At 75.6% G+C, this 43,814-nt stretch carries 44 protein-coding genes and 2 pseudogenes (1 of these 46 running past the window's edge); 28 read left to right on the forward strand and 18 right to left on the reverse strand.

Annotated elements, in window-relative coordinates:
• On the reverse strand, positions 1-140 hold the 5' portion of the coding sequence (locus ACFY3U_RS18730) for a winged helix-turn-helix domain-containing protein (protein ID WP_387202879.1). The gene continues 100 nt to the left of window position 1, outside the view; 140 of the gene's 240 nt are visible here — the first part of the coding sequence; its start codon is at positions 138-140; its stop codon lies off the left edge, out of view.
• A 296-nt stretch (positions 141-436) separates the two neighbouring features.
• Here ACFY3U_RS18730 and ACFY3U_RS18735 point away from each other — a divergent pair, with 296 nt between their 5' ends.
• Positions 437-715 (forward strand): DivIVA domain-containing protein, encoded by a 279-nt coding sequence (locus ACFY3U_RS18735; protein ID WP_387202882.1) that lies wholly within the window; start codon positions 437-439, stop codon positions 713-715.
• Positions 712-972 (forward strand): hypothetical protein, encoded by a 261-nt coding sequence (locus ACFY3U_RS18740; protein ID WP_387202884.1) that lies wholly within the window; start codon positions 712-714, stop codon positions 970-972. Before ACFY3U_RS18735 ends, ACFY3U_RS18740 begins: the two co-directional genes overlap by 4 nt.
• Positions 973-1,015: 43 nt before the next feature.
• Here the strand turns inward: ACFY3U_RS18740 and ACFY3U_RS18745 are convergent, their stop codons facing one another.
• The gene (locus ACFY3U_RS18745) at positions 1,016-1,711 is read right to left on the reverse strand and encodes a hypothetical protein (RefSeq protein ID WP_387202887.1); all 696 of its coding nucleotides are present in this window, start codon (positions 1,709-1,711) and stop codon (positions 1,016-1,018) included.
• Positions 1,712-1,867: 156 nt separating this feature from the next.
• Positions 1,868-2,554 carry a VOC family protein gene (locus tag ACFY3U_RS18750; RefSeq protein ID WP_387202890.1) on the reverse strand — a complete coding sequence of 229 codons (687 nt, stop codon included), beginning with the start codon at positions 2,552-2,554 and terminating at the stop codon, positions 1,868-1,870.
• 124 nt (positions 2,555-2,678) lie between these two features.
• On the opposite strand from ACFY3U_RS18750, the gene ACFY3U_RS18755 reads away from it, so the two are divergent.
• Positions 2,679-3,185 (forward strand): VOC family protein, encoded by a 507-nt coding sequence (locus ACFY3U_RS18755; RefSeq protein ID WP_387202893.1) that lies wholly within the window; start codon positions 2,679-2,681, stop codon positions 3,183-3,185.
• 64 nt (positions 3,186-3,249) lie between these two features.
• Here the strand turns inward: ACFY3U_RS18755 and ACFY3U_RS18760 are convergent, their stop codons facing one another.
• Entirely contained in the window at positions 3,250-5,052 is a 1,803-nt protein-coding gene (locus tag ACFY3U_RS18760) for an ABC transporter ATP-binding protein (RefSeq protein ID WP_387202896.1), read from the reverse strand.
• A 188-nt stretch (positions 5,053-5,240) separates the two neighbouring features.
• Between ACFY3U_RS18760 and ACFY3U_RS18765 the strand changes: the two genes are divergently transcribed.
• Positions 5,241-5,633 carry a MarR family winged helix-turn-helix transcriptional regulator gene (locus ACFY3U_RS18765; protein ID WP_387203035.1) on the forward strand — a complete coding sequence of 131 codons (393 nt, stop codon included), beginning with the start codon at positions 5,241-5,243 and terminating at the stop codon, positions 5,631-5,633.
• A 212-nt stretch (positions 5,634-5,845) separates the two neighbouring features.
• On the opposite strand, the pseudogene ACFY3U_RS18770 reads toward ACFY3U_RS18765, so the two are convergent.
• Together ACFY3U_RS18770 and ACFY3U_RS18775 are read right to left on the reverse strand one after the other, a co-directional pair.
• Positions 5,846-6,682: pseudogene (locus ACFY3U_RS18770) on the reverse strand (hypothetical protein); the annotation flags it as partial.
• Between the two features lie 217 nt (positions 6,683-6,899).
• The gene (locus ACFY3U_RS18775) at positions 6,900-7,580 is read right to left on the reverse strand and encodes a type II CAAX prenyl endopeptidase Rce1 family protein (RefSeq protein ID WP_387202899.1); all 681 of its coding nucleotides are present in this window, start codon (positions 7,578-7,580) and stop codon (positions 6,900-6,902) included.
• Positions 7,581-7,725: 145 nt separating this feature from the next.
• On the opposite strand from ACFY3U_RS18775, the gene ACFY3U_RS18780 reads away from it, so the two are divergent.
• On the forward strand, positions 7,726-8,598 hold the full coding sequence (locus tag ACFY3U_RS18780; RefSeq protein WP_387202902.1) for an SGNH/GDSL hydrolase family protein: 873 nt from the start codon (positions 7,726-7,728) through the stop codon (positions 8,596-8,598).
• Here ACFY3U_RS18780 and ACFY3U_RS18785 read toward each other — a convergent pair.
• A complete protein-coding gene (locus ACFY3U_RS18785) occupies positions 8,588-9,799 on the reverse strand; it encodes an RNA polymerase sigma factor (protein WP_387202905.1) in 1,212 nt (403 codons plus the stop codon). The two genes, ACFY3U_RS18780 and ACFY3U_RS18785, sit on opposite strands and share 11 nt — an antisense overlap.
• Positions 9,796-10,143, reverse strand: a complete 348-nt coding sequence (locus ACFY3U_RS18790) for a YciI family protein (protein ID WP_387202908.1) — start codon at positions 10,141-10,143, stop codon at positions 9,796-9,798. The genes ACFY3U_RS18785 and ACFY3U_RS18790 overlap by 4 nt, the downstream gene beginning before the upstream one ends.
• A 182-nt stretch (positions 10,144-10,325) precedes the next feature.
• Between ACFY3U_RS18790 and ACFY3U_RS18795 the strand changes: the two genes are divergently transcribed.
• The 5 genes from ACFY3U_RS18795 (at position 10,326) to ACFY3U_RS18815 (ending at position 14,210) form a co-directional block, all read left to right on the forward strand.
• Positions 10,326-11,636, forward strand: coding sequence for a flavin monoamine oxidase family protein (locus ACFY3U_RS18795; RefSeq protein ID WP_387202911.1), 1,311 nt, complete (start codon positions 10,326-10,328; stop codon positions 11,634-11,636).
• A gap of 110 nt (positions 11,637-11,746) precedes the next feature.
• Positions 11,747-12,478, forward strand: a complete 732-nt coding sequence (locus ACFY3U_RS18800; RefSeq protein ID WP_387202913.1) for a lysozyme — start codon at positions 11,747-11,749, stop codon at positions 12,476-12,478.
• 80 nt (positions 12,479-12,558) lie between these two features.
• Positions 12,559-12,921 carry an ArsR/SmtB family transcription factor gene (locus ACFY3U_RS18805; protein WP_387202916.1) on the forward strand — a complete coding sequence of 121 codons (363 nt, stop codon included), beginning with the start codon at positions 12,559-12,561 and terminating at the stop codon, positions 12,919-12,921.
• Positions 12,918-13,559 carry an SRPBCC family protein gene (locus ACFY3U_RS18810; protein ID WP_387202919.1) on the forward strand — a complete coding sequence of 214 codons (642 nt, stop codon included), beginning with the start codon at positions 12,918-12,920 and terminating at the stop codon, positions 13,557-13,559. Before ACFY3U_RS18805 ends, ACFY3U_RS18810 begins: the two co-directional genes overlap by 4 nt.
• 135 nt (positions 13,560-13,694) lie before the next feature.
• The gene (locus ACFY3U_RS18815; RefSeq protein WP_387202922.1) at positions 13,695-14,210 is read left to right on the forward strand and encodes an NUDIX domain-containing protein; all 516 of its coding nucleotides are present in this window, start codon (positions 13,695-13,697) and stop codon (positions 14,208-14,210) included.
• Between the two features lie 13 nt (positions 14,211-14,223).
• Here ACFY3U_RS18815 and ACFY3U_RS18820 read toward each other — a convergent pair whose 3' ends face one another.
• Complete coding sequence (locus tag ACFY3U_RS18820) at positions 14,224-15,315, reverse strand: hypothetical protein (protein WP_387202925.1); 1,092 nt, start codon at positions 15,313-15,315, stop codon at positions 14,224-14,226.
• A gap of 50 nt (positions 15,316-15,365) precedes the next feature.
• Positions 15,366-17,324 carry an ABC transporter ATP-binding protein gene (locus ACFY3U_RS18825; RefSeq protein ID WP_387202928.1) on the reverse strand — a complete coding sequence of 653 codons (1,959 nt, stop codon included), beginning with the start codon at positions 17,322-17,324 and terminating at the stop codon, positions 15,366-15,368.
• Positions 17,325-17,559: 235 nt separating this feature from the next.
• On the opposite strand from ACFY3U_RS18825, the gene pgi reads away from it, so the two are divergent.
• The 4 genes from pgi to ACFY3U_RS18845 all read left to right on the forward strand — a co-directional run bounded on the left by pgi (position 17,560) and on the right by ACFY3U_RS18845 (position 21,660).
• Positions 17,560-19,197: a glucose-6-phosphate isomerase gene (gene pgi / locus ACFY3U_RS18830; protein ID WP_387202932.1), complete on the forward strand. Its 1,638-nt coding sequence runs from the start codon at positions 17,560-17,562 to the stop codon at positions 19,195-19,197.
• Between the two features lie 107 nt (positions 19,198-19,304).
• On the forward strand, positions 19,305-20,030 hold the full coding sequence (locus ACFY3U_RS18835) for a FadR/GntR family transcriptional regulator (protein ID WP_387202935.1): 726 nt from the start codon (positions 19,305-19,307) through the stop codon (positions 20,028-20,030).
• Complete coding sequence (locus ACFY3U_RS18840; RefSeq protein ID WP_387202938.1) at positions 20,027-20,878, forward strand: sterol desaturase family protein; 852 nt, start codon at positions 20,027-20,029, stop codon at positions 20,876-20,878. Before ACFY3U_RS18835 ends, ACFY3U_RS18840 begins: the two co-directional genes overlap by 4 nt.
• Entirely contained in the window at positions 20,875-21,660 is a 786-nt protein-coding gene (locus tag ACFY3U_RS18845; protein ID WP_387202941.1) for a lysoplasmalogenase, read from the forward strand. The genes ACFY3U_RS18840 and ACFY3U_RS18845 overlap by 4 nt, the downstream gene beginning before the upstream one ends.
• A 163-nt stretch (positions 21,661-21,823) precedes the next feature.
• Here ACFY3U_RS18845 and ACFY3U_RS18850 read toward each other — a convergent pair whose 3' ends face one another.
• Both ACFY3U_RS18850 and ACFY3U_RS18855 read right to left on the reverse strand, forming a co-directional pair.
• Positions 21,824-23,545, reverse strand: a complete 1,722-nt coding sequence (locus ACFY3U_RS18850; protein ID WP_387202944.1) for an acyl-CoA dehydrogenase — start codon at positions 23,543-23,545, stop codon at positions 21,824-21,826.
• A gap of 21 nt (positions 23,546-23,566) precedes the next feature.
• Positions 23,567-24,118 carry a PadR family transcriptional regulator gene (locus tag ACFY3U_RS18855; RefSeq protein WP_387202947.1) on the reverse strand — a complete coding sequence of 184 codons (552 nt, stop codon included), beginning with the start codon at positions 24,116-24,118 and terminating at the stop codon, positions 23,567-23,569.
• A 169-nt stretch (positions 24,119-24,287) separates the two neighbouring features.
• Between ACFY3U_RS18855 and ACFY3U_RS18860 the strand changes: the two genes are divergently transcribed.
• Positions 24,288-24,605, forward strand: coding sequence for a hypothetical protein (locus ACFY3U_RS18860; protein WP_387202950.1), 318 nt, complete (start codon positions 24,288-24,290; stop codon positions 24,603-24,605).
• Positions 24,606-24,773: 168 nt separating this feature from the next.
• Positions 24,774-25,895, forward strand: a complete 1,122-nt coding sequence (locus ACFY3U_RS18865; protein WP_387202953.1) for an aromatic acid exporter family protein — start codon at positions 24,774-24,776, stop codon at positions 25,893-25,895.
• A gap of 30 nt (positions 25,896-25,925) precedes the next feature.
• On the opposite strand, the gene ACFY3U_RS18870 is transcribed toward ACFY3U_RS18865, so the two are convergent.
• Positions 25,926-26,378 (reverse strand): SRPBCC family protein, encoded by a 453-nt coding sequence (locus ACFY3U_RS18870; protein ID WP_387202956.1) that lies wholly within the window; start codon positions 26,376-26,378, stop codon positions 25,926-25,928.
• Positions 26,375-27,433, reverse strand: coding sequence for a saccharopine dehydrogenase family protein (locus tag ACFY3U_RS18875; RefSeq protein WP_387202959.1), 1,059 nt, complete (start codon positions 27,431-27,433; stop codon positions 26,375-26,377). Before ACFY3U_RS18875 ends, ACFY3U_RS18870 begins: the two co-directional genes overlap by 4 nt.
• Positions 27,434-27,568: 135 nt before the next feature.
• Here ACFY3U_RS18875 and ACFY3U_RS18880 point away from each other — a divergent pair, with 135 nt between their 5' ends.
• The gene (locus ACFY3U_RS18880; RefSeq protein ID WP_387202962.1) at positions 27,569-28,453 is read left to right on the forward strand and encodes a LysR family transcriptional regulator; all 885 of its coding nucleotides are present in this window, start codon (positions 27,569-27,571) and stop codon (positions 28,451-28,453) included.
• A gap of 87 nt (positions 28,454-28,540) precedes the next feature.
• On the opposite strand, the pseudogene ACFY3U_RS18885 reads toward ACFY3U_RS18880, so the two are convergent.
• Positions 28,541-31,330 (reverse strand): annotated as a pseudogene (locus tag ACFY3U_RS18885) (CDP-alcohol phosphatidyltransferase family protein).
• Positions 31,331-31,422: 92 nt separating this feature from the next.
• Between ACFY3U_RS18885 and ACFY3U_RS18890 the strand changes: the two are divergent.
• From ACFY3U_RS18890 to ACFY3U_RS18935, 10 genes are all read left to right on the forward strand, one after another.
• Positions 31,423-32,403, forward strand: coding sequence for a dehydrogenase (locus tag ACFY3U_RS18890; protein ID WP_387202965.1), 981 nt, complete (start codon positions 31,423-31,425; stop codon positions 32,401-32,403).
• Positions 32,404-32,407: 4 nt separating this feature from the next.
• Entirely contained in the window at positions 32,408-32,806 is a 399-nt protein-coding gene (locus ACFY3U_RS18895) for a 6-pyruvoyl tetrahydropterin synthase family protein (RefSeq protein WP_387202968.1), read from the forward strand.
• A gap of 3 nt (positions 32,807-32,809) precedes the next feature.
• On the forward strand, positions 32,810-33,844 hold the full coding sequence (locus ACFY3U_RS18900; protein ID WP_387202971.1) for a glycosyltransferase family 4 protein: 1,035 nt from the start codon (positions 32,810-32,812) through the stop codon (positions 33,842-33,844).
• Positions 33,841-34,662, forward strand: a complete 822-nt coding sequence (locus ACFY3U_RS18905) for a class I SAM-dependent methyltransferase (protein ID WP_387202974.1) — start codon at positions 33,841-33,843, stop codon at positions 34,660-34,662. The genes ACFY3U_RS18900 and ACFY3U_RS18905 overlap by 4 nt, the downstream gene beginning before the upstream one ends.
• A 57-nt stretch (positions 34,663-34,719) precedes the next feature.
• Positions 34,720-35,733, forward strand: coding sequence for a lysylphosphatidylglycerol synthase domain-containing protein (locus ACFY3U_RS18910; protein WP_387202978.1), 1,014 nt, complete (start codon positions 34,720-34,722; stop codon positions 35,731-35,733).
• Positions 35,734-35,745: 12 nt separating this feature from the next.
• Positions 35,746-36,402 carry a GTP cyclohydrolase II gene (gene ribA, locus ACFY3U_RS18915; RefSeq protein ID WP_387202981.1) on the forward strand — a complete coding sequence of 219 codons (657 nt, stop codon included), beginning with the start codon at positions 35,746-35,748 and terminating at the stop codon, positions 36,400-36,402.
• Between the two features lies 1 nt (position 36,403).
• Positions 36,404-37,141 carry a RibD family protein gene (locus tag ACFY3U_RS18920; RefSeq protein ID WP_387202984.1) on the forward strand — a complete coding sequence of 246 codons (738 nt, stop codon included), beginning with the start codon at positions 36,404-36,406 and terminating at the stop codon, positions 37,139-37,141.
• 92 nt (positions 37,142-37,233) lie between these two features.
• Complete coding sequence (locus tag ACFY3U_RS18925; RefSeq protein ID WP_387202987.1) at positions 37,234-37,815, forward strand: sigma-70 family RNA polymerase sigma factor; 582 nt, start codon at positions 37,234-37,236, stop codon at positions 37,813-37,815.
• A 92-nt stretch (positions 37,816-37,907) separates the two neighbouring features.
• Positions 37,908-38,606, forward strand: a complete 699-nt coding sequence (locus tag ACFY3U_RS18930; RefSeq protein WP_387202989.1) for a response regulator transcription factor — start codon at positions 37,908-37,910, stop codon at positions 38,604-38,606.
• Positions 38,599-39,624, forward strand: a complete 1,026-nt coding sequence (locus ACFY3U_RS18935) for a sensor histidine kinase (RefSeq protein WP_387202992.1) — start codon at positions 38,599-38,601, stop codon at positions 39,622-39,624. The genes ACFY3U_RS18930 and ACFY3U_RS18935 overlap by 8 nt, the downstream gene beginning before the upstream one ends.
• Positions 39,625-39,694: 70 nt before the next feature.
• Here ACFY3U_RS18935 and ACFY3U_RS18940 read toward each other — a convergent pair whose 3' ends face one another.
• The 3 genes from ACFY3U_RS18940 to ACFY3U_RS18950 are packed head-to-tail and all read right to left on the reverse strand — an operon-like array spanning position 39,695 to position 41,750.
• Positions 39,695-40,396, reverse strand: coding sequence for a class I SAM-dependent methyltransferase (locus ACFY3U_RS18940; RefSeq protein WP_387202995.1), 702 nt, complete (start codon positions 40,394-40,396; stop codon positions 39,695-39,697).
• A complete protein-coding gene (locus ACFY3U_RS18945; RefSeq protein ID WP_387202998.1) occupies positions 40,393-41,079 on the reverse strand; it encodes a DUF2064 domain-containing protein in 687 nt (228 codons plus the stop codon). Before ACFY3U_RS18945 ends, ACFY3U_RS18940 begins: the two co-directional genes overlap by 4 nt.
• Positions 41,076-41,750, reverse strand: a complete 675-nt coding sequence (locus ACFY3U_RS18950) for a glycosyltransferase family 2 protein (RefSeq protein ID WP_387203001.1) — start codon at positions 41,748-41,750, stop codon at positions 41,076-41,078. The genes ACFY3U_RS18945 and ACFY3U_RS18950 overlap by 4 nt, the downstream gene beginning before the upstream one ends.
• 145 nt (positions 41,751-41,895) lie before the next feature.
• Here ACFY3U_RS18950 and ACFY3U_RS18955 point away from each other — a divergent pair, with 145 nt between their 5' ends.
• A complete protein-coding gene (locus ACFY3U_RS18955) occupies positions 41,896-43,320 on the forward strand; it encodes a hypothetical protein (RefSeq protein WP_387203004.1) in 1,425 nt (474 codons plus the stop codon).
• Positions 43,321-43,814: the final 494 nt, after the last annotated feature.

A 43,814-nucleotide genomic window follows, 5' to 3' on the forward strand; every position in this document is an offset into this window, starting at 1 on the left:
TGGATGGTCGACGAGCTGACGGCGAACCGGTCGGCCAGGTCGGCGATCGAGGGCAGCTTGTCCCCCGCGTGCACCTTCCCCTGGTGCACGTCATCGACGATCTCGTTCGAGATCCGGATGTAGTCCGGCGTCTGTGGCATGGCGCTCCTTGCGTGGCACGCCAATTTGATCACGACATGATCCCGACAGACAACTGAGCGTTGCCATCCACTGCTTAGGCATATATGTTTGATCGGAGCTGCTCCTCGCGTGGCAACGAGACCGGCTCATCCCCCAGGTCGGGGCGGGCGCGTGCCCGTCCCGACCCGACCCGACCCACCTGACTGCTCCGCCGCCGTACCGCCGATCCCAGGCTGCGGCGGCGGGGCGGGCGGGCCGTCCGCGGCCGGCGTGCGGACGGCCCGCCCTTCCAGACCCCTTGCGGAGAGGACATGCGGTGAGCGACGTGTATCGAGGTGGCCGGCTCTACGGCGTCGGAGGCGCGGCCCGCCTCACGCCGCACGAGGTGCGGAATCGGGCCTTCGACATCCGGCGCCGAGGCGCCGACCCCGATCAGGTACGCGGCTTCCAGGCCCAGGTCGCCGACGAGCTGAACGACCTCCACCAGCGGGTACGCCTGCTCGGCCAGGAGAACGACCGGATCAAGCGGGCCCTGCGCGACTGGCAGTCCAGACACGCCCGGGAGTGCCCGAGGCCGAACGCGGGACCGCGGTGAACGCTCGCCCCTCCCCGGGCGACCTGCTGGTCGTCGACGGCGCCGCCTCTGTGCAGTTCGCCGGCGACCGTGCTCTTCGCCTGAGCGTGGTGTCGGTCAGCCCCGACGAGCCGTACCCGGGTTGGCTCTGGATCACCGGCTACGTGCTCGACCGGCGCGACCGGGCGACCACCAAGCGGGAGGTGTACGTCCGACTCGCGGGCCTCCGGCCGGTGACCGCCGACCGACCGGCGACGCTCGTACGCAGCGGCAGGTGACGGTCGTCCCGCCTTGCCACCTGAGCGTCGTATTGCGAGCCGGTCAGCTCGCGGGCTCGTCCGCCACCGGCCGTCTGGCGTCCGCCCACCCGGCATCCACCTGCACGGCCATCCAGCGGAACTCGGCGTACCGGCCGTCCAGGTGGGCGTACTCCCGCCAGGCGGGCGGATGGCCGACCGTCGTTCCACGCCGCGCCGCCCAGGCGTACCGGTCTGGCTCCTGATGGACGGTGCCGGTCGACCGGCGACCCTCGTGGATGCGCGGACCGTTCGCCGCACCGGCGGAGCGACCGCTCGGGGTGCTCCAGTTCGCCGGGTCGTTGGTCAACATGAGGGCAAGCCCGGTCATCGGCCCGGGATCGCGGAGGCAGAGCCTCTCCAGCCGGGCGACGTTCGCGGCGAAGTCGCTCCGGGTCGGCTCGGCACCGGTGCCGGGCAGCCGGACCCGCTCCCCCGTGCCGGGATCGCGGCCCTCCCACCGAGCGGTGCAGTAGCTGAACTCGATCGCCGTGCGCCCCCGCGGCCCGGAGCAGAGCAGGTCGTACGGCTCGTCGTCGGCCTGCCGGGTCTCCAAGCGGACCTGCACCCCGGAGTCGAGACGTCGCACCGCCCAGGTGAAGGCGTGCATCAGGTCCGCCCGCGAGTGGAACACGGCGCGACTCATCCGCACCTCGACCATCACCGCGTCGAGGCGGACACTTCCGGCGATCTGGGTGAGACTGCCTGCACGACCCGGCACGGCTCCTCCGCTGGCGTCACGCTACGTATCGAGTCCGATGCTAGGCAGTACCAGCAGTCCCGTCAATGGGACTGTGGGTGTCGGCAATCCGGCCTTAGGGATCGAACGCACAGCGCCAGGCCGTGGTGGGCAGGAGCGATCCGGGTGTGCCGGGCGTCAGCCCTGGGCGGAAGGTGTCGGCTGTGCCTGGCGGGCGCGCAGGAACGGCCCCAACCCCTGCCCGTCCTCGGTGGCCAGGAACGCGCCGCGGGCGTTGAGCAGCGTCTCCTCGGCGTGCGCCACGCAGCTCCACACCGTGTCGCCCCACGAGTCGGCGAGCTTGACCTCTGCCGCCTCCGGGCAGGCCTCGCCGTCCGGGGCGCCGATCTGGCAGCGGGCGGGCGCCCCGCCGCGCCGGCTGACCGCCTCGGCGGCCTCGCGGATCAGCGAGAACCGCGCCTCGCCGCCGGGCCGTTCCACCCGGGCCTGCGCCGGTACGGCCCGACGCTGCCCGAACAGCACCGTGTTGCCGTCCGGGTCGGTGGTGCGGCACTCCCCGCCAGGCGCGTGCTCGGGATAGCCGGCGCGCTCGACGGGGTAACCGGCGACGGTCAGCCGCTCGACGGTCGGCTCCAGGTCCTCGACGTACAGGTAGATCAGCAGCGGCAGCTCGACGGTGACCAGGCGCGGGGTGACCTGGGCGAGCAGCAGGGTCAGCTCCCCGCACTGCAGGTACGACCAGCGGGAATCTCCGTCGCCGCCGGTGCGCGTCTCCGCGTACCCGAAGATCTCGTAGAACCGTCGGGCGGCGTCCGCGTCCGCGACGTACAGCACCGGCACCTGGGCCTGCACTCCACTCTGCACGGCGACACTCTACCCACACCGCACCTACGACTCGCGCATCGCCGATCCGGTTTCCGGCCTCCCGGTGGGCCCGCTGTCGCGAATCTTCAAGCCCGGCGGGCTCGGCGTTCCTACGCTCGCGGGCATGACTGAGACCAACCAGGCCGCCACCGGCGAGCACACCACCAACGGCACGCCGCACGGCGCCACCAGCCTGACCCCGTTCCTGGCCATCGCGGACGCCAAGGGGGCGATCGACTTCTACGCCAGGATCTTCGGCGCACGGGTGGTGGACGTGACCGAGATGGGCGGGGTGGTGGCGCACGCCGTCCTGGACTTCGGCAACGGGCTGCTGCAGCTCGGCGAGCCGATGCCGGACTACGGGCTGGTCGCCGCGCCCGAGGGCGAGCAGGACTGTTACTCGATGGGCCTCTACTGCCCGGACGTGGACGACGTGGTGGCCCGGGCCGAGGCGGCCGGGGCGACGATCCGCGAGAAGCCGGCCACGTTCGTCTCGGGCGACCGGTTCGCCAGCATCCGGGACCCGTTCGGGGTGCGCTGGTCGGTGCTGACCCGGGTCGAGGACCTGTCCGAGCAGGAGAGCGCCCGCCGGGTGGCCGAGTGGGCCGCCCAGCAGGCGCCGTCGGCCTGACCCGCGCCGCCGTCGGCCCGGCGCTGTCGCCGGCCGGCATCGCCGTCGGCCGGTGCCGCGCCGGTCACGCCGCGAGGGCGGCGTACCGGCCGGCCCGGTCGAGCAGGCTCTGGTGGGTGCCCGCCTCGACGACCCGGCCGTGGTCGAGGACCACGATCTGGTCGGCGTCGCGGACGGTGGAGAGCCGGTGCGCGATGGTGAACACCGTCCGGCCCTCGGCGAGCCGGTCGAAGGCCCGCTGCACGGCGCGCTCGGTCTCGGTGTCCAGCGCGCTGGTCGCCTCGTCCAGCACCAGGATCCGCGGGTCGCGCAGCAGCGTACGGGCGATCGCCAGGCGCTGCTTCTCGCCGCCGGAGAAGCGGTGGCCGCGGGAGCCGACCATGGTGTCGTACCCGTCGGGCAGGCCGGCGATGAGGTCGTGGATCTGCGCGGCGCGGGCCGCGTCCTCGATCTGCGCGTCGGTGGCGTCCGGTCGGGCGTACCGCAGGTTCTCCCGGACGGTGGTGTGCAGCAGGTAGGTCTCCTGGCTGACCACGCCCACCACGGCGGCCAGGTCGGTCAGGCGCAGGTCGCGCAGGTCGACGCCGTCGATGGTGATCCGCCCGGCGTCCGGGTCGTGCAGCCGGCTGACCAGCGCGGCCAAGGTGCTCTTGCCGGAGCCGGTCTCGCCGACCAGGGCGAGGCTGGTGCCGGCCGGCACGTCCAGGCTGACCCCGGCGAGGGCCGCGGTGTCGCTGCCCGGGTAGGCGAAGGTGACGTCCTCGACCCGCAGGTGGCCGCGGACCAGGGCAGGGTCGATGTCGACGGGCCGCGCGGGGTCGTCCACCTCGACGGGGAGGTCGAGGTACTCGAAGATCCGGGCGAACAGCGCCAGCGAGGCGGTCAGCGAGACGCCCACGTTCAGCAGCCCCATCAGCGGCCGGAACAGCCCGCCCTGCAGGGCGGTGAAGGCGACCAGGGTGCCGATGCTGAGCGTGCCGGCGGTGCCGGGCAGGCCGGCGCCGAGGTAGATCAGGGCCGGGATGGCGGCGAAGATGACGCTCATCGAGGCCATCCGCCACCGGCCGGCCAGCTCGGAGCGCAGCTCCAGGTCGACCAGCCGGGCCGAGGAGGCGTTGAACCGCTCGGTCAGCGCGGCGCCGGCGCCGAGGGTCTTGCTCAGCTGGACGCCGCTGATCGACAGCCCCTCCTCGATGGTGACGTTGAGGTCGGCCAGCTCACGCTGGCGCTGGGCGGTGATCTCCCGGCGCAGCGCGGCGACCCGGCGGGTCAGCCAGATCGCCGGCGGCAGCACCACCAGCGAGACCAGGGTGAGCCGCCAGGACAGCGCCACCATGGCGACCAGCGTGGCGACCACGGTGGTCAGATTCGACGCGATCGAGGTGGCGGTGGAGGTGACGACGGTCTGCATGCCGCCGATGTCGTTGGTGATCCGAGACTGCACCTCGCCGGTGCGGGTGCGGGTGAAGAACGCGATCGACTGCCGGTGCAGGTGGGCGAAGACGTCGGTGCGCAGCCCGTGCATCACCTGCTGGCCGATCCGGGTGGAGATCCAGGTCTGCACGACGCCGAGCACGGCGGTCACCGCGGCGACCGCGACCATGCCCGCGACCAGCCAGGCCAGCAGGGTGAGGTCGCGCCCGGGCAGGGCGCGGTCGATCACCGTACGCAGCAGGAACGGCGAGGCCATCGCGATGATCGAGGAGAGCACGATGATCGCGACCACGGTCGCCAACTGCCCGCGGTACGCGGTGAAGAGCCGGCCGATCCGGCGCAGCGAGACCTCGCGGGCCTGGGCCTTCTCGGCGGCGCTGACTTTCCGGGGGGCGCCGCCGCGGCCCTCCCGGTGGGTGGGGGTGGTTTCCAAGGGATGCCTCTTCTCGTCGGGGTCATGTTTTCGTCGGTGCCATTGCTGAGGTTACCTCATCATGAGGCAACAACAGGGAATCCTGCTACGGTATTCCGGTGACCGCCGACACGCCCCTCTCCCAGGAACCGGGCCCGGCCCGGGAACCCGGCCGGAGCCAGGAGTCCGACGCGGCCGCGGCGGCGAGCCTGCCCGAGCTGTTCTGGGCGGTGGCCCGACGGCTGCGCCACCAGTCGCGCGAGACGCTCGGCCCGTGGCAGGTGAACCCGGGGCAGGCCCGGGCGCTCGGCGTGCTCACCCGGCACGGGGCGATGCGGCTCAGCGCGCTCGCCGAGCACCTGCACATCGCGCCGCGCTCCGCCACCGAGGTGGTCGACGGCCTGGAGGAGCGCGGCCTCGTCGCCCGCCGCCCCGACCCGGCCGACCGGCGCGCGACCCTGGTCGAGCTGACCAAGGAGGGTACGCGGGTCGGCGCCGCCATCCGTGCCGCCCGCGACGCCGAGGCGGCCCGCCTCTTCGGCCACCTCTCCCCCACCGACCAGGACCACCTGGCCCGCATCCTCCGCACCCTCCGCGACTGACGCGGTCGTCCCGGCGGGGGCGCGCTCCTTGATCGTCTACGCGTGAGCGGCGGCATGGCGGCGTGTCGAGTCGGTGGTGTGTAGACGATCAAGGCACCAACGCGCGGCGGGCGGCGAGGATGGTGAGCGCCTCCTCGCGTACGGCGGCGGGCGTGGGTCAGGCGGCGGTGGCTGAAGCGGACCACCTGGATGCCGACGGTGGCGAGCAGCGCGTCACGCCGCAGGTCGACCTCGCGCTGGCGAGGGTCGCCGTGCGTGGTCGCGCCGTCCAGCTCGATGTCGACGCGTTCCCGCTCTGCGTACAGGTCGAGGTACATGACCCGGCGGCCCACGACCATGCGGGCCTGACGCTGGAACGGTGGCATCCCGGGGCCGACGAACACCTGGTCGTGACCCCAGATCTCCAGTGGACTACGGCAACCGGCGGCCAGCTTGCCCAGCAACGAGCGCAGCTGGGCGCGGTCGGGCAGCTGCGGGTTGGCCGCGAGCGTCGCCACCAGGCGACCCGGTGTGGTGAGCCGCTCGTTGACCGCTCGGATCACCGGCGCGGGGCGTTCGACCACCGGCAGGAGCGGCCAGGCGTCGACCAGCGCTCGGTCCAGCCGGACCACCGGTTGCCCAGCCCGGATGGCCACGTCGGGCGGGGCGAGGGACAGCCCACGTCGAGCGTGGACAAGAAGATGCGGTCGCGAGCGGAGGCCGGAACCGGCCGGTGCATCCAGGTGCGCCGGCTCACCCCAGACCTGTTCCCGCAGGCCCCAGGCGTCAAGCGCGCTCAGCCGGCTCAGCGCGCCCCGCCCGTCGGCGTGGGCGAGTGCCGCCCGCCGAGCCGTCGACGGATCAAGGCGGGCCAGCAGCGGCCACTCGCCCGAGGGCAGGTGGAGCCGGGCGGGCGGTGGCTCGCGGATGAGCCGAGCGTCCACGTAGACCCGGGGCAGCACCCGCACCAGCCGACCGGCACGGCAGGCCCGGCGCAGCGCCCATTCCGGCACCACCTCCCGCGAACGGCCCCAGGTCACCACGCCGCCCCCTCCGGCGACGAGGCTCATCAGCACGTCCTCCACGCCGCAGACCCTGCCCCGCCCGAACCACCCCTTCTACCCCGCCGCCAGCCGCCTGTGGACAGCACCCCACCCTGTGCACAACGCCCCACGGCGCCCCCGGATCTGCTAGGCGGCCTTGATCGTCTACGTGTGAGCGGCAGTTCGTCGGCGTGTCGAGTCGGTGGCGCGTAGACGATCATGGGGCCACAACGACCGGCAGAGGTCAGAGGGCGGCGTGGTAGAAGAGGTTGCCGAGGCCGACGGTGAAGGCGAGGACGCCGTACAGGGCGTGCTCGACCGAGGCGGTCAGCAGCGACCGAGTAGCCCGGTAGCGCCGGGCGAAGAGCCAGCCGCCGGCCACCGTGAGCAGCACCGAGGCGACGTTGCCGAAGATGACGTGCGCGAAGCCGAAGGCGGCGGCGCTGGCCGCCACCGCGCCGACTCCGGTGCCGAAGAGCGGGGCGTACCGGTGCATCAGGAACGCTCGGAAGATCAGCTCCTGCGGATAGACCGAGAAGAGCGGGTAGAAGACCATCACCGCTGTCCAGAGCAGCGGGCGCTCGCGGGGCAGGTCGAAGAGGCGCTCGGGGGTGAGCACGGCGACCGCGGCGACGGCCAGCACCAACGCGACCGCCCACAGCGCCAGGATGCGGGACAGGGCCGGGCGCAGCGCGGCGGGGCGCAGCAGGTCGGCGTGGTCGAAGTCGGGTCGGCGGCGCAGGTACCACCACGCCGCCAGACCCAGCACCACCAGCGGTGGGATCGGCCCGCCCGGGACGTCGGCCACCGTGTACGCGGTCACCAGGCCGAAGAAGAGCACCGCGTACTCAACGGCGAGTCGGGCCCGACGCGACCGTTCGCCGCCCGGCGGGGTCGGGGACGACGCGCGCACCGCCTCGGTCATGCCGCCACGTTACGACCCGCGCCGGCCCGGCCGCCCCGCCCGACGACGATCTTCGCCGGTCGTTCGTCCGTCGGTCAGTCCGGCGTGACCTGCCCGGCGCACGCGTCCCCGACCTTCTACTCGTGCGTACCCGCTGGCACCGGCCATGCTGACCCCGCACCACGCCCGTTTCGTGGCCCTGGGCGACTCGATCACCGTCGGGCTCGGCGACCCGATGCCGGACGGCCGCTGGCGCGGCTGGGCGGCGCTGCTCGCCGACGCGCTCGGCCCGCCCGACTCGGTGCGGTTCCACAACCTCGCGACCACCGGCGCGCTGACCGGCGACGTGGCCCGCGCCCAGCTGCCGGCGGCGTTGGCGCTGCGGCCGACCGTCGCCGCGGTGCTGGTCGGGGTCAACGACACGTTGCGGGCGACCTTCGACGTGGGGGCGATCAGCGCCGCGCTGATGGGCACGATCGGGGCGCTGCACGACAGCGGCGCGGTGGTGCTCACCGCCCGGCTGCCCGAGCCGGGGCGGATGTTCGGCCTGCCGCCCGGGCTGGCCCGGCCGCTGGCCCGTCGGATCGCGGCGGTCAACGCGGTCACCGACCACGCGGCCCGGCGGTACGGCACCGTCCACTTCGACGCGGCCAACCACCCGGACACGTACCGGCGCGGCATGTGGAGCGTGGACCGGCTGCACCCGAGCGAGCGCGGTCACCGGCTGCTGGCCACCTCGTACGCGGACCTGCTCGTCGCGCGCGGTCACCCGGTGCACCGGCGGCCGGACCCGGAGCCGGGCAACCCGCCGCCGAGCCGGCAGGCGCAGCTGGCCTGGCTCGCGGTGAAGGGCACCCGGTGGGTACGCGACCGGTGCACCGACCTGGTGCCGCAGCTGCTCTGGATGGCCACCGCCGAGTCCTGGTACGCGCTGCGCGGTCAGGCCCGGCACGTCGAGGAGCGGCTGGGTCAGGAGCTGACCCGGGCGCTCGCCCCGTTCGCCGAGTCAGAGCCGGCCGACCGGACGCTCACCGGCTGACCAGCTGCTCCCGGCGGCGGCGCAGGTACGCGCGTTCCGCCTCGTTGGGGGTGCGCTCGGCCGCCGTGTCGTACGCCCGGGCCGCCTCCGCCGCCCGGCCCAGCCGGCGCAGCAGGTCGGCGCGGACCGCGTGGAACACGTGGTAGCCGTCGAGGTTGAGGGCGTCCAGCACGGCGAGCGCCTCGGCCGGGCCGCGCACCTCGGCGAGCGCCACCGCCCGGTTGAGCGCCACCACCGGCCCCGGGTCGTACGCCCGGAGCTGGTCGTACAGCTGGAGGACCTGGCGCCAGTCGGTGCCGGCGGCGGTCGGGGCGGCGCTGTGCACGGCGTGGATCGCGGCCTGGACCTGGTACGGGCCGGGGCGGTCGCGGCGCAGGCAGCGGCGGACCAGCGCCTGCCCCTCGGTGACCAGCACCGGGTCCCAGCGGGTGCGATCCTGCTCGGCGAGCGGCACCAGGGTGCCGTCGGCGGCGACCCGGGCCGGCCGGCGCGCCTCGGTGAGCAGCATCAGGGCGAGCAGCCCGAGCGCCTCCGGCTCGTCGGGCATCAGCTCGACGAGCAGCCGGGCCAGCCGGACCGCCTCGACGCAGAGCTCCGCGCGGACCGGCCGCTCCCCCGCGCCGGCGGTGTGCCCGGCGGTGAAGATCAGGTAGAGCACGGCGAGGACGGCGCGCAGCCGGTCGGGCAGGTCGGCGTCGCGCGGCACCCGGTACGGGATGCCGGCGTCGCGGATCTTCGCCTTGGCCCGGACCAGGCGCTGCGCCATGGTCGGCTCCGGCACCAGGAACGCGCGGGCGATCTCCGCGGTGCCCAGCCCGCCGAGCAGGCGCAGGGTGAGCGCGACCCGGGCGGCCGGGGCGAGCGCCGGGTGGCAGCAGGTGAAGATCAGCCGGAGCCGGTCGTCGCGCACGGGTCCCTCCTCGGTCGGGGTGGTCGGCGCGTGCAGCAGCGCCGCCTGGGCGTGCCGGTCGGCCCGGGTCGCCTCCCGGCGCAGCCGGTCGATCGCCCGGTTGCGGGCGGTGGTGATGATCCAGCCGGCCGGGCTGGGCGGCAGGCCGGCCTCGGGCCAGCGCCGCACCGCCTCGGTGAACGCGTCCTGCACCGCCTCCTCGGCGAGGTCGATCTCGCCGAGGAGACGGGTCAGGACGGCTACCGCGCGGCCGTACTCGGCGCGGAAGACCGCGGCGACGTCGACCGTCACGCCTCGCCCTGGAAGGGGCGGACCTCGATCGGCAGGGTGGTGGCGACCGCGTACCGGCGGCCCCACTCCAGGGCGGCGTCGAGGTCGGCCGCCCGGATGATGGTGACGCCGCCGAGGTACTCCTTGCCCTCGACGTACGGGCCGTCGGTGACCAGCACCTCGTCGCCCTTGCCCCGCAGCACGGTGGCGGTCGACGGGTCGTGCAGGCCCTGCCCGAAGACCCACGAGTCGGTCGAGACCAGCTCGTCGCGGATCGCACCGAGCTCGCGCATCACCCCGGCCAGGAACTCCGGGTCGGGCCGGCCGCCCTCGGGCTGGTACATGCTGATCAGGTACTGCTTCATGGCGCTCCTCCTGTCGTCGGGGACCTTCCACCACCGAAACGATCGGCGGCGGCCCGGATCGACATCCGGCCGGCTCGGACCCGGTAGCCGGCGGCCAGGACCTCATTCTGGTCGGCGCTTCGACCCGCATCCATGCCCGGCCGGCCAGGCATGGGCCGCCAGGACGGGGGTATCCGCGCGGCGTGCGGGTGGTGGTGGTCGGCGCGGGCTTCTCCGGGCTGGCCACCGCGCTGGCGCTGGCCGAGGCCGGCTGCGCGGTGCGGGTGCTGGAGGCGCGGGACCGGGTCGGCGGTCGGGTGCTCACCCGGTGGCTGCCGGACGGCACCCAGCTCGACCTGGGCGCCCAGTGGATCGGCCCGACCCAGGACCGGATGGCCGCGCTGGTCGCCGCGTACGGGCTGGTCACCTTTCCGTCGGCGGCGATGGGCGCGCCGGTGGTGCGCTGGGACGGCCGGCTGCGCGAGGCCCCGCCGGAGTCGGCCGGCCGGCTGGTCGCCCGGCTCGACGGGTACGCCGACCAGGTGGACCCGGCGGCGCCGTGGCGCGCCGCGCGGGCCGCCGAGTGGGACCGGCTCACGCTGGGCGGTTGGCTGGCCGACGCCGCCGGCGACGAGGTGACCGGACGGTACGTGGGCCGGCTGCTCGCCGGTGGCCTGCTGGCCGCCGACCCGGATGAGATCTCCCTGCTGCAGCTGCTGTTCTACCTGCGCAGCGGCGGCGGGGCCGGGCTGCTGCTGGGGATGGCCGGCGGCGCCCAGCAGGACCGGATCGTGGGCGGCCCGGCCGCGCTGGCGCAGCGGATGGCCGCCGCGCTGGAACCGGGGACGGTGGTCTGCGACGCGCCGGTGCAGGCGATCCACACCGACGACGGCGGGGTGGTCGCGTACACCGATCGGGGTGTGCACCGGGCGGACGTGGCGGTGGTCGCGGTGGCGCCGGCGCTGGCCGGGCGGATCGCGTACCGGCCGGCGCTGCCGGCGTTGCGCGACGGGCTCACCCAGCGGATGCCGATGGGGTCGGCGCTGAAGGCGCACGCGGTCTATCCCGAGCCGTTCTGGCGCGCGGCGGGCCGCTCGGGGGTGGCCACCGCCGCGGACGGGCCGGTGACCGAGACGGTCGACAACAGCACCCCGGACTCGCCCCGCGGCGTGCTGACCGCGTTCGCGTACGGCCGGCAGGCCCGCGAGCTGCGCCGGCTGTCGCCGGACGCCCGCCGGGCGGCCTGGCGGGACGCGCTGGTCGCGCTGGTCGGGCCGGCCGCCGCCGCGCCCGACGACCTGATCGAGTACGACTGGTCGGCCGACGAGTGGACCCGAGGCTGCTTCTGCGGGGCGCTGACCCCGGGCTCCTGGGCCGACTACGGGCCGCAGCTGCGCCGCCCGGTGGGCCGGCTGCACTGGGCCGGCACCGAGACGGCGACCCGCTGGGCCGGCTACCTGGAGGGCGCGGTGCTGGCCGGCGAGCGGGCGGCGGCAGAGGTCCTCGCCGCATAGATGACCTTGATTGGAACTATTGAAAGTCATCTCCGTCTTGTGACCTAATACTGACAGTTCCCTTCACCGCTCCCGCCGCTACCCCCAGCGGCACCCCCGAGGGAGGAAAGATGAACCGTCTCCGCAGCGTCGCGGCCGGATTGTTGGCCACCGCGACCCTGGTCGCCGCGGCCACGCTGGGCGCCGGCCCGGCCGCCGCCGCCCCCGCCGGCACCCCCGGCATGGACGTCTCCGGCTACCAGGGCAACGTCAACTGGTCCGCCGCCTACGGCAACGGCGCCCGGTTCGCCTACGTCAAGGCCACCGAGGGCACCGGCTACACCAACCCGTACTTCGCCCAGCAGTACAACGGCTCGTTCAACGTCGGGATGATCCGCGGGGCGTACCACTTCGCCCTGCCGGACCGCTCCAGCGGCGCCACCCAGGCCAACTACTTCGTCGACCACGGCGGCGGCTGGTCGGCCGACGGCAAGACGCTGCCCGGCGCGCTGGACATCGAGTACAACCCGTACGGCTCGACCTGCTTCGGGCTGAGCCAGGCCTCGATGCGCAGCTGGATCGCGTCGTTCGTCAACCAGTACCAGGCGCGCACCGGCCGGTGGGCCACCATCTACACCACCACCGACTGGTGGTCCACCTGCACCGGCAACACCTCGCAGTTCGCGGCCAACAGCCCGCTGTGGATCGCCCGGTACTCCAGCAGCGTCGGCACCCTGCCGGCCGGCTGGGGGACGTACTCGTTCTGGCAGTACGCGGACGCGGGCACCTACCCCGGCGACCAGAACGTCTGGAACGGCACCCTGGACCGGCTGCGGGTGCTGGCCTGCAACGGCGCCTGCTGAGCCCTTCCCGGCGGCGGGCCACCCGGCCCGCCGCCGGTAGGCTGTTTGCTTATATAAGTCGCTCCTGATACAAAGGGGTTGTGCACGCCTTCGACGTCCTCGGTGATCCGGTGCGTCGGCGCATCCTGGAGCTGCTGGCCTCGGGCGAGCTGACCGCCGGCGACGTCACCGGGGTGATCCAGGAGGAGTTCGGCATCTCCCAGCCGGCCGTCTCCCAGCACCTGCGGGTGCTGCGCGAGAACGGCTTCGCCACCGTACGACCACAGGGCGCCCGGCGCCTCTACGCCGTCGACCCGCGCCCGCTGCGCGAGGTCGACGAGTGGCTGTCCGGGTTCCGGCGGTTCTGGGCGCCGGCCCTCGACGCGCTCGGCACCGAGCTGGCCCGGGGCCGACGCGAACGGCGGCTGCACACCGAGTCGACCGATGACAGGAGCCCACCATGATCGACACCAGCCACCAGATCAGCGCCGTCCGCCGTACGGTCGGCGGCCGCACCCTCGACGCCGGCGAGGCCCGGGTGCTCACCATCAGCCAGACGTACGACGCGCCGCTGGAGGACGTCTGGGACGCCTGCACCAGCGCCGAACGCATCCCCCGCTGGTTCCTGCCGATCTCCGGCGACCTGCGGCTGCACGGCCGCTACCAGTTCGAGGGCAACGCGGGCGGCGTCGTCGAGCGCTGCGACCCGCCGCACAGCTTCGCCGCCACCTGGGAGTTCGGCGGCGAGGTGAGCTGGATCGAGGTCCGGCTCACCCCCGACGGCGACGGCCGCACCCGGTTCACCCTGGAGCACGTCGCGCACGTCGATGACCAGCGGTGGGCCGAGTTCGGCCCGGGCGCGGTGGGCGTCGGCTGGGACTCCGGCCTGCTCGGCCTCGCCTCCCACCTGGCCGACGACGGCAGCGGCGTGACTCCGGAGACGGCCGCCGCCTGGATGGGGTCGGCGGACGGGCGCCGGTTCATGACCGCCAGCAGCGAGGCCTGGCGCGAGGCCAGCGTCGCCGCGGGCACCGACCCCGAGCAGGCCCGGGCCGCCGCCGACCGCACCACGGCCGCCTACACCGGCGCCCCGGCCGCCTGACGGCGACCCGGCGCGCCCGCCCACCCTGGCCCGGGCCGGATCCGGCGCAGACCTCGTCCTGCCCGGCCGCTTGAGGGCCCGGCCCGGGCCACCGTCGGCAGCGCCGGGCCGGCCGGGGCGGTAACGTGCGGCGACATGACCGGCTCCGCGTACTCGCACTGTTCCTTCTGCGGCGCCGCCTATCCGACGGACGCCGGCTGGCCGCGGGTCTGCGCCGCCTGCGGCGAGACGGTGTGGCGCAACCCGCTGCCGGTCGCGGTGGCGCTGTTGCCGGTGCGCACCGACGACGGGGTCGGCCTGGTCGTGGTGCGCCGGGACATCGAGCCGGCCCGCGGCCTGCTCGCGCTGCCCGGCGGCTTCATCGAGTACGGCGAGGAGTGGGCCGACGCGCTGGTCCGGGAGCTGCGGGAGGAGACCGGCCTGGTCGGGCGGGCCGAGCAGGCGCGGCTGTTCGCGGTGCACGGCGCGCCGGCCGGCGGCACCATCATGATCTTCGGTGAGCTGCCGGAGCAGTCGGCCGCCGACCTGCCGCCGTCGGCGCCGACCGAGGAGGCGACCGAGTGGCTGGTGCTCACCGAGCCGGTCGAGCTGGCCTTCTCCACCCACACCGAGGCGATGGCCGAGTTCTTCGCCCGCCGATCCACCGGCTGACCGGTCGCGCCGGTCAGCGGGTGGCGCCGGAGGCGCGGTCGACCATCAGGCCGGCGGCGTCGACCACCTCGAAGTCGCTGCCGCGCAGCCCGTCCAGCGCGTGCAGGGCGTCGTTGTTCCACCGGTCGTCCGGGGCGCCGGAGACGTACCAGGCCGAGCCGTGGTCGGCGACGATCAGGCCGTACCGCTGCATGGCCGTCGCGACAAGCCGGGCCTGCCGGGGCAGCCGAGAGACGTCCACGGTGCGCTTCAGCCGGAGCCGCTGGCCCAGCTGTGGCAGCGCCGGGTCGGTGGCGTCCGAGGCCGAGTGGCTCGCCGGCCAGGTCCAGCCGGTGCGGGTGCGCGGCACGGTCACCCGGATCGCGTGGTCGATCCGCCCGGCGGCCACCTCGTCGTAGCGGACCAGGCCGGCCAGGATGGACAGGCCCGCGGCGTCCGCGGAGGTCCAGCCCGCCCGGCGCAGCCGGTTGGCGCGCAGGTCGAACACCGCCCCCGAGCCGGCCCGCCAACCGGCGCCGGCCGGGTGCGCGTCGAACAGCTCGTAAGACCGGCAGGCGGCGCGATCCCAGACGATGACGTGCCGGTCGCCGTCGCCGCCCGGGCCGCCCTCGATCTTCGCGTCCGGCGGGATCGGGTACGGCCCCGGGTCGCTCTCCCCCGCATAGCCGAAGCTGACCGGGACCCGGCGCTGCCCGGCGCCCACGACGGTGACCGGGATGCCGATCGGCGCGCCCTCCCAGAGGCCGGCGCCGAAGTCGGCGTGCACGTTCGCGTCGGCGCCGATCGCCGCGACCATCGCTGCCGACCGCGGGTGCACCGGGAGCCGGGACACGTCGGCGTGCCAGACGTTGTCCGCCGGCAGCACGGTGCAGGGCTTCGCCGCCGGACGCGGCGCGGCGCCCAGACCGGCCCGGGCGGAGGGGGCGGGCGCCGGCGCGACGGGCGATCCGCTCGGCCGGACCGGCGGGCCGGAGCCGACGGACGCGGCCGGGGCGGCCGCGGCGGACGGGGCGGCGGCGGTCGACCGGTCGGTGCTGCCGCAGCCCGCGACCAGCAGCGCGGTGAGCGCGGCGGCGACGGCGCGGCGGTGGGTCGGCGGGAGCATCCCGGGCATCCTGCCGCAGCGACCCGCCCGCCGTCCACCACCCGCGCGGCTCAGCGGCCGGTGGTCGCGCCCGCGCCCGGTTCGGTGCCGGCGAGGTAGCCGCTGGCCTGCAGGTCGAACAGTTCCCGGTAGAGCCCGCGGGCGGCCATCAGCTCCTCGTGGCGGCCGTGCTCGACGAGCCGGCCGTGCGCGAGCACCAGGATCTGGTCGGCGTGCCGGACGTTGGCCAGCCGGTGGGTGATCAGCACGACCGCCCGGTCGGGGCGGCGCCCCAACTGCTGGAAGAGCGCGTGTTCGGCCCGGGCGTCCAGCGCCGCGGACGGCTCGTCGCAGATCAGCAGGCCGGCGTCGCGGTAGAGGCCGCGGGCGGCGACCAGCCGCTGCCACTGCCCGCCGGACAGGTCGTGGCCGTCCTTGAACTCGCGGTCGAGGAGCGTGTCGTACCCGTTCGGCAGGCCGGTGATCAGCTCGTGCGCGGCGGCGGCGCGGGCCGCGTCCTGCACGCTCGGCCCAGGCTGGCCGGGCCGACGGTCGTACCGGCCGATCCGGATGTTCTGCCGGGCGGTGAACGGGAACCGCCACCAGTCCTGGCTGAGCACGGCGACCTGCCCGGCGGTGTGCGCCGGGTCCAGCTCGGCGGCGTCCACGCCGTCCCACCGGATGGCGCCGCCGGTGGGGCGGTAGAGGCCGGCGATCAACTTGGCCAGGGTGGTCTTGCCGGAGCCGTTCTCGCCGACCAGCGCGACCACCTCGCCGCGGCGCACCACCAGGCTGACCCGGTCGACGGCCGGCGTGTCGGTGTCGGGGTAGCGCAGGCTGACCCCGTCGAGTTCGATCGCCTCGAAGCCCTCGACGGGCCGGCCCCGCCCGGCGGTGATCCGGCCCCGCGCCCGGTCGAGAAAGTCGCGGTAGTCCTGGTAGTAGAGGGCGTCCTCGTAGAGGTTGTTGGTGGCGAAGACGGCCACCCCGAGGCTGGTCCGGGCCGACTGGAGGGCCAGCAGGGCGGTCGCCGCGGCGGCCAGCGCCACCGCGCCGGCCAGCAGCAGGCCGCCGAGGACGGCGTACACCCCGAAGGCCGCGACGCCGCCGACGGACAGCCCGACGGCCCGGGTGGTGCTCTGCGCCCGGGCCAGCCGCAGCTCGGCCCGGGTCTCCACGGTCATCATCCGCTGGTACTCGCCGAGCAGGAAGTCGCGCATCTGGTACGCCCGCACCTCGGCCGCGGTGTGCCGGTTGGCCATCAGCTGGGCGAGCATCCACATCCGCCGCCGGCGGGTGATCCGGGCCAGCATGGCGAGGTACTGCCGGCGGGCCATCCGGACCGCGGTGACCGCCTCGGGCACCGCGGCGAGCAGCAGGCAGGGCAGCAGCAGCGGCTGGATCACGGTCACCGCGGCGGCGGTGGCCAGCACGCCGACCACCCCGGTGAGCAGGTTGACGGTGTGGTCGACGATGGACGCCGCCTCGGCCATGCCCCGGTCGCGTACCCGGTCCATCTCCTCGGCGAAGCCGGCGTCGTCGAAGGCGGCCAGCTCGACCTCGGTGGTGGCCTGGAACAGCCGCAGCTCCGCCGCGTAGTTGATCTGCGGGATCAGCCGGGCCTGGGCCCAGCCGGCGATGACCGTGAGGGTGCCCTTGGCGGCGACCGCGACCGCGGCCAGCGCCAGCGCGGGCAGCGCGGCGCGGACCCGGTCCGGCGTGGGGCCGCTGGCGAACAGTTGGCGCAGCACCCCGGTGGTGGCGAGCAGGCCGAGGGTGGTCATCACGCCGGCCGCCAGGTTGAGGCCCACCGCGGCGAGGGTGTCCCGCCGGTTGGTGGACCAGGCCAGCGCGACGGCCTCCCGGACGAGGTGCGGCAGCCGGCGGGCCACCGCGCGGAAGCTGGTGTGGGCGAACTCGGTGGCCCGGTGCATCCAGTGGCCGTCGGCCAGCTCGGGGAGGACCGGTTCGTCGTCGGGATCGCTCGGGTGCGGATCCGGACCGGGCCGGGGGCCGATCACCGTCGCCATGGGTCCTCCCGGGCCGGGGGGCGGGGGCAGCACCGAGCCTACTGTCCGCGACGGGCTGACGTCTCCTGGTGAGCGGCGTGTCGTACAGGTGTCGCAACGGCGTGTCGCCCGCCACCCGGCGGGGCCGGTCCGCCGCGTCGCGTCGCGCGGCCCGGCCGGGGGTGGCAGGCTGGAGACGAGCCGCCGCGGCCGGCGGCGGCCCGGCGACACCGTCGTGAAGGAGAAGATCGACCCGATGGCTGCCAGTGTGACCACCACCGAGGAATGGCAGGCGCTGCGCAAGCACGCCGAGACGATCCGCGGCACCCACCTGCGGGAGCTGTTCGCCGCCGACGCCGACCGGGGTGAGCGGCTCACCGGCGACGTCGCCGACCTGCACGTCGACTACAGCAAGCACCTGATCACCGACGAGACGCTGACGCTGCTCACCGCGCTCGCCGAGCGGGTGGGGCTGACCGACCGGATCGCCGCGATGTTCGCCGGGCGGCACATCAACTCCACCGAGGACCGCGCGGTGCTGCACACCGCGCTGCGGCTGCCGGCGGACGCCACGCTGACCGTGGACGGCCAGGAGGTGGTCGCCGACGTGCACCGGGTGCTGGACCGGATGGCCGCCTTCGCGCAGCGGGTCCGCTCCGGGCAGTGGCGCGGGCACACCGGCGAGCGGATCACCACCGTGGTCAACATCGGCATCGGCGGGTCCGACCTGGGGCCGGTGATGGCGTACGAGGCGCTGAAGGCGTACCGGGACGCGGGCATCACCTGCCGCTTCGTGTCGAACATCGACCCGACCGACATCCACGACAAGACCTCCGACCTGGACCCGGCGAGCACCCTGTTCGTGGTGGTGTCCAAGACCTTCTCCACCCAGGAGACGCTGGCCAACGCCAACCAGGCGAAGACCTGGCTGCTGTCCGGGCTGGACGCGGAGGACGACGCGGCGATCGCCAGGCACTTCGTCGCGGTGAGCACCAACGAGCAGCGGGTCCGCGACTTCGGCATCGACCCGGAGAACATGTTCGGCTTCTGGGACTGGGTGGGCGGTCGCTACTCGCTGCCGTCCGCGGTCGGCCTGTCGGTGATGCTGGCCATCGGGCCGGACCGGTTCCGGGAGCTGCTGGCCGGCTACCACGCGGTGGACGAGCACTTCCGGACCACCCCGGTGGAGCGCAACCTGCCGGCGCTGCTGGGCCTGCTGAACGTCTGGTACGTCGACTTCCTCGACGCGCAGACCCACGCGGTGCTGCCGTACTCGCAGTACCTGCACCGGTTCCCGGCCTACCTGCAGCAGTTGACCATGGAGAGCAACGGCAAGTCGGTGACCCTGGACGGCACCCCGGTGGACTACCCGACCGGCGAGATCTTCTGGGGTGAGCCGGGCACCAACGGGCAGCACGCCTTCTACCAGCTGATCCACCAGGGCACCGTGCTGATCCCGGCGGACTTCATCGCGTTCAGCCAGCCCAACCACGATCTCGGCGAGATGCACGACCTGTTCATGTCGAACTTCTTCGCGCAGACCGCCGCGCTGGCGTTCGGCCGGACGAAGGAGCAGGTGGAGGCCGAGGGCACCGCGGCGGACGTGGTGCCGCACCGGGTGATGCCGGGCAACCACCCGACCACCTCGATCATCGCGCCGAAGCTGACCCCGGCCACGCTGGGCCAGCTGATCGCCCTGTACGAGCACATCGTGTTCACCGCCGGCGCGATCTGGGACATCAACCCGTTCGACCAGTGGGGGGTGGAGCTGGGCAAGGTGATGGCCAACCAGCTCGCCCCGAAGCTGACCGGCGACGCACCGGACCTGTCCGACGTGGACTCGTCCACCGCGGCGCTGATCCGCCGCTACCGGGCGGAGCGCGGCCGGGCCTGACGTCCGTCGGTGAAAGGGGGTGGCCGGTTCCGGTCACCCCCTTCGTCGTACGGGAAAACTGGTCCAACCAGTTGACGGGTTGATGTGTCGCGGACCACACTGCTGCCGTGGCCTTCGTTCCCGCGCCCCGCAGCTCCGTCTCCGACCACGTCTTCGCCCAGCTCCGCGACGCGATCGTCAGCGGCCGCCACCGGCCGGGCGAGGCGCTGCCCGGCGAGCGGGAGCTGGCCGCCGAGTTCGCGGTCAACCGGCACGCCGTCCGCGAGGGGCTGCGCCGGCTGCAACAGCTCGGCCTGGTGCGGGTCAGCCAGGGCGGCGCCACCCGGGTGCTCGACTGGCGGGTGCACGCCGGCCTCGACCTGGCGCTGTCGCTGACCCAGTCCGGCGACGTGCTGCCGGTCGACCACCTGGTGCGGGACATGATGGAGATGCGGGCCTGCGTCGGCGTCGACGCGGCCCGGCTCTGCGCCGAGCGGGCCACCGCCGAGCTGCGGCGCACCGTCGTCCGGGCCGCGGCGGACTACGCCGCCCTCGCCCCGGACCTGCCCGCGATGGGCGCGGCGAACATCGCGTTCTGGCGGCACGTGGTGGACGGCTCCGGCAACACCGCCTACCTGCTGGCGTTCAACAGCCTGGTGGCCGGGGCGGTGGCGGTCGGCGACGTGCCCCCGCAGCGGCGCGCCACCGAGCTGCTGGACGTGGCCGGGCACCACCGACTGGCCGAGGTGATCGCCGACGGGCGCGGCGACGACGCGGCCGCCCAGGCGCACACGCTGCTCACCGCCGACCTGCCCTCCCCCACCACCACCCCCGGAAGGGAATGCCGAGCATGATCCCCGCCGTGCTCTACGCCGTACCGGCGTTCCTGCTGCTCATCGTCGTCGAGGCGCTGTCGTACCGGTTCGCGCCGGACGACGACGAACGCGGCTACGAGCTGCGCGACACCACCACCAGCCTGAGCATGGGCGCCGGCAGCCAGCTGATCGGTGTGCCGTGGAAGCTGCTCACCGTCGGGCTCTACGCAGCCGTGTGGACGGTGGCGCCGGTGCAGCTGTCCCCCACCAGCGTGTGGACCTGGGTGCTGCTGTTCTTCGCCGACGACCTGGCGTACTACTGGTTCCACCGGGCGCACCACGAGGTACGCCTGTTCTGGGCCGGGCACGTGGTGCACCACTCCAGCATGTTCTTCAACTTCTCCACCGCGCTGCGGCAGAGCTGGACGCCGATGAGCTCGCTGCCGTTCTGGCTGGGCCTGGCGCTGCTCGGCATCCCGCCCTGGATGATCTTCCTGCAGCAGTCGGTCAGCCTGCTCTACCAGTTCTTCCTGCACACCGAGCGGGTCGACCGGCTCCCCCGGCCGATCGAGTGGGTGTTCAACACCCCGTCGCACCACCGGGTGCACCACGGCGCCAATCAGGAGTACCTGGACCGCAACTACGGCGGCATCCTGATCGTCTGGGACCGGCTGTTCGGCAGCTTCGCGCCGGAGCGGGCCGCCGTCCGGTACGGCTTGACCAAGAACATCGCCACCTACAACCCGCTGCGGGTGGCCACCCACGAGTACGCCGCGATCTGGGCCGACGTGCGCCGGGCCACCTCCTGGCGACAGCGGCTCGGCTACCTGCTCGGCCGGCCCGGCTGGCAGCCACGGCAGCCGCTCGCCCCGGCGGTGGCCGGATGACCCCGGCCGGGCGGGCCGCCGCGACCACCCCGGCGCGGTCCGCCGCCGCGACGGATCGTGGCGGCCCGAAGGCGGCACCGGCGCCGACGAGCGGTCCGCCCGGTGCGGGCAGCGTGCCGCGGTTCTGGCCCTGGCTCTTCGCGCTGGTCGTCGCCGTCGAGCTGGTCGGCGTGGCGCTCGATCTCCCCGTTGTGCAGTGGGCGGCCAAGCCGCTGATCGCGCCGCTGCTGCTGGTGCGACTGCTGACCGTACGCCGGCGGTTCGACCCGGTGGCGGCGGGCCTGGTGTTCGCCACGGCCGGCGACGTGGCGCTGCTGCTGCCCGGCACGGCCGCGTTTCTGGTCGGGATGGGCTGCTTCCTCGGCACCCAGGTCTGCTTCCTCGCGGCGTTCCTGCGGCACCGGCGGGCGCCCGTGGCAGTGTTCGCCGGCTACCTGGCGCTCTGGGCCGGCGCGAACGCGCTGCTCTGGGGGCAGCTCGGTGACCTGCGGCTGCCGGTGCTCGGCTACAGCCTGGCGCTGAGCCTGATGGCCGCCGCCGCGGCCGGGGTGTCCCGGCGGGCGGCGGTCGGCGGCGCGCTCTTCCTGGTCTCCGACCTGCTGATCGGGGTGGGCGCGGCCCGGCTGGAGCTGCCCGGTCGCGGGCTGCTGGTGATGGCCACGTATGTGGCGGCGCTGGCCCTGCTCACCTCGGCCTGGAGTGCCACCCGTCACCGCCCGCCCGCTGCGCCTGCTCCGCCTGCTCCGCGCGCCCCGGCCGCCCTGCCCGGCAGGCGCGGTTGACGCGGGCGGCGCGATCGGCCCGGCCGGCGACCAAGATCGTGCTCAATCCATGAAGTAGTGGCCTCGGAATTTGAGCGAGGCCACTACTTCCACGATCGAGCACGATCTTGGAGCGGGGCACCGCGGACGCACGGCCCCAGCCGGGCGGGTGGTGGGTCGGGTGTCAGGGGTTCATCTCGTACGCGCCGGAGAGCGCCTCCACCTGGGACCAGACGCGCGCGGTGCGGGCCGGGTCGGCGACCGGGCGGCGGACCTGGGTGAGCGCCCAGGCGGCCTGCTCGTCGGTGGCGGTCGGCTTGCCGTGCAGCTCGGTGGCGTGGCCGGAGAAGTCGCGGACCAGGATGTCGAAGATCTCGTCCAGCAGGTCGGCGTCCACCCCGGTCAGGTCGGCCTGCTCCAGGATCAGCTGGCCGTAGACCACCAGCGCGAAGAGCTGGCCCAGGGCGAGCAGGAAGTCCAGGTCGCGCTGCTGCTCCTCGGTCGGGGCGTGCGCGGCGAGCAGCCCGACCAGCCCGTCGGCCTGCTCCCGGAACCGGGCCACGTTCGGCACGCCGGCGTGCGCGTCGTACGCGGCCCGCCAGTCGTGGAAGCGGATCGCGCCGAGGCCGCGGGCCGGGCCCTGCCGGAACAGGAACTCGTCGTCGGCCGCGTCGTGCCGGGTGGGCACCGGCGGGAACTCGGCCGGAGAGAACAGGTAGTTCGCCATGAACTTCAGGATCAGCGCCAGGTTGACGTGCACGGTGCCCTCGAGCTTCGGCAGGCCGCGGATGTCCCGGGCGGCCTTGTCGAAGTAGGTGTCCGCCTCGAAGCCCTTCGCGGCGATCACGTCCCAGAGCAGGTCGACGACCTTCTCGCCCTCGGTGGTCACCTTCATCTTGGTCATCGGGTTGAACAGCAGGTACCGGCGGTCGTCCGGGCCGGCCGAGCGGAAGTAGTCGACCGCCCGGTCGCTGAACAGCTTCATCGCCACCAGCCGGGCGTACGCGTCGGCCAGCTCCCGGCGGACGTGCGGGAAGTCGGTGACCCGGCGGCCGTAGAGCACCCGGTTGTGGGCGTGGGTGACCGCCTCGTACATGGCGTGCTCGCAGATGCCGATGCTGGCGGTGCAGAGGTTGAACTTGCCGACGTTGACGGTGTTCAGCGCGGCGTCGAAGGCGGCCCGCCCGGTGTGCAGCACGTCCTCGGCGCGCACCGGGTAGTCGTCGAGGTGGAACTCGCTGACGTACATCTGGGCGTTCACCACGTTGCGCACCAGCCGGTACGCGGGGTGCCGGCTGTCGGCGGCGAAGAACACGTACCCGTCGGGGCCTTCGACGTCGGCGCGCCGGCCGAAGACCGAGACCAGCCCGGCGACGTTGCCGTTGCCGATGTAGTACTTGCCGCCGGTGGCCCGGAAACCGCCGTCGCCGTCCGGGGTGAGCAGCAGGTCGGTGGAGTAGATGTCGGCGCCGTGGGCGCGCTCGGAGAGGCCGAACGCCATCACGTGGCCCTCGTCGAGCAGCGCGGCGGCGCGGGCCCGGGCGGCGGCGTTGTCGCTCTGCCAGACCGGGCCGAGGCCGAGCACGGTGACCTGCCAGGTGTACCAGTAGCCGAGGCCGTAGAAGCCGAGCACCTCGCTGAGCGCGGCGTTGCGGGCGGTGTCCCAGCGCTTGGCCGGGTCGCCGTCGGCGTCCGCGGCCGGGGTGAGGAAGGTGGCGAACAGCCCGCTGGACGCGGCGAAGTCGAGGAAGTCGGCGTACCAGGTGTGGTCGTTGTAGCTGGCCACCAGGGCCCGCTTGCCCCGGGTCTCGAACCAGTCGACGGTGGCGCGCAGCAGCCGGCGGGACTCGTCGTCCAGGTGGGTGGGGTCGTAGGTGTGCGGGTCGAGCAGCGGCGAGTCGGCCATCGGTTCCTCCTCAGGTGGTGGTCAGCGGTCCAGGTCACGCAGGGTGGTCAGCACGTCGTCGAGCCAGGCCAGCACCATCCGCTCGTACCCGATGCCACCGCGCAGCACGACGTGCTGCAGGGCCGCGCGGGCGTCCGGGGCGACGGGCCCGGGGAAGTCCCGGCGTTCGCCGGCGAGGTAGCCGGCGAGGACGGCCTCGTGGTCGGCGCGGTAGCGCTCGACCTCGGTGATCAGGGCGGCCCGCCCGGCCCGGTCGGTGAAGGCGGCGCCGCGGATCTTCACGGCCAGCTCGTGCCGGACCGCCTCCGGCTGGACCGGGGCGCGCAGCCAGTCGGCGAGCTCCGCCCGCCCGGCCGGGGCGGCCGACCAGCACCGCTTGTCGGGGCGACCGTCCTGGCCGACCTGCTCGGCGGTCACCCAGCCGTCCGCCTCCATCCGCTTGAGCACGCGGTAGATCTGCTGGTGGGTGGCCGTCCAGAAGCGACCGATGGAACGGTCGAAGCGGTGGGCCAACTCGTAGCCGGACGCCGGTCGCTCCAGCAGGGAGACCAGGATCGCGTGTTCGAGGGCCACGACCGGCATCCTGCTATGCAACTCGTTGCATAGGCAAGGCCGCTGCGGCGTCGGTCACACCGGCCCGGACCGGCGCGAACCCTCCCGGTGGCGGTGCCCACTGGATGCGGGAGGTTTAGCCCCGGCCGTCACCGGAGACGTTTCCCCGGAATCCACCAAGGGGGGAACCATGTCCGAGACCGACCGGCCACAGCTGCGAACAGCGCCCGCGGGGGTGACCGACACGGCCCTGTGGCGGCTCGCCACGGCGGTGGTCGAGGCCCACCAGCCGGACGAGACCGGGCAGCACTGCGACAACCTGTTCTGCCACCACCAGGAGTGGCCCTGCGCCCCCTACCGCAAGGCGCAGCGCGCGCTCGCCCTCTCCGGCGCCGAGCCCGAGCAGCCGGCCCAGCAGCCCGGCCGCACCGAGCAGCCCGGCCGCGACGACCGATGGCAGGAGCCGCAGCGCGCCGTGCCGAACCGCCGCTCCCGCACCGCCGCCTGAGCGCCCACCCGCCACCTGACCACCCCACCCGGCGGCCACGTCGACGGCCGCGGCCGGGATGCCGCGCCGCCGGGTTTACCAGGGCCTTCCCGCCGGGTACCGGCTCCGACCGGGCCGTGTTGATCACGACGCGGCCGGGACGGGCAGCGGACACGGGGGCGGTACGACGTGCGGGACAGGATCCGATCGGCCGGGGGCCGGCTGCGCCGGGGTGCGATCCCGGCGCTGGAGGCGGCGACCGCCGCGACCATCGCCTGGATCGTGGCCGCGCAACTCATCGGCCACCCCGACCCGTTCTTCGCGCCCAGCGCCGCGCTGATCGTGCTGGGCGAGGCGCGCGGCCAGCGGCTGCGGCAGACCGTGGAGATGGTGCTCGGCGTGGCCGCCGGCGTGCTCGCCGCCGAGGTGGCGCTGCACTCGCTGGAGCTGGGCACCGGCACCGTGTTCCTGGTGCTGCTGCTGACCATCGGCGTGATGCTGACCCTGGGGGCTAGCAGCACGCTCACCGTGCAGGCGGCGATCTCCGCGCTCTACCTGGTGGCGGTGGCCGCGCCGAAGGGCGCGCCGATGCAGTTCCGGTTCGTCGACGCGCTGATCGGCGGGGCGGTGGCGCTGGCCGCGAGCCAGCTGATGGTCGCCCGCGACCCGCTCGCCCCGCTGGTGGCGCAGGCCCGGCAGACGTACGCCGACCTGGCCGACCTGCTCGGCCGGATCGACGACGCGCTGGCCCGGTGCGACGAGCGGGAGATGCGCGACACCCTGGAACGGGCCCGCGAGCTTGACGACTGCGTGGAGCGGCTGCGCTGTGCCGTGGAGGCGTGCGGCGAGTCGCTGCGGCTGCGGATCCGGATGCGCCGGCACCTCGGCCAGATCGGCGAGGTGGAGGCCACCTGCCGGCAGCTGGACTACGCGGCCCGCAACATCCGGGTGCTGGCCCGCAACGGGGTGACGCTCACCCGGCTGCACACCGCGGCGCCGCCCGAGCTGAACGACGCGGTGCGGGCGCTGCGCAAGGCCGTCCGGGCCGCCGCCGACGCGCTCTCCACCGGCGTACGCGGGCGGGACGACGCGGCCGAGCACGCCGACCGGGCCGACGCCGCCGCCCTGGAGGCGGTCCGGATCGCCGCCGGGCTGCTGCGCACCGACCCGCCGCTGCCGGTGGTGATGATCGTCGGCCAGATCCGGGCCACCGCCATCGACCTGATGCGCGGGATCGGCACGGACGACGCCGCCGTGCTCGGCCGGGTCGACGAGGCGCTCGGCCTGCCGACCCCTGCCCCGGCGGGCTGAGGGCGCCCCGCGGCCCGGACGAGGCCCCGGTCAGCCTCCGATGCCCTCCAGCCACCGCTGGTGCCGGCTCAGCAGGGCCGCCCGCAGCCACCACCGGCCGGCGGACGGCAGCGGGCCGGCCTGCGTCTCCTCGGTCACCACCCGGGTGCCACCGGGCACCGGGCTCAACAGCCAACGGTGGTGGCCACGCCCACCGACGGCACGCCCGGTCCAGCCCAGCACCCGGTGCGGCTCCCAGCGGTCGACCACGCACGTCACCCGCACACCCAACGTGACCCAACGGAACCCGGTGCCGGGACCGAGCCGGTCGTCCCCGTCGGGCAGCGCCACCCGGCTCGCGGAGGCGTACCAGGTCGGCCAGTCGGCAGCCGCGACGAGGCGCGCCCAGACCCGCTCGGCGGGCAGCGGCACCACCAACTCGTTGCGCACGTACACCGGCGTGTCGACCGGATCGAGGCCCACCGGCCAGCGCGGCCCGGTCACCTGACGTCCCGCAGTCGCACATCCGGCCCGGTCAGCGCCACCTGCGGCCCGTGCACCTGGGCCGGGGTGCGGTAGCCCGGTTCGGTGACCCCCGCCGCGGTACGCGCCGACACCTCGGCCGCGGTCCGGGCGGTCCACAGGTACGGCTCCGGCCCCTCCAGCACCGCCTCGGCCCGGCGCCCCTGGTCGTCGGTCACCACCCCGTGGACGAGGCTGGCACCGTCGGCGAGTTGGGCGTCGGTCGGCCCGGCGGGGAGTCGCCGAAGCAGCGCGTCCCGAGCCCGCACCGACACGCCGCGGGTGAGCAGGCCGCGCAGCGGATATCCCAGGCGCAGCAGGGCGCGGACGGGCGGGGGCGCCGCGAAGAACGTGGCGATGTCCGGGATGCCGGTGGAGAGGCCCGCGGAGACGACGTCCGCCCGCCACGGGTTGGTGACCACCGTGCTGGTCGTGCCCTCGTGGGTGATCCGGCGGCGTTCGGCCCCGGCGCGGGTCGGGACCAGCCGGCCGTTCCGCCGCTGGACGCCCTCGGTCGGCAGTCCGGCCAGCAGGGTGCCGACCGTGCCCCGGGAGAGCCCGCCGCGGGTGACGAAGGAGAGTTCCAACCGCCGGGCACCGGGCAGCCGGCGGGCCAGGTGGACCGCCATCGCGTCGGTGGGCACCACTCCGAAACCGACTCCCGGCATGGCCATCACCCCTGCCGCCCGGCAGTCGGCGTCCCGCCCCCACGCGGTGAGGAACTCGGGCGCCTCACCCGACAGGTCCAGGTAGTGGGTGCCGGTACGCAGGCACGCGTCGAGCAGTGGCGGCTGCGTCGTCACGAACGGGCCGGCGGCGTTCAGCAGGACCGCCGCGCCGTCGAGCAGCCGGTCCAGGCCGGCCGGATCGTCGAGCTCCGCGACCCGTACCGGCAGGGAGAGAGCCTCGCCGACGGCGGCGAGCCGGGCCCGGTCCCGGCCGGCGAGCAGCGGGTGCAGCCCGCGCTCCACCGCCTCTCGGGCGCAGAGTCGGCCGATGTACCCGGTGGCGCCGTAGATGACAATGGTGGTGTCCACGAGGCCACCATGCGCCGCCCGCGCGGTCGGCGTCCAAGAGACAACTCCTCCCCCACCGATAGTGCGGGCCGATCGAGCCTGGCCACCAGCGTGGCCACCCCGTCGGCCCGTGCTCCGGGTCACTAGATTGGGCCGGTGGACCTCGACCGGGTGCGTGCCTTCGTCACCGCCGCCGACCTGATGAGCTTCACCCGCGCGGCCGAGGAGCTGGGGCTCGCCCAACCGTCGCTCTCCGCCCGGATCCGGGGGCTCGAGGACGAGATCGGCGTGGACCTGTTCGACCGGTCCCGGCGGCAGGTCCGGCTCACCGCGGCGGGACAGGTCTTCCTCGGTCACGCCCGCCGGCTGCTGGCCGCCGCCCAGGAGGCGGTCGCCGAGGCGCGGGCGGCCGCCGCCGGCCCGTCCCGCCGCCTGGCGATCACCACCCTGGCCGCCGCGGTGGAAGAGATGAAGGCCGGGGTGCTCGTCGCGCTGCGACACCGGGCGCCGGAGCTGACCGTCACGTTGACCGGGGTGCCGTTCGAGGCGCACGTGCGGATGGTGCGCGACGGCGAGGCCGACGCCGCCTACCTGTGGCCGCCGTACACCGCCACCACCCTGGCCGGCCTGCACGTCGAACCGTTGCGGGACTTCCCCCGGCTGCTCGCCGTGCCCGCCCGGCACCCGCTGGCCACCCGCGGCGCGTTACGGGTGGCCGACCTGACCGCTGCGCCCCAGGTACCGCTGCCGCCCGGCACCGACCCGCTGTTCGAGGCGAGCTGGCGGCTGGTGCCCACACCGCCGATCGCCGACGTACCGCCGGTGCGCGACGTCGCCGCCCTGCTCTCCGCGGTGGCTCACGGGGTGGGCTGCTGCCCGGTCCCGGAGCTGCTGGCCCGCACCGCCGGCACACCCGGGGTGGCGTTCGTGCCGCTCGCCGACGCCGGGCCGGCCACCCTGGCGCTGGCCTGGCGACGCGACGGGGCGGACGATCGACACGCGCTGTTGCGGACGGTCGCCCGCCGGTCGCTGCGGAGCTGAGCCGAGCGGGGCGGGCCGTGGCTCCGGCCACGACGGGCGACACGGTGACCGGCGCCCGGGCCGACGTTCAGCGGGCCCGGCGGGCGTTCAGCGGGGCCCGGGCGGCGCCGCCCGGGCGGGCGAGCGGGCGGGGCCGAACGCGGTGAGGAACCGGTCCCGGAACGTGTCCATCCGCCAGACCGGGGCGTCCGGCCCGGGGCGCAGGCCCGGCTGCCAGCCCCAACCGTCCACCCGGGCCAGCACCGCCGGGTCGCGGGCGACGATGGTGATCGGCACGTCCCGGCCGGCGTGCTCCCCGGTCACCACCGGGGCGGGCTGGTGATCGCCGAGGAAGACCAGCACCAGGTCGTCGTCGCCGTAGGTCTCCAAATAGGAGATCAGCGTGTTCAGCGAGTACTCGATCGACCGGCGGTAGCCCTCGCGTACCTGGGCGGTGTCGCGCCCGACCACGTCCTTCGGGTTCGCCGCCACCGAGGTCGGCCGGTGGTAGATCGCGCCGTCGCCGACCCGGTCCCAGTCGAGCAGTCGGGGGATCGCCGCCCAGGGCGAGTGGCTGGAGATCAGCGGGATCTCCGCCATCAGCGGGGCGTGGCCAGGCACCGCGCGCTCCCGGCGCTGGAAGGTGGCCAGGGTGTACTGGTCCGGCATCGGGGCGTAGCTGAACGCCGGCCCGCGATAGTCGAGCCCGGCCGCGTCGTGGTAGCGGTCGAAGCCGAAGAACGTCTTCTCCGGCCACGGCTGGGTCGCCGCGGGCATCACCCCGACGGTCTGCCAGCCGGCCCGCCGGAACGCCCCGTTCAGGGTGAGCCGGTCACCGGCCAGCAGGTCCGTGTGTCGCTGCTGGTTGTCGACCCAGACCCCGGACAGCAGGGTGTCGTGGGCCAGCCAGCTGCCGCCACCGGCGGTCGGCGAGGTGAGGAAGCCGCTGCGGGCGGCGAACCCGGCGGCGGCCAACCGGCGGGTCCCGCCGTCCAGCACCGCGTCGACCTGCGGCGCGAGCCCCGGGTCCTCGACCGCGGACCGGCCGTAGCTCTCCACGAACGCCAGCACCACGTCCTTGCCGCGCAGCCCGGTGAGCAGCTGGTCGCCCGGGGTGTCCCGGAAGGCGTCGGCGCCCACCTGGGCGGCGAAGGCGTCGGCGTCGCGCAGCCCGGCGCCGAGCGCGACGACGTGCTGCCGCACCAGCGCGGAGGTGGACGAGTCGGCGACCGGCACCCCGAACGCCGCGCCGACCACCCAGAGCGCGGTCAGGCCGGCCACCACCCGGACGGTCGCCCGGTCGTGCCGGGCCGCCACCCGGGTCAGTCGCAGCACCGAGCGGGTGGTCGCCGCGAGCAGCGCGACGACCAGGCCGACCAGCGCCACCGACGCGCCCACCGCGCCGGCCCGACCCACCGAGTCGCGGACGAAGCCGTACCCGTCGTCCAGCAGCACCCAGTCGATCACCAGGTCGAACGGCCGCGCCAGGCTGGCCGACATGCCCACGTCGAGCACCTTGACCACGGCCAGCGCGCCGAGCGTGACGCCGGCCAGCACCGCCACCACCCGCCGCGCCCGGCCGCGCAGGGCCAGCAGCGCCGCGGCCCCGACCAACCCCTCCACCGGTACGCGCAGGAAGGCGGCCGGGCGCAGCTGGTCGTACCGGTCGGGGGCGGTCAGCACGGCCAGCACGAGCAGCCCGGCCAGGGCCGTGGTCGCGGTGGCCACGCCGGCCCGCAGCCGGTCGCGCCCCAGCTGACGGGCGGCGGGTTCCGGCCCGGCGGGCGGGGTGGGGGCGACCGCCGGGCGGCGGCGCAGGTGCGACAGCAGCGACACTGCGAGGTCCCCTTCCTGGGGTGAACTGCGGCGGGCGGACGGTACCGCTCAGACCGGAACGGAGGCAGCCGGCACGCGCGACGCCGGCACGGGCGCGGTCGGCACCGACGGCGCCCGCCCGGGCGCCGTCGACGCGGCTCGGGCCGGCCGGCCCTCAGCGGCCGGCATCGCGGTGGCCACGGCACCGTCGGGCGCCGGCCGGGCCGCGGCGGCCGGGACCGCAGCGGCGGGCGGCAGGGCCCGGGCCGGGCGGTGCCACCAGAGCCAGCCCACGTCGTGGCCGAACGACTCCACCAGCAGCGCCAGCGCGACCGCCACCAGCACCGTGGCGGCGCCGGGCGGCAGCACGTCCGCGGCCGCGGTGAGCAGCAGCACGCCCTGCGCGGCGGCCACCACCTTGCGCCAGTACCGGGCCGGCAGGCCGCCGCGCAGCCACGGCAGCACCCGACCGGCCGCCACGTACCCGTACCGCATCGCCCCGATCGCCAGCACCCAGCCGCCGGTTGCCGGCGCCACCTGGACGCTGAGCACCAGGATCAGGAACGCGTCGACCTCCATGTCGAACCGCGCGCCGAGCGCGCTGGCCGTGCCGGTGCGCCGGGCCACCAGGCCGTCCACCGCGTCCAGCGCGAGCGCCACCGCGGCCAGCGGCACCAGCACCCGCAGCGGCGCCGGGCCGGCGACCGCGTCGACCACCAGCGCGGTCACCCCGCCGACCAGCACCGCCCGGGCCAGCGTCACCCGGTCGGCCGGCCCCAGCCCGCACGCGCGGGAGCGGCGGGCCGCGGCCGGCCGGTCGGCAGCCTCGGCCCACCCTGGACCCGACCGGTCCGCGCCGGGGGCGCGGGCCGACCGGTCCCCTTCGACCGGGTGCCCGGCCACCGTGGACCCGGCCCGGTCGCGTCGGCGCAGCCCGCGGGTGAGCGCCGCACAGAGCACCACGCCGTACCCGACGCCGGCCAGCCACCCGGCGGCGTCCAACCCGACCGTCGTGGCCAGGCCGGCCAGCAGCACGATCTGCGCGCCCAGCCCGATCACCGGACCCGTTCGAACCCTGGACACCGCGCCTCCGTGGTTATGATCGACGGCCTCGACAGGAAACACGGACCGGACGGCCGTTCGGTTCGGCTCCGCCGCGAGATGGAGGAGAAGCCGTGGTACGCGCCGCCCGCGCCTGCTGGCTCCGCTCCCCCGGGCAGGCCGAGCTGCGGCCGGTGACGCTGCCCGAGCCGGGCCCGGACGAGGTGCTGGTCCGGACACTGCACTCCGGGGTGAGCCGGGGCACCGAGACGCTGGTGTTCACCGGCGGCGTACCGCGCGACCAGTACGCGGCGATGCGCGCCCCGTTCCAGGAGGGCGACTTCCCCGCCCCGGTCAAGTACGGCTACCTCAACGTCGGGGTGGTCGAGGCGGGCCCGGCGGCGCTGCTCGGGCGTACGGTCTTCTGCCTGTACCCGCACCAGAGCGCGTACGTGGTGCCGGCCTCGGCGGTGACCCCGGTGCCCGAGGGCGTGCCGGCGCGGCGGGCGGTGCTGGCCGGCACGGTGGAGACCGCGGTCAACGCGCTGTGGGACGCCGCCCCGCTGGTCGGCGACCGGGTGAGCGTGGTCGGCGGTGGCATGGTCGGCTGCTGCGTCGCCGCCCTGCTGGCCCGCTTCCCCGGGGTACGCGTCGAGCTGGTGGACGCGGACCCGGCGAAGGCGCGGGTCGCCGCCGCGCTCGGGGTCGACTTCGCGGCGCCGGACGCGGCGACCGGCGGACGGGACCTGGTGGTGCACGCCAGCGCCACCGACGCCGGCCTGCAGCGCTCCCTGGAGCTGCTCGCGCCCGAGGGCACCGTGGTCGAGCTGAGCTGGTACGGCGACCGCGAGGTGCGGCTGGCGCTGGGCGGGTCGTTCCACTCCGGCCGGTTGACCATCCGGGCCAGCCAGGTCGGCACAGTCTCCCCCGCCCGGGCGTCCCGGCGCTCCTACGCCGACCGGCTGGCGCTGGCCCTGGAGCTGCTCGCCGACCCGGTGTTCGACGCGCTGCTGACCGGGGAGTCCCGCTTCGCCGAGCTGCCGGACGTGCTCGACCGGCTCGCCGCGGGCCGACTGCCCGCCCTCTGCCACCTGATCAGCTACGACGGGGAGTGACGCCGTGTTCAGCGTGACCGTACGGGACCACATCATGATCGCGCACAGCTTCCGGGGGGAGGTGTTCGGGCCGGCGCAGGCGCTGCACGGCGCGACGTTCGTGGTGGACGCGACGTTCCGCCGGGCCGACCTGGACGCCGATGGCATCGTGGTCGACATCGGCCGGGCCACCGAGGAGCTGCGGGCGGTGCTGGGCGGGCTGACCTACCGCAACCTCGACGAGGACCCGGCGTTCGCCGGGCAGAACACCACCACCGAGGTGCTCTGCCGGGCGATCGCCGACCGGCTGGCCGAGCGGGTGCACGCCGGTGGGCTGGGTGAGGGCGCCCGGGAGCTGGCCGGGATCACCGTGACGCTGCACGAGTCGCACATCGCCTGGGCCAGCTACGAACGGTCGCTGTAGCCCGTGCCGGCGGTGCACGTCGTCCTGCCCGGCGACATCGACGACCCGGCGACCCCGAGCGGCGGCAACAGCTACGACCGGCGGGTCTGCGCCGGCCTCGCCGCGACCGGCTGGACGGTGCGCGAGCACGGCGTACCCGGGGACTGGCCGCGGCCGGACGGCCCGGCGCGGGCGCGGCTGGCCGGGCTGCTCGCGGGGCTGCCGGACGGCGCGCCGGTGCTGCTAGACGGGCTGGTCGCCTCGACCGTGCCCGAGGTGCTGACGCCGGAGGCGGACCGGCTGCGGCTGGTCGTGCTGGTGCACATGGCGCTGGAGGACGCCGCCGAGGGCGCCGCGCTGGGTCGCGCCGCCGCGGTGGTCACCACCAGCGAGTGGACCCGGGACCGGCTGCTGGCCCGGTATCCGTTGCGCCCCGAACGGGTGCGCGCCGCGGCGCCGGGGGTCGACCCGGCGCCGCTCGCCGCGGGCACCGCCGGGGGCGGTCGGCTGCTCTGCGTCGCGGCGGTCGGCCCGCACAAGGGCCACGACGTGCTGGTGACCGCGCTGGCCGAGGTGGCCGACCGGGAGTGGACGCTGGACTGCGTGGGCGCGCTCACCCGCGATCCGGCCTTCGTCGCCACGCTGCGCCGCCGGATCGACACCGCCGGGCTGACCGACCGGATACGCCTTCCCGGCCCGCTGACCGGCCCGGCGCGGGACGCCGGGTACGCCGCCGCCGACCTGCTGGTGCTCGCCTCCCGGGGGGAGACGTACGGGATGGTGCTCACCGAGGCGCTGGCCCGGGGCGTACCGGTGCTGGCCAGCGCGGTGGGTGGAGTGCCGGAGGCGGTCGGCCGGGGCGCCGATGGCCGGCCGCCCGGCCTGCTGGTGCCGCCGGACGACCCGGGGGCGCTGGCCGGCGCGCTGCGCCGCTGGCTGGACGACGCCGGGCTGCGGGACCGGCTGCGCCAGGCGGCCCGGGAGCGCCGGGACACCCTGCCGGGCTGGCCGGCCACCACCGCGATCGTCGCCGACGTGCTGAACGGAGTGAGGACATGACCGACCACCCGACCGACCCGTTCGCCGCCTGGCTGCGGCTGCGCGAGCCCGCCGACGCCGACGCCCGCGCCGGTGACCTGGTCGACCGGCTCCGCGACCGGCTCGCCGCCGACCGCCCGCTGGTGGTGCACGACCTGGGCAGCGGCACCGGGTCGATGGCCCGCTGGCTGGCCCCCCGGCTGCCCGGCCCGCAGCGCTGGGTGCTCTACGACCGGGACCCGGGCCTGCTGGAGCGGTCGCGGGCCGAGCCGCCGCGGGACGCCGGCGGCGCGCCGGTGACCGTGGCGACCCGGACCGCCGACATCACCCGGCTGACCGCCGCCGACCTGGCCGGCGCCGACCTGGTCACCGCGTCCGCGCTGCTGGACATGCTGACCGCCGAGGAGATCGACCGGATCGTGGCGGCCTGCGCCGGGGCGGCCCGTCCGACGCTGTTCGCGCTCACCGTGACCGGCGGGGCGACCCTCGACCCGGCCGATCCGCTGGACGCCGAGGTGGCCGCCGGCTTCGACGACCACCAGCGGCGCAGCACCCGCGGCCGGACGCTGCTCGGGCCGGACGCCGCCGACCACGCGGTGGCCGCGTTCCGCCGGCACGGCGTCGAGGTGACCGTGCGGCCCAGCCCGTGGCGGCTCGGCCCGGAACGGTCCGCGCTGACCGCCGAGTGGTTCACCGGCTGGCTGGACGCCGCGGTGCAGCAGCGCCCGGAGCTGGCCGGGCCGGCCCGGGCGTACCGGGGGCGACGGCTGGCCGAGGCCGGGGCGGGCCGGCTGGGCGCCGTGGTTGGGCACGTCGACCTGCTCGCCGGGGCGGAGTGAACCGTTCCGCCGCCGGCTACGTGGTAACCGGGTGACGATCTTCCCAGGAGGCGCCCCGTGGCCGAGCCCGCCGCACCGACCCGCCCGAGCCGGGCCTGGCTGAGCAACCTGGCGGGCGTCGCGCTGGTGGCCGGGCTGCTGTACTGGCTCGGCGCCGGGCCGGCGCTGGCCGCGCTGCGCCGGATCGACGCGCCCGCCACGGCGACGGCGCTGGCCCTGGGCGCGCTGACCACGATCTGCTGCGCCTGGCGGTGGCGGCTGGTCGCCGAGGCGCTCGGGGTCCGGCTGCCGCTCGGCGCGGCGGTGGCGGACTGCTACCGCGCGGTCTTCCTCAACGCCACCCTGCCCGGCGGGGTGCTCGGCGACGTGCACCGGGCCGTCCGGCACGGGCGGGACGCCGGTGACCTGGGTCGGGGCGTCCGGGCGGTGCTCTGGGAACGCACCGCCGGGCAGCTGGTGCAGCTGGGGCTGGCGGTCGGGCTGCTGCTCGTCCTGCCGTCCCCGGTCCGGCCGTACCTGCCGGCGGTGACCCTGGCCGTCGCGGCCGGCGCCGCCGCGCTGGTGCTGGCGCTGCGTGCGCTACCGGCCGGCGGGCCGTTGCGCCGGGCACGGGCGCTGCGGGCGGCCGCCGCCGACCTGCGGGCCGCCCTGCTGGACGCCCGGACCGGGCCCCGGGTGGCGCTCGCCTCGGTGATGGTGGTCGGCTGCCACCTGGCCACCTTCCTGCTGGCCGCCCGGGTGGCGGGCGTCACCGCCCCGGTGGCGGTGCTGCTGCCGCTCACCCTGCTGGCGCTGCTGGCCATGGGGCTACCGGCCAACGTGGGCGGCTTCGGCCCGCGCGAGGGCGTCGCCGCGTGGGCGTTCGGCGCCGCCGGCCTGGGCGCCGCCCAGGGGGTGTCCACGGCGCTGGTGTACGGCGCGCTGGTACTGGTCGCCGCGCTGCCCGGGGCGGCCGTGCTGATCGTCCGACGGAACCGGTCGGGCCTGCGCCCACCGGCGGCGGCCCGTACGGTGGGGAAACAGGGTGGTTCCGCACCGGTCCCCGCCGCCGGGCTGGCCGGTAGCGCCTGACGGAGGAGACGCATGTACGAGGGATTGCCGGTCGCCACGGTCCGCACGCAGGTCACCGTCCCGCTCCGTTTTCCCGACGGGTACGCCACGTCGGCCCGGGTCTTCACCTTCGAGGGCCTGGTCGACGGGCGGGAGCACCTGGCCTTCGGGCTGGGCGAGTGGACGGCCGCGCTGGAGCGGCACGCGGCGGGTGGTGCGGCGCCGCTGGTGCGCCCGCACAGCGAGTGCCTGACCGGGGACGTCTTCGGCAGCCAGCGCTGCGACTGCGGGCCGCAACTGCGCGAGGCGGTCGAGCGGATCAGCGACGCCGGAGGGTTCCTGCTCTACCTGCGGCAGGAGGGGCGGGGCATCGGCCTCTACCCGAAGCTGGACGCGTACGCGCTGCAGGACGCCGGGCTGGACACCTACCAGGCGAACGTGGCGCTCGGGCACGGCGAGGACGAGCGCGACTACCGGGTCGCCGCGCAGATGCTGGCGGTGCTCGGCGTCGACGCGCTGCGGCTGCTGAGCAACAACCCGGAGAAGGCGGACCAGTTGGACGCGCTCGGGCTGACGGTCACCGAGGTGGTGCCGACCGGGGTGTACCTCTCCCCCGCCAACGCCGACTACCTGGCGGCCAAGGCCGGCCGGGCGGCCGCGCACTCCGTCGACCAGCCGTCGCTGAACTGAGATGGGCGTCGTACCGGCGGCCACCACGGCCCCGCGGGTGGCCACCGCGCCCGCCCGGCCGTACGTGCTGCTCAGCTGCGCCACCTCGATCGACGGGTACATCGACGACGCGACCGAGCAGCGGCTGCTGCTGTCCAACGCCGAGGACATGGAGCGGATCGACGAGGTCCGGGCGGCCTGCGACGCGATCCTGGTGGGCGCCGGCACGGTCCGCCGGGACGACCCGCGGCTGGTGATCCGCTCGGCGGCGCTGCGGGCGGCCCGGGAGGCGCGCGGGCTGCCGCCGTCGCCGGTGAAGGTCACCCTGACCGCCCGCGGCGAGCTGGACCGGGCCGCCCGGTTCTTCACCGTCGGCACCGCCGACCGGGTGGTCTACTGCCGCAGTGGAGCGGCCGGGCACACCGCCGAGCGGCTCGCCGGGCTGGCCACCGTGGTGGACGCCGGTGACCCGGTGGACCTGCCGGCGGTGCTGGCCGACCTGGCCGCCCGGGGCGTACGGCGGCTGATGGTGGAGGGCGGTGGCACGGTGCACGCCCAGTTCCTCACCGCCGGGCTCGCCGACGAGCTGCACCTGGTGGTCGCCCCGTTCTTCGTCGGCGACCCGCGGGCGCCGCGGTTCGTCGGGGCGGGCGCCTTCCCCTGGCACCCGGGCCGCCGCGCCCGGCTGGCCGAGGTGCGCCGGATCGGCGACGTGGTGCTGAGCCGGTACGCCCTCTCGGAGCGCTGCCCGGACGAGTGACGCCCGCCCCCGGCCGGTGAACCGCGCCGGCCCGTCGGCCGTACCACCTGCGGAGACGCGACGGGCATCTACTACGCTTCGTCGTACGTTTGGTGGACGGGCGCGCGACGGGAGGCCGGGACGTGGTGGACCAGGACGACGAGCAGGTCACGGCGTGGGCGCTCGCCGCCGGCACGGGCGATCCGCAGGCGCTGGCCGCGTTCGTCCGGGCCACCCAGCCGCAGTGCTGGCGGTTCCTGCGGCACCTGCTGGCCGACGCGGAGACCGACGACCTGGTGCAGGAGACCTACCTGCGGGCGATGCGCTCGCTACCCCGGTTCGCCGGCCGGTCCACCGCCCGCACCTGGCTTTTCGGCATCGCCCGCCGGGTGGCCGCCGACCACCTGCGCGCGGCGGGTCGCCGGCCGGCCACGGTCGCCCTGGACGCGTACGACCCGCCCGCGGCGGGCCGGTTCGAGGCCGGGGTGGCGCTGGACGCGCTGCTGCGGGAGCTGCCCGCCGAGCGCCGCGAGGCGTTCCTCGCCACCCAGGTGCTCGGCCTGTCGTACGCCGAGGCGGCCCGGGTGTGCGACTGCCCGGTGGGCACCATCCGGTCCCGGGTGGCGCGGGCCCGGGAGGACCTGGTCGCCGCCCTCGCGGAGCATCCCGGCCGGCCCGGCGTGCGGGCCGGCTGAGGTCGCCGGACGTAAGCGGATCGCAAGCTTTCGCCGCGCTGCGGCGGGGCCGCACGGGGCTACGCTGACCGGCACGACAGGGGGAGGCAGGCGTGGCCCAGCGGGTGCTGGTCGTCGACGACGACCGGACGGTCAGCGACGTGGTGTGCCGTTACCTGGAGCACGCCGGCTACCAGGTCGACCACGTCGGGGACGGCGCCGCCGCCCTGGCCGCGGTGGCCGCCGCGCCGCCGCAGCTGGTGGTGCTGGACGTGATGCTGCCGGTGCTGGACGGGCTGGAGGTGTGCCGGCGGCTGCGGGAGCGGCCGGACGGCGTACCCATCGTGATGCTGACCGCGCGCGGCGACGAGGCCGACCGGATCCTCGGCCTGCAACTGGGCGCGGACGACTACCTGAGCAAGCCGTTCTCGCCCCGGGAGCTGGTGCTGCGGGTGGGTTCGGTGCTGCGCCGGGCCGGCGGCGGCGAGCCGCCGGACGCCGCGGCGCAGGTGCTGACCGACGGCGGCCTCACCGTGCTGACCGGCCCCCGGGTGGCCCGGCTGGACGGCCGGGAGCTGGCCCTCACGCTGCGCGAGTTCGACCTGCTGGCCCACCTGATGCGGCACCCGGCCCGGGCGTTCCGCCGGGCGGAGCTGCTGGAACGGGTGTGGGGATGGCGGTTCGGCGACCAGTCGACGGTGACCGTGCACGTGCGCCGGTTGCGGGAGAAGATCGAGGTCGACCCGGCCGACCCGCGCCGGATCGTCACCGTCTGGGGCGTCGGCTACCGGTACGAGCCGTGCGATGCGTGACCTGGCGCTGATCTTCGGGGCCGCGCTCGGGGCGGCCTGCGGGGTGGGGCTGCTCGGCGCCGGCACGCTGCGGCTGTTCCGCGGCCGGTCGATCCTGGTGCACATCGTCGTGCTGCTGGCGATGACGGTCGGCGCGGTGGTGGCCGGCGTGGCGGTGATCGCCGAGGCGATGTTCCTCTCCCCGCACGACCTGGAGGTCGTGCTGATCACCGTCTCCGCCGCGGCGGCGGTGAGCCTGGCGGTCGGGTGGTTGTTCGGCCGGCGGCTGGCGGCCGCGGCGGTCTGGGCCGACCAGGCCCGGGAGCGGGAACGCACCATCGAGAAGGGCCGCCGGGACCTGGTCGCCTGGGTCTCGCACGACCTGCGTACGCCGCTGGCCGGGCTGCGGGCGATGGCCGAGGCGCTGGAGGACCGGGTGGTCGCCGACCGGGCCACGGTCGCCGAGTACCACCGGCGGATCCGGGTGGAGACCGACCGGATGACCCGGCTGGTGGACGACCTGTTCGAGCTGTCCCGGATCAACGCGGGGGCGCTGCGGCTGTCGCTGTCGGCCGTACCGCTGGGGGACGTGGTCTCCGACGCGCTGGCCGGCACCGCGCCGCTGGCCGCGGCCCGGCGGATCCGGCTGGAGGCGGCCGAGTCGGGCTGGCCGACGGTGACCGCGAGCGAGCCGGAGCTGGCCCGGGTGGTGGGGAACCTGCTGCTCAACGCGGTGCGCTACACCCCGGCGGACGGCACCGTCCGGGTGGCCGCCGGCCGGGACGGTGACGACGCCTGGCTGTCGGTCGCGGACACCTGCGGCGGCATCCCCGAGTCGGACCTGCCGCGGGTGTTCGACGTGGCGTTCCGGGGCGAGCCGGCCCGTACCCCCCGCGCGGGCGACGGCGGGGTGGCCGGCTCCGGCGGGCTCGGCCTGGCCATCGTGCGCGGCCTGGTCGAGGCGCACGGCGGCCGGGTCGAGGTGCGCAACGTCGCCGGTGGCTGCCGGTTCGTGGTACGCCTGCCGCTGGCGGCCTGACCCCGCGCCCGGCCCCGCTGCCCGGGCTGCGCCGGGCCGGACGGGCCGGCATCGGCGCGCCGGGCGGCGCTCAGGGTCGGGTCAGCTCGGCGAACCAGCGGCGGCCGGTGCGGAACAGCTCGCGGACGGCCAGGCCGGCCTCCGCAGCGGGCCCGACCACCGCCCGGGTGTCCAGCCGCGCCCAGTGGAAGCTCGGCCCCCGGTGCGCGCCGGAGACCACGTGCGCCTGGCCTCGCCAGGCGCCCGTCCCGGGCGGGTCCAGCTCGACCAGCAGGGTGCCGGCCGGGTGCAGCAGCGCCCGGCAGCGGCGCAGCAGCGCGGCCGGATCGCCGCCGATGCCGATGTTGCCGTCCAGCAGCACCAGGTGGGCCCACCGGCCCTCCGCCGGCAGCGGGTCGAACAAGTCGGCCTGCACGGCGGCCGCGCCCCGCGAGCGGGTCAACGCGACCGCGCGGGCGCAGATGTCCACGCCGAGCGCGCTGAGCCCGGCGCGGGCCAACGCGACCGTCAGCCGCCCCGGCCCGCAGCCCAGGTCGAGGGTCGGGCCGGCGCACCGGCGCACCACCGCGGCGGTGGCCGGCTCGGCCGACCCGTGCCAGCGGTCCACCGGCAGCCGGCTGCGCCCACCGTCGGCGCGCACCAGCCAGTGCGCGCCCGCGTCCCGCCCGCCCAGCACGGCGCCGAAGCCGTCCGCGCCGGCGGGGTCGGTCTCGCCGGCGCGTGGGCGGCCGGTGACGGTGCGGCCGGCGGCGAGGCCGGCGAGGTCGGTCACCGGAGCACCCCGGCGACCGGGCCGCGTCGCAGCGCGGCCACCTCGCGGGCGAACCGGCTCCTCGGGGCCGCGGCGGCCACCGCGAGGGCGTCCGCGAGGACGTCCACGTCCCGCAGCACCGGCAGCGGCCGGAGGCGCAGTCCGCGGTCGGCCAGCGCCGCCCAGGTCAGTCGCCCGGTGTCCGGGGTGGACATGGGCACCGTACGCAGCGCCTGTGCCTGCCGGGGGTCGCGCAGGCCGAGCGCCCACCAGCCGCCGTCGGCCGCGGGGCCGAGCACCGCGTCGACGTCCGGCGCGCCGAGCCGGCGGACGGCCGCGGCCAGCCGCCCGGCGGTCAGCTGCGGGGTGTCCATGCCGATCTGCAGCACCGGCCGGCCGGGGTACGCGGCCGCCACGTCGGCGTGCGCGTGCGCCAGTCGGGCGGCGAAGTCGACGCCGCGCTGCGGCAGGACCGGCCAGCCGGCGAGCGCGGCGGCCAGGTCCACCCCGTCCGACGCGTCGGCGAGGGCCCCGGCGAGGCAGAGCACCGGCAGCACCCCCGGGGTGGCGGTCACCGCGTCGAGGGTGTCGCGCAGCGCGGCGGCCGCGATCCGGGCCGCCTCGGCCGGGGTGGCGGGCGGGCAGAGCCGGGTCTTCACCAATCCGGGCACCGGCGCCTTGGCCACCACCAGCAGCACCGTCACCGTCGACCGTCCACGCTGCGCAGCACCGCCGCGAAGTCGCGGGTGGCGCGGAACGTGCCGCGTACCGAGCCGGACACCTTGGAGCGGGTGCCGGCCGTCCGCGGCGAGTACGTGACGTCCCGCTCGTGGATCCGCCACCCGGCGGCGGCGGCCCGGATCAGCAGCTCCAGCGGGTAGCCGAAGGCGCGGTCGGTGACCCCGAGGGCGAGCAGGTCCGCGCGCCGCGCGACGCGGATCGGGCTGAGGTCCCGCAGCGGCACCCCGCGCTGGCGCAGCAGGGCGGCCACCAGGGCGGTGCCGGCCCGGGCGTGCCACGGCCAGACCCCGGCGCCGACCGGCCGCCGCCGGCCCACCGCCAGGTCGGCCGTCCCGTCGGCCACCGGCGCGACCAGGGCCGGCAGCTCTCCCGGGTCGAACGAGCCGTCCGCGTCGAGCACGCACACCAGCTCCGTGCCGGCCGCCTCGATCCCGGCGTGCACCGCCGCGCCGTACCCCCGACGGGGTTCGCGCACCACCCGGGCGCCGTGCCGGGCGGCCACCTCCGGCGACCCGTCCCGCGAGCCGTTGTCCACCACGATGGCCCGGTAACCGGGCGGCAGCGCGGTCAGCACGCCGGGCAGGGCGGCGGCCTCGTCCAGGCACGGCAGCACCACGTCGATCTGTGTCGGCATACCGCCGACGCTAGGACCGCGGGCGGCCGCGCAGGCCCCGATCGGCCTTACGGAACCCTTACCGAGCAAGGATTTCTTACCGTCCGGTGACGGGCCGCCGGTTCGGCTGACGGGCGGCCGGGGCAACCCGTACCGTCCGGTCGTCATGAGAGCCGCAGCCACCCTCCCCCGCTCCCCCGTCCCCGGCCGGGCACCCGCCCGCGGCCGGGGCGACCTGCTCGTGCTGGCCCTCGAGGCGGTGCTGCTGGTCGCCGCGGTGGTGGTCGGCGCGGTGCTCAACCGGCGCGGCGCCGGGCTGCACGCGGACGCCGCGCCGCTGTACGCCACCTGGCTGCCGCACGTCGGCTGGGGCACCCCGGCGGCGGTGCTGGTCGCCGCGGTGGTACTCGGCCCGGGCCTGGCTTGGGCGCGCACTGCCCGGTGGGGGCCGCTGCTGGCCGCCGGCTGGCTGGCGGCGGTCGCCTGGACGCTGTCCCTGGCGCTGGTCGACGGCTGGTCCCGGGGGCTGACCGAGCGGCTCACCCCGCAGGCGGAGTACCTGCACGAGGTGCCCGGCGTGGGCGACGTCCGGGCGACGCTGGCCGGCTTCACCGACCGAATCCTGGATTTCCGGCCGGACTCCTGGTCCACCCACACCGCCGGGCATCCGCCGGGCGCGCTGCTGGTCTTCGTCGGGCTGGACCGGATCGGGCTGGGCGGCGGCACGGCGGCGGCGCTGTGCTGCGTGCTGGTGGGCGCCACCGTGGCGGTGTCGGTGCCGGTCACCCTGCGCGCGCTGGGCGGGGCCGACGCGGCCCGGGCGGTGCTGCCGTTCCTGGTGCTGCTGCCGGGCGCGGTGTGGGTCGGCGCCTCGGCCGACGGCGTGTTCGCCGGGGTGGTCGCCGCCGGCCTGGCCCTGCTGGCCGTCCGGGGGCCGGTCGTCGCGCTGGCCGGCGGGCTGCTGCTCGGCTTCGCGCTGCACCTGTCGTACGGGTTCGTGCTGGTCGGCGCGCTGGCGCTGGTGGTGCTGGCGCTGCGTCCGGGTCGCCGCCGCGCGGCGACGCTCGCCGCGACCGCCGGGGTCGTCGTCGTGGTCGGCGCGTTCGTGCTGGCCGGCTTCCGCTGGTGGGAGGGGTACGACCGGGTCGTCGAGCGCTACTACCAGGGCTGGGCGGCCGACCGCCCGTACTCCTACTGGGTGTGGGCCAACCTGGCCGCGCTGCTGCTGTCGGCGGGCCCGGTGCTCGGCCCCGCGCTGCGCCGCGCCGCGCTCGCCGCCCGGGCGACCTGGCGCCCGGCGTCCGCCACGACCCCCACCCTCGTGCCTGGAGGTCGGCGTCCGGCGGTGATCGCCCACCGGGTGCGCGCGCTCGGACCGACGGTGCTGCTGCCGGCCGCCGCCGCGCTCGCGGTGCTCGGCGCCGACCTGTCCGGGATGAGCAAGGCCGAGGTGGAGCGGATCTGGCTGCCGTTCGCGGTCTGGCTGCTGGTCGCCACCGCGCACCTGCCCGCGCCGACCCGCCGCTGGTGGCTGGCCGGGCAGGCGCTCACCGCGCTGGCCGTCAACCACCTGCTGCTCACGGTCTCCTGACGCCGCGCGCCCACCCCGAGCGTCAGGTCCCTGGGCTGGTCCTCCGGAGGCTACGAACTTGATGACCCGCGCGAATCAGGCTCAGCTACGGCGAGAGGTCTGTCCCGTCCGTGCGGGGACTTCGGATGATCAAGGCTGTGAGCAGCGATCCGGAAGGTAGGTCCGGACAGTCGGGGCCCGAGTTGTTCGGACCTACTCTTCGGAATGGAATGAGCTTTTGGACAGCCCGGCGGCTGCCTGGGCCCGAGCCGTGCGGTGCCGGTCCCCGATTCGTTCAGGTCATCAAGTTCGTAGCGTCTGGCCACCACCCTCGGGAGCTGCCGGCCGCGAGCCGGGCCGGATGCCGACAGCGGCGACGAGGGCCGCCGGCCGGGGACGGGGTAAGACGGCCGGGGACGGGGGATGCTCCTATGGATGTCAAGGTGTGGCCGGTGGTGGTTGGGTGGGGTTGGTGAGGACCTCGTAGACCTCGCGGGCGATGTATCGCTTGAGGC

This window comes from Micromonospora sp. NPDC000089 (genome assembly GCF_042899365.1).
Lineage (GTDB): Bacteria > Actinomycetota > Actinomycetes > Mycobacteriales > Micromonosporaceae > Micromonospora.

Excerpts from the sequence above, each read along its gene's own strand:
- pgi (WP_387202932.1), top strand. The coding sequence starts at position 17,560 with ATGGCTGCCAGTGTGACCACCACCGAGGAATGGCAGGCGCTGCGCAAG.
- ACFY3U_RS18755 (WP_387202893.1), top strand. The coding sequence starts at position 2,679 with ATGACTGAGACCAACCAGGCCGCCACCGGCGAGCACACCACCAACGGC.
- ACFY3U_RS18775 (WP_387202899.1), bottom strand. The coding sequence starts at position 7,580 with ATGACCGAGGCGGTGCGCGCGTCGTCCCCGACCCCGCCGGGCGGCGAA.
- ACFY3U_RS18955 (WP_387203004.1), top strand. The coding sequence starts at position 41,896 with ATGAGAGCCGCAGCCACCCTCCCCCGCTCCCCCGTCCCCGGCCGGGCA.
- ACFY3U_RS18860 (WP_387202950.1), top strand. The coding sequence starts at position 24,288 with ATGTCCGAGACCGACCGGCCACAGCTGCGAACAGCGCCCGCGGGGGTG.
- ACFY3U_RS18815 (WP_387202922.1), top strand. The coding sequence starts at position 13,695 with ATGACCGGCTCCGCGTACTCGCACTGTTCCTTCTGCGGCGCCGCCTAT.
- ACFY3U_RS18845 (WP_387202941.1), top strand. The coding sequence starts at position 20,875 with ATGACCCCGGCCGGGCGGGCCGCCGCGACCACCCCGGCGCGGTCCGCC.
- ACFY3U_RS18800 (WP_387202913.1), top strand. The coding sequence starts at position 11,747 with ATGAACCGTCTCCGCAGCGTCGCGGCCGGATTGTTGGCCACCGCGACC.
- ACFY3U_RS18840 (WP_387202938.1), top strand. The coding sequence starts at position 20,027 with ATGATCCCCGCCGTGCTCTACGCCGTACCGGCGTTCCTGCTGCTCATC.
- ACFY3U_RS18950 (WP_387203001.1), bottom strand. The coding sequence starts at position 41,750 with ATGCCGACACAGATCGACGTGGTGCTGCCGTGCCTGGACGAGGCCGCC.
- ACFY3U_RS18905 (WP_387202974.1), top strand. The coding sequence starts at position 33,841 with ATGACCGACCACCCGACCGACCCGTTCGCCGCCTGGCTGCGGCTGCGC.
- ACFY3U_RS18920 (WP_387202984.1), top strand. The coding sequence starts at position 36,404 with ATGGGCGTCGTACCGGCGGCCACCACGGCCCCGCGGGTGGCCACCGCG.
- ACFY3U_RS18825 (WP_387202928.1), bottom strand. The coding sequence starts at position 17,324 with ATGGCGACGGTGATCGGCCCCCGGCCCGGTCCGGATCCGCACCCGAGC.
- ACFY3U_RS18780 (WP_387202902.1), top strand. The coding sequence starts at position 7,726 with ATGCTGACCCCGCACCACGCCCGTTTCGTGGCCCTGGGCGACTCGATC.
- ACFY3U_RS18790 (WP_387202908.1), bottom strand. The coding sequence starts at position 10,143 with ATGAAGCAGTACCTGATCAGCATGTACCAGCCCGAGGGCGGCCGGCCC.
- ribA (WP_387202981.1), top strand. The coding sequence starts at position 35,746 with ATGTACGAGGGATTGCCGGTCGCCACGGTCCGCACGCAGGTCACCGTC.
- ACFY3U_RS18810 (WP_387202919.1), top strand. The coding sequence starts at position 12,918 with ATGATCGACACCAGCCACCAGATCAGCGCCGTCCGCCGTACGGTCGGC.
- ACFY3U_RS18820 (WP_387202925.1), bottom strand. The coding sequence starts at position 15,315 with ATGCTCCCGCCGACCCACCGCCGCGCCGTCGCCGCCGCGCTCACCGCG.
- ACFY3U_RS18850 (WP_387202944.1), bottom strand. The coding sequence starts at position 23,545 with ATGGCCGACTCGCCGCTGCTCGACCCGCACACCTACGACCCCACCCAC.
- ACFY3U_RS18935 (WP_387202992.1), top strand. The coding sequence starts at position 38,599 with ATGCGTGACCTGGCGCTGATCTTCGGGGCCGCGCTCGGGGCGGCCTGC.